The organism is Streptomyces phaeofaciens, from assembly GCF_014648915.1.
Lineage (GTDB): Bacteria > Actinomycetota > Actinomycetes > Streptomycetales > Streptomycetaceae > Streptomyces > Streptomyces phaeofaciens.
The window spans coordinates 220,823-276,763 of record NZ_BMSA01000010.1; the positions used below are offsets into that span (position 1 = coordinate 220,823).

General features: G+C 72.7%; 56 protein-coding genes (2 of these 56 only partly in view). 32 read left to right on the forward strand and 24 right to left on the reverse strand.

Translation table 11 applies throughout. From position 1 onward, the window contains the following. The 8 genes from IE275_RS19065 to IE275_RS19100 form a co-directional block, all read right to left on the reverse strand. Positions 1–2,376, reverse strand: partial view of a SpoIIE family protein phosphatase gene (locus IE275_RS19065; RefSeq protein ID WP_189712515.1) — the 5' portion only. It extends 75 nt beyond the left edge of the window; the window shows 2,376 of its 2,451 coding nt (coding positions 1–2,376); its start codon is at positions 2,374–2,376; the stop codon falls past the left edge of the window. Positions 2,377–2,433: 57 nt separating this feature from the next. After that, complete coding sequence (locus IE275_RS19070; protein ID WP_189712516.1) at positions 2,434–3,657, reverse strand: MFS transporter; 1,224 nt, start codon at positions 3,655–3,657, stop codon at positions 2,434–2,436. Between the two features lie 30 nt (positions 3,658–3,687). Further along, positions 3,688–4,953: an ArgE/DapE family deacylase gene (locus IE275_RS19075; RefSeq protein ID WP_229870359.1), complete on the reverse strand. Its 1,266-nt coding sequence runs from the start codon at positions 4,951–4,953 to the stop codon at positions 3,688–3,690. 60 nt (positions 4,954–5,013) lie between these two features. Next, positions 5,014–6,429, reverse strand: a complete 1,416-nt coding sequence (locus IE275_RS19080) for a sensor histidine kinase (RefSeq protein ID WP_189712518.1) — start codon at positions 6,427–6,429, stop codon at positions 5,014–5,016. Continuing rightward, positions 6,430–7,170 carry a response regulator transcription factor gene (locus tag IE275_RS19085; protein WP_189712519.1) on the reverse strand — a complete coding sequence of 247 codons (741 nt, stop codon included), beginning with the start codon at positions 7,168–7,170 and terminating at the stop codon, positions 6,430–6,432. Between the two features lie 106 nt (positions 7,171–7,276). After that, positions 7,277–7,876, reverse strand: coding sequence for an FMN reductase (locus IE275_RS19090; RefSeq protein WP_189712520.1), 600 nt, complete (start codon positions 7,874–7,876; stop codon positions 7,277–7,279). After that, the gene (locus tag IE275_RS19095) at positions 7,873–8,961 is read right to left on the reverse strand and encodes an LLM class flavin-dependent oxidoreductase (protein WP_189712521.1); all 1,089 of its coding nucleotides are present in this window, start codon (positions 8,959–8,961) and stop codon (positions 7,873–7,875) included. Before IE275_RS19095 ends, IE275_RS19090 begins: the two co-directional genes overlap by 4 nt. Before the next feature lie 82 nt (positions 8,962–9,043). Next, on the reverse strand, positions 9,044–9,637 hold the full coding sequence (locus IE275_RS19100) for a TIGR03086 family metal-binding protein (protein ID WP_189712522.1): 594 nt from the start codon (positions 9,635–9,637) through the stop codon (positions 9,044–9,046). Positions 9,638–9,699: 62 nt separating this feature from the next. Between IE275_RS19100 and IE275_RS19105 the strand changes: the two genes are divergently transcribed. Next, positions 9,700–10,527 (forward strand): helix-turn-helix domain-containing protein, encoded by an 828-nt coding sequence (locus IE275_RS19105; protein WP_189712523.1) that lies wholly within the window; start codon positions 9,700–9,702, stop codon positions 10,525–10,527. Positions 10,528–10,572: 45 nt separating this feature from the next. Here the strand turns inward: IE275_RS19105 and IE275_RS19110 are convergent, their stop codons facing one another. From IE275_RS19110 to IE275_RS19125, 4 genes are all read right to left on the reverse strand, one after another. Further along, positions 10,573–11,361, reverse strand: coding sequence for a TIGR03943 family putative permease subunit (locus IE275_RS19110; protein WP_189712524.1), 789 nt, complete (start codon positions 11,359–11,361; stop codon positions 10,573–10,575). Then, entirely contained in the window at positions 11,358–12,377 is a 1,020-nt protein-coding gene (locus IE275_RS19115; RefSeq protein WP_189712525.1) for a permease, read from the reverse strand. The genes IE275_RS19110 and IE275_RS19115 overlap by 4 nt, the downstream gene beginning before the upstream one ends. A 101-nt stretch (positions 12,378–12,478) precedes the next feature. Beyond that, on the reverse strand, positions 12,479–12,952 hold the full coding sequence (locus IE275_RS19120) for a hypothetical protein (RefSeq protein ID WP_189712526.1): 474 nt from the start codon (positions 12,950–12,952) through the stop codon (positions 12,479–12,481). 111 nt (positions 12,953–13,063) lie between these two features. Further along, the gene (locus IE275_RS19125; protein WP_189712527.1) at positions 13,064–13,501 is read right to left on the reverse strand and encodes an ester cyclase; all 438 of its coding nucleotides are present in this window, start codon (positions 13,499–13,501) and stop codon (positions 13,064–13,066) included. Between the two features lie 140 nt (positions 13,502–13,641). On the opposite strand from IE275_RS19125, the gene IE275_RS19130 reads away from it, so the two are divergent. The 3 genes from IE275_RS19130 (at position 13,642) to IE275_RS19140 (ending at position 15,691) form a co-directional block, all read left to right on the forward strand. Next, complete coding sequence (locus IE275_RS19130; protein ID WP_189712528.1) at positions 13,642–14,418, forward strand: SDR family NAD(P)-dependent oxidoreductase; 777 nt, start codon at positions 13,642–13,644, stop codon at positions 14,416–14,418. Beyond that, complete coding sequence (locus IE275_RS19135; RefSeq protein WP_189712529.1) at positions 14,418–14,591, forward strand: hypothetical protein; 174 nt, start codon at positions 14,418–14,420, stop codon at positions 14,589–14,591. Before IE275_RS19130 ends, IE275_RS19135 begins: the two co-directional genes overlap by 1 nt. Positions 14,592–14,797: 206 nt before the next feature. Further along, the gene (locus IE275_RS19140; RefSeq protein ID WP_189712530.1) at positions 14,798–15,691 is read left to right on the forward strand and encodes an LAGLIDADG family homing endonuclease; all 894 of its coding nucleotides are present in this window, start codon (positions 14,798–14,800) and stop codon (positions 15,689–15,691) included. Here IE275_RS19140 and IE275_RS19145 read toward each other — a convergent pair. Continuing rightward, positions 15,672–16,865, reverse strand: coding sequence for an RtcB family protein (locus IE275_RS19145; RefSeq protein ID WP_189712531.1), 1,194 nt, complete (start codon positions 16,863–16,865; stop codon positions 15,672–15,674). The genes IE275_RS19140 and IE275_RS19145 overlap by 20 nt on opposite strands. 207 nt (positions 16,866–17,072) lie before the next feature. Here IE275_RS19145 and IE275_RS19150 point away from each other — a divergent pair, with 207 nt between their 5' ends. The 3 genes from IE275_RS19150 (at position 17,073) to IE275_RS19160 (ending at position 20,383) form a co-directional block, all read left to right on the forward strand. Then, a complete protein-coding gene (locus tag IE275_RS19150) occupies positions 17,073–17,897 on the forward strand; it encodes a DUF3558 domain-containing protein (RefSeq protein ID WP_189712532.1) in 825 nt (274 codons plus the stop codon). A 121-nt stretch (positions 17,898–18,018) separates the two neighbouring features. Further along, entirely contained in the window at positions 18,019–18,954 is a 936-nt protein-coding gene (locus IE275_RS19155) for a DUF3558 domain-containing protein (protein WP_189712533.1), read from the forward strand. A gap of 76 nt (positions 18,955–19,030) precedes the next feature. Then, the gene (locus IE275_RS19160) at positions 19,031–20,383 is read left to right on the forward strand and encodes a DUF2637 domain-containing protein (RefSeq protein ID WP_189712534.1); all 1,353 of its coding nucleotides are present in this window, start codon (positions 19,031–19,033) and stop codon (positions 20,381–20,383) included. A 61-nt stretch (positions 20,384–20,444) separates the two neighbouring features. Here IE275_RS19160 and lysS read toward each other — a convergent pair whose 3' ends face one another. Then, positions 20,445–22,187 (reverse strand): lysine--tRNA ligase, encoded by a 1,743-nt coding sequence (gene lysS, locus IE275_RS19165; protein ID WP_189712535.1) that lies wholly within the window; start codon positions 22,185–22,187, stop codon positions 20,445–20,447. A gap of 139 nt (positions 22,188–22,326) precedes the next feature. Here lysS and argS point away from each other — a divergent pair, with 139 nt between their 5' ends. Further along, on the forward strand, positions 22,327–24,096 hold the full coding sequence (gene argS / locus IE275_RS19170; protein ID WP_189712536.1) for an arginine--tRNA ligase: 1,770 nt from the start codon (positions 22,327–22,329) through the stop codon (positions 24,094–24,096). Between the two features lie 83 nt (positions 24,097–24,179). Beyond that, positions 24,180–24,335, forward strand: a complete 156-nt coding sequence (locus IE275_RS19175; protein WP_189712537.1) for a hypothetical protein — start codon at positions 24,180–24,182, stop codon at positions 24,333–24,335. 10 nt (positions 24,336–24,345) lie between these two features. On the opposite strand, the gene IE275_RS19180 is transcribed toward IE275_RS19175, so the two are convergent. Next, the gene (locus IE275_RS19180) at positions 24,346–25,488 is read right to left on the reverse strand and encodes an outer membrane protein assembly factor BamB family protein (protein WP_189712538.1); all 1,143 of its coding nucleotides are present in this window, start codon (positions 25,486–25,488) and stop codon (positions 24,346–24,348) included. Positions 25,489–25,738: 250 nt separating this feature from the next. Between IE275_RS19180 and IE275_RS19185 the strand changes: the two genes are divergently transcribed. Then, positions 25,739–26,521, forward strand: coding sequence for a DUF4253 domain-containing protein (locus IE275_RS19185; RefSeq protein ID WP_189712539.1), 783 nt, complete (start codon positions 25,739–25,741; stop codon positions 26,519–26,521). Positions 26,522–26,531: 10 nt separating this feature from the next. Here IE275_RS19185 and IE275_RS19190 read toward each other — a convergent pair whose 3' ends face one another. After that, entirely contained in the window at positions 26,532–27,794 is a 1,263-nt protein-coding gene (locus IE275_RS19190) for an aminotransferase-like domain-containing protein (RefSeq protein WP_189712540.1), read from the reverse strand. Between the two features lie 220 nt (positions 27,795–28,014). Between IE275_RS19190 and IE275_RS19195 the strand changes: the two genes are divergently transcribed. Then, a complete protein-coding gene (locus tag IE275_RS19195; RefSeq protein WP_189712541.1) occupies positions 28,015–28,236 on the forward strand; it encodes a hypothetical protein in 222 nt (73 codons plus the stop codon). Here IE275_RS19195 and IE275_RS19200 read toward each other — a convergent pair. After that, entirely contained in the window at positions 28,233–29,579 is a 1,347-nt protein-coding gene (locus IE275_RS19200) for a helix-turn-helix domain-containing protein (protein ID WP_229870361.1), read from the reverse strand. The two genes, IE275_RS19195 and IE275_RS19200, sit on opposite strands and share 4 nt — an antisense overlap. Positions 29,580–29,766: 187 nt before the next feature. On the opposite strand from IE275_RS19200, the gene IE275_RS19205 reads away from it, so the two are divergent. Beyond that, positions 29,767–30,471 carry a DUF4232 domain-containing protein gene (locus tag IE275_RS19205; protein ID WP_189712543.1) on the forward strand — a complete coding sequence of 235 codons (705 nt, stop codon included), beginning with the start codon at positions 29,767–29,769 and terminating at the stop codon, positions 30,469–30,471. A 20-nt stretch (positions 30,472–30,491) separates the two neighbouring features. Here IE275_RS19205 and hemB read toward each other — a convergent pair whose 3' ends face one another. Both hemB and IE275_RS19215 read right to left on the reverse strand, forming a co-directional pair. After that, on the reverse strand, positions 30,492–31,484 hold the full coding sequence (hemB, locus tag IE275_RS19210; protein ID WP_189712544.1) for a porphobilinogen synthase: 993 nt from the start codon (positions 31,482–31,484) through the stop codon (positions 30,492–30,494). A gap of 147 nt (positions 31,485–31,631) precedes the next feature. Beyond that, entirely contained in the window at positions 31,632–32,609 is a 978-nt protein-coding gene (locus IE275_RS19215; RefSeq protein WP_189712545.1) for a helix-turn-helix transcriptional regulator, read from the reverse strand. Positions 32,610–32,885: 276 nt separating this feature from the next. Between IE275_RS19215 and IE275_RS19220 the strand changes: the two genes are divergently transcribed. The 18 genes from IE275_RS19220 to IE275_RS19305 all read left to right on the forward strand — a co-directional run bounded on the left by IE275_RS19220 (position 32,886) and on the right by IE275_RS19305 (position 48,364). Beyond that, positions 32,886–33,287 (forward strand): hypothetical protein, encoded by a 402-nt coding sequence (locus IE275_RS19220; protein ID WP_189712546.1) that lies wholly within the window; start codon positions 32,886–32,888, stop codon positions 33,285–33,287. A 134-nt stretch (positions 33,288–33,421) separates the two neighbouring features. Then, positions 33,422–34,384, forward strand: a complete 963-nt coding sequence (locus IE275_RS19225) for an LLM class flavin-dependent oxidoreductase (RefSeq protein WP_189712547.1) — start codon at positions 33,422–33,424, stop codon at positions 34,382–34,384. A 55-nt stretch (positions 34,385–34,439) separates the two neighbouring features. After that, complete coding sequence (gene mpaB, locus IE275_RS19230; RefSeq protein ID WP_189712548.1) at positions 34,440–35,471, forward strand: daptide biosynthesis RiPP recognition protein; 1,032 nt, start codon at positions 34,440–34,442, stop codon at positions 35,469–35,471. Then, a complete protein-coding gene (mpaM, locus tag IE275_RS19235) occupies positions 35,468–36,304 on the forward strand; it encodes a daptide-type RiPP biosynthesis methyltransferase (RefSeq protein ID WP_189712549.1) in 837 nt (278 codons plus the stop codon). The genes mpaB and mpaM overlap by 4 nt, the downstream gene beginning before the upstream one ends. Further along, positions 36,301–37,569, forward strand: coding sequence for a daptide-type RiPP biosynthesis aminotransferase (gene mpaD, locus IE275_RS19240; protein ID WP_189712550.1), 1,269 nt, complete (start codon positions 36,301–36,303; stop codon positions 37,567–37,569). Before mpaM ends, mpaD begins: the two co-directional genes overlap by 4 nt. A gap of 22 nt (positions 37,570–37,591) precedes the next feature. Next, on the forward strand, positions 37,592–37,759 hold the full coding sequence (locus IE275_RS19245; protein WP_189712594.1) for a daptide-type RiPP: 168 nt from the start codon (positions 37,592–37,594) through the stop codon (positions 37,757–37,759). 163 nt (positions 37,760–37,922) lie between these two features. Continuing rightward, positions 37,923–39,239: a daptide-type RiPP biosynthesis dehydogenase gene (mpaC, locus tag IE275_RS19250; protein ID WP_189712551.1), complete on the forward strand. Its 1,317-nt coding sequence runs from the start codon at positions 37,923–37,925 to the stop codon at positions 39,237–39,239. Positions 39,240–39,288: 49 nt separating this feature from the next. Next, positions 39,289–39,453 carry a daptide-type RiPP gene (locus IE275_RS19255; RefSeq protein WP_189712552.1) on the forward strand — a complete coding sequence of 55 codons (165 nt, stop codon included), beginning with the start codon at positions 39,289–39,291 and terminating at the stop codon, positions 39,451–39,453. Positions 39,454–39,500: 47 nt separating this feature from the next. Continuing rightward, a complete protein-coding gene (locus tag IE275_RS19260) occupies positions 39,501–39,668 on the forward strand; it encodes a daptide-type RiPP (RefSeq protein WP_189712553.1) in 168 nt (55 codons plus the stop codon). A gap of 44 nt (positions 39,669–39,712) precedes the next feature. Continuing rightward, complete coding sequence (locus IE275_RS19265) at positions 39,713–39,868, forward strand: daptide-type RiPP (RefSeq protein WP_189712554.1); 156 nt, start codon at positions 39,713–39,715, stop codon at positions 39,866–39,868. Between the two features lie 47 nt (positions 39,869–39,915). Next, the gene (locus IE275_RS19270) at positions 39,916–40,071 is read left to right on the forward strand and encodes a daptide-type RiPP (RefSeq protein ID WP_189712554.1); all 156 of its coding nucleotides are present in this window, start codon (positions 39,916–39,918) and stop codon (positions 40,069–40,071) included. A gap of 167 nt (positions 40,072–40,238) precedes the next feature. Further along, positions 40,239–41,870, forward strand: coding sequence for a daptide biosynthesis intramembrane metalloprotease (gene mpaP / locus IE275_RS19275; protein ID WP_189712555.1), 1,632 nt, complete (start codon positions 40,239–40,241; stop codon positions 41,868–41,870). Between the two features lie 65 nt (positions 41,871–41,935). After that, positions 41,936–44,452 carry a class III lanthionine synthetase LanKC gene (gene lanKC / locus IE275_RS19280; RefSeq protein WP_189712556.1) on the forward strand — a complete coding sequence of 839 codons (2,517 nt, stop codon included), beginning with the start codon at positions 41,936–41,938 and terminating at the stop codon, positions 44,450–44,452. Beyond that, positions 44,449–45,708, forward strand: a complete 1,260-nt coding sequence (locus IE275_RS19285) for a YcaO-like family protein (RefSeq protein WP_189712557.1) — start codon at positions 44,449–44,451, stop codon at positions 45,706–45,708. Before lanKC ends, IE275_RS19285 begins: the two co-directional genes overlap by 4 nt. Positions 45,709–45,720: 12 nt before the next feature. Next, positions 45,721–46,605: an ABC transporter ATP-binding protein gene (locus IE275_RS19290; protein ID WP_189712558.1), complete on the forward strand. Its 885-nt coding sequence runs from the start codon at positions 45,721–45,723 to the stop codon at positions 46,603–46,605. Next, positions 46,602–47,846 (forward strand): ABC transporter permease, encoded by a 1,245-nt coding sequence (locus IE275_RS19295; protein ID WP_189712559.1) that lies wholly within the window; start codon positions 46,602–46,604, stop codon positions 47,844–47,846. Before IE275_RS19290 ends, IE275_RS19295 begins: the two co-directional genes overlap by 4 nt. Before the next feature lie 57 nt (positions 47,847–47,903). Then, a complete protein-coding gene (locus IE275_RS19300) occupies positions 47,904–48,098 on the forward strand; it encodes a hypothetical protein (RefSeq protein WP_189712560.1) in 195 nt (64 codons plus the stop codon). 29 nt (positions 48,099–48,127) lie between these two features. After that, the gene (locus tag IE275_RS19305) at positions 48,128–48,364 is read left to right on the forward strand and encodes a hypothetical protein (protein ID WP_189712561.1); all 237 of its coding nucleotides are present in this window, start codon (positions 48,128–48,130) and stop codon (positions 48,362–48,364) included. A 119-nt stretch (positions 48,365–48,483) separates the two neighbouring features. On the opposite strand, the gene IE275_RS19310 is transcribed toward IE275_RS19305, so the two are convergent. The 5 genes from IE275_RS19310 to IE275_RS19330 all read right to left on the reverse strand — a co-directional run bounded on the left by IE275_RS19310 (position 48,484) and on the right by IE275_RS19330 (position 54,157). Then, the gene (locus IE275_RS19310) at positions 48,484–50,187 is read right to left on the reverse strand and encodes a bifunctional uroporphyrinogen-III C-methyltransferase/uroporphyrinogen-III synthase (protein ID WP_189712562.1); all 1,704 of its coding nucleotides are present in this window, start codon (positions 50,185–50,187) and stop codon (positions 48,484–48,486) included. Continuing rightward, complete coding sequence (hemC, locus tag IE275_RS19315; protein WP_189712563.1) at positions 50,184–51,143, reverse strand: hydroxymethylbilane synthase; 960 nt, start codon at positions 51,141–51,143, stop codon at positions 50,184–50,186. Before hemC ends, IE275_RS19310 begins: the two co-directional genes overlap by 4 nt. Continuing rightward, positions 51,140–52,831: a glutamyl-tRNA reductase gene (locus IE275_RS19320; protein WP_189712564.1), complete on the reverse strand. Its 1,692-nt coding sequence runs from the start codon at positions 52,829–52,831 to the stop codon at positions 51,140–51,142. Before IE275_RS19320 ends, hemC begins: the two co-directional genes overlap by 4 nt. Next, complete coding sequence (locus IE275_RS19325; protein ID WP_189712565.1) at positions 52,828–53,592, reverse strand: redox-sensing transcriptional repressor Rex; 765 nt, start codon at positions 53,590–53,592, stop codon at positions 52,828–52,830. Before IE275_RS19325 ends, IE275_RS19320 begins: the two co-directional genes overlap by 4 nt. A 280-nt stretch (positions 53,593–53,872) precedes the next feature. Then, positions 53,873–54,157, reverse strand: coding sequence for a glutaredoxin family protein (locus IE275_RS19330; RefSeq protein WP_189712566.1), 285 nt, complete (start codon positions 54,155–54,157; stop codon positions 53,873–53,875). 93 nt (positions 54,158–54,250) lie between these two features. Between IE275_RS19330 and IE275_RS19335 the strand changes: the two genes are divergently transcribed. Together IE275_RS19335 and IE275_RS19340 are read left to right on the forward strand one after the other, a co-directional pair. Continuing rightward, entirely contained in the window at positions 54,251–55,189 is a 939-nt protein-coding gene (locus tag IE275_RS19335) for an HAD family hydrolase (RefSeq protein WP_189712567.1), read from the forward strand. A gap of 385 nt (positions 55,190–55,574) precedes the next feature. Further along, on the forward strand, positions 55,575–55,941 hold the beginning of the coding sequence (locus tag IE275_RS19340) for an ECF subfamily RNA polymerase sigma factor, BldN family (RefSeq protein WP_189712568.1). 410 nt of this gene lie beyond the right edge of the window; the window shows 367 of its 777 coding nt (coding positions 1–367); it begins with the start codon at positions 55,575–55,577; the stop codon falls past the right edge of the window.

The window sequence follows — 55,941 nt, forward strand, 5'->3', positions numbered from 1 at the left end:
GCTGAGCTGGGCGACCAGGAGGAGGCCTCGGCCGCCCTCGTCGAAGGTGCGGGCGCGCCGCATGTGGGGGGCGGTGCTGCCGGCGTCGGTGACCTCGCAGATGAGGGTGCGGTCGTGGATGAGCCGCAGCCGGACGGGGGGTTCGCCGTGCCGGATGGCGTTGGTGACGAGTTCGCTGACGATCAGCTCGGTGACGAAGGACGTCTCCGTCAGACCCCACGCCTCCAGCCGGGCGACGACGTTCTTGCGGGTCTCGGCGACGGCGGCGGGATCCGGGGCGACGGTCCAGGTGGCGACCCGGGAGGCGTCCAGGGCCCGGGTGCGGGCGACGAGCAGCGCCACGTCGTCGACCGGCCGATGCGGCAGCGCCCCGGCCAGGACACGGTCGCACAGGACGTCCAGTGAGTCCGCGGGGCCGGCGAGCGCCGCGCACAGCCGGGCGACGCCGTCGTCGATGTCGTCCTGCCGGGTCCGGGCGGCGATCAGGCCGTCGGTGTAGAGGACGAGCAGACTGCCCTCGGGCAGCTCGGTCTCGATGGGCTCGAAGGGCAGTCCGCCCACGCCCAGCGGGGGTCCGGCGGGCAGGTCGAGCAGGTCCACCGTGCCGTCGGGCCGCACCACGGCCGGCGGCGGATGCCCGGCCCGGGCGAGCGCGCAGCGCCGGGAGACGGGGTCGTACACGGCGTACAGGCAGGTCGCCCCGACGCCGTCCGCGCTGTCGCCGTCCGTGGGGAGGTCCGCCTCGGTGGCCAGCCGGGCCACCAGGTCGTCGAGGTGGGTGAGCAGTTCGTCGGGCGGCAGATCGATGTCGGCGAGGGTGCGTACGGCCGTGCGCAGCCGTCCCATGGTCGCGGAGGCGTGGATGCCGTGCCCCACGACATCGCCCACGACCAGGGCGACCCGGGCGCCGGACAGCGGGATGACGTCGAACCAGTCGCCGCCCACCCCGGCCCGGGCGCCCGCCGGCAGATAGCGGGAGGCGGCCTCCACCGCCGACTGCTCGGGCAGCCGCTGCGGCAGCAGACTGCGCTGAAGGGTGACCGCCGTGCCGCGCTCACGGGTGTAGCGCCGGGCGTTGTCGATGCAGACCGCGGCCCTGGCCGCCAGCTCCTCGGCCAGGACGACGTCGTCCTCCTCGAACGGGTGGGGGTGCCGGTGCCGGGCGAAGACGACCACGCCGAGGGTGACGCCCCGGGCCGACAGCGGCACGGCGATGACGGAGTGGAAGCCGAAGTCACGGACGCGGGCGGCGCGCACCGGGTCATCGGCGACCCAGTCGGCGATCGCGGCCTCGTCGACGCGGTGCCGTACGGCCCGGCCCGAGCGGAGGCTCTCGACCGGCGGGGAGCCCTCCGGGTACTCGTCGACCTGCCCGAGGGTGAGGACCGCCTCGGGGACGCCCGCCAGGACGGACTGGTGGGCGACGCGCCGCAGTGCCAGCGACCTGCCGCCGGCCACCGTTTCCTCCTGGCCCTCCTCGAACGACGTCAGCAGGTCGACGCTGAGGAAGTCCGCGAGGTCCGGCACCGCCAGGTCCGCCAGTTCCTGTGCCGTCCGGGTCACGTCGAGGGTGCTGCCGATCCGGGTGCTGGCCTCGGCGATCCGCTGGAGGCGTGTGCGGGCCCAGTACTGCTCGGTCATGTCGTGCCCGGTGGAGGCCACGCCCAGGATCCGGCCGTCCGGGTCCTGGAGCCGGTACACGTGGACGGCCCAGGTGTGGTCGCGGCTCTCGCCGGGGGCCCGCGCGTGGTTCTCCAGGTACTGCGGCTCGCCGGTCTCCAGGACCCGCCGCATCCGTGCCTCGACCTCCTCGGCCACCGGCAGGGCGATGACGTCGGTCAGCCGGAGGCCGCGCGCGTCGTCGTCGCCGATGCCCAGCAGGCCCTGCCCGGCCCGGGTGGACCGGCGCAGCCGCAGGTCCGTGTCGTACACCGAGATCGCGCAGGACGGGGCCTGGAGGAAACCGGCGCGCATGAGTTCCTCGTCCTCGGGCCGGTCCGTGCGCCCGGTCACGGCGCTGACCAGGAGCCAGTCACGGGTCCCGTCCGGTGCCGTGCGGTGGTGCGCCAGGACCCTCGCGTCCAGGCGCCGGCCGTCCCGGTGGCGGAGCGCGAGCGTGCCGTGCCATCGCGGGAGGGCGGAGAGGCCGGAGAGGGGGGAGAGTCCGAGGCGGTCGGGCGGGTCCGTGAGCGCGGGCCCCTCGGCGAGCAGTGCGGCCGCCGGCCTGCCCACCGTCTCCCGCGCCGGGTACCCGAGCAGCCGCTCGGCGCCCGTGTTCCACCCGGTCACCGTGCCGCTCTCGGCCACGGTGACCCGCGCGGTGAGCGCCTCGGCCGCACCGCCGGTGCCCGGCACGGGGTCGGGGTGAGGCTCCATCGCGGCTCATCTCGCTTTCGTGGGCGTCCAGCTCCAGAATGACCGTGTATTTCGCAATTATTCCTCTCGGGCCGGGAGGTCCGCGAAGGCACGCACCTCCCGTTGGAACAGCGGCACCACGGTGGTCGCGGTGAGGGCGGCCAGGCCCACCCAGAGCACCGGGCCGTTGCCGAAGGCGGTCGCGGCGACCGGGGCCAGGGCCAGCCCGACCGGCTGAAGGCCGTACGTGCCGAGGGTGTCGATCGCGAAGACCCGGCCCAGCATGTCGGCGGGGATCGCGCGGTGCAGGGCGCTCGCCCAGCTGACGTTGAAGACGGCGTAGCCGAAGCCCGTCACGGCCATCGACACCCCGAGCGGCGTCAGGGGCGCGGCCGCCAGCAGGCACAGCACCTGGGTGGCCAGCAGGCCCAGGGACAGGACGGCCACCGTGCCGGGCCGGCGCGGGGTCCAGGCCGCGATCGCCATGCCGCCCGCGATGGAGCCGGCCGCCTGGAGCGCCACCATCGGCCCGTACGCGGCGAACTCGCCCCGCTCCTGGAGGATCACCGGCAGCAGCACCGCCACCGGGGCCATCACCAGCAGCAGCTGGAGGGTGCCCTGCACGATGATCGTCAGCACCCACAGCCGTTCCCGGACGGCGGCGAGGCCCTCGCGGGCCTGCCGGAACACCGTCCCGCCCGCCGTACCGGGCCGGCGGGGGTCGCCGGCGCCGACCAGGGTGAGGGCGCTCGCGGCGAACGTCCCGGCGTCCGCCCAGAACGCCGTGCCGGCCGTCCCGGCCGTCAGCAGCAGCCCGCCGAGCGCGGGGCCGAGCACCTGGCCGGTGCGGACGGTGATCGAGCGCAGGGCGTTCGCCTTCGGCAGGTCCTCGTCAGGCACCAGGCCGGGGATCAGCGCCCCGAAGGCCGGAGTGAACACCCCGGCCGCGAACCCGGTCACCAGCGCCAGCAGCACCGGCACGGCGAGCGGGGCCCGGGCCGCGCCCAGCGCGAAGCACACGGCCGTGACCAGCCGCACCACGTCCGCCGCCGCCATCACCCGCGAGCGCCGGAACCGGTCCGCCAGCACCCCGCCCACCAGGGCCGCCCCGACCAGCGCCAGGCTCTGCGCGCCCAGCACCACCCCGAGGTCGGTGGTGGAGTGGTGGGCCAGGACCGCCCCGGGCAGCGCGACCAGGGTGATCCCGTCCCCGACGGCGCTCGCCGCCTGCCCGGCCCACACCCGCCGGAACGGGCCGTGCCGCAGCACGACGGCGAACGACAGCAGCCGCGCCGGTCTCACGCCGGCCCGCCCGGCCCCCTCACGTCCGTGTCACTTCGTGCCGACGGTCCGCAGCACCGTCACCGCCGTCGCGCGGGCCGCGTCCACCACCTCCCGCAGGGACACCTGCTCGCGGGCGCTGTGGGCCACCGCGATGTCGCCTGGCCCGAACTGGAGCGTCGGGATGCCCGCCCCGGTGTAGTGCCGCAGATCGCTGCCGTACGTCGCCCCGCGCTCCCGCAGCCGGGCGGCGCCGGTGGCGTCGGCGAACGCGTCCGCCACCGTGTCCCGCAGGGGATGCCCCGCCGCCAGCCGGCCGCTGGCGAACTGCCCGCCCGGCCAGGTGACCCGGGCGGGGTGTTCGCGCAGCCAGGGGTCCTCGGCGCAGGCCTCGGCGACGCACCGTTCCAACGCGGCCCGCGCCTCGGCGGGGTCCTCCCCGAGCCGCACACCCAGCCGCCCCTCCGCGACCAGCAGGTCGGGCACGCTGCTCGCCCAGTCGCCGGAGCGCAGGGTGCCGACGGAAAGGGAGTAGGGGAGCGGGTATTCGGCGAGCAGCGGGTCGGGGTCGCGGTTGCGTGCGGTCTCCAGCCGGGCCAGCGCCCGGTGCAGCGGCAGATAGCCGTCGATCGCGCTCACCCCCGCCTCCCGGGAACTGGCGTGCGCGGCCTTGCCGGGCACGGTGATCCGGAAGGTCAGCGCGCCCGCGTTGGCGGTGATCACCGTGCCGGCGGTCGGCTCCGCGATCACGCAGGCGTCGCCGCCGTGTCCGCGCCGCAGGGTGCCGAAGGCGCCGATCCCGCCGTCCTCCTCGCCGACCACGAAGTGCACCGCGACGCGCCCGCGCAGCCGTACCCCGGCCGCCCGGACCGCGGCGAGCGCGGCCAGCTGCGCGGCGAGTCCGGCCTTCATGTCGCAGGCCCCGCGTCCGTGCACGACGTCACCGGTCACCCGGGGCACGAACGGGTCCCCCGCCCAGGCCGCGAGGTCTCCGGGCGGTACGACGTCGACATGCCCCTGGAGGATCAGCGTCGGCCCGTCGGCGCCGCCGCCGGTGTGGCCGACCAGCCCCCACGCCTCCTCGCGCGCCACCTCCATGCCGGGGAATCCGGGGTCGGCGACGAGGGCGGGCAGGTCCATGGACCACAGGTCGACGTCGAGGCCGAGCCGTTCCAGCCGTCCGGCGAGGTGGTGCTGGAGCTCGGACTCGGCCGGGCTGCCGGTGACGCTCGGTATCGCGACCAGTTCCAGCAGTGTGCGGCCGACGGCCGCCTCGTCGACCGCCGCCAGTACGGCGGCCTCCTCGTCACTGAGCACGCGTGGGCTCCCCTCCCTCGTGAACGGGTTTCCCGCATACTTGCTCATCGCGGCGGCCCGTCACAGCCCTCCGCCGACCGTGAACCCGATCACCGAGCCGCCGCCCGCCCGGCGGAAGGCGAACGGTGTGCCGCCGTGCGACAGCGCCACCTCCCGCACGATGGACAGGCCGAGTCCGGAGCCGGGCAGGGAACGGGCGTCGGCGGCGCGGTAGAAGCGGTCGAAGACCCGGGTCAGCTCGGCCTCGGCGATGCCCGGCCCCCGGTCGAGGACCTCGACCCGTACGACGCCCGGCCGGGCCGGGCCCTTGACGGCGATCTCGACGGGCGCCCGGCCCTCCCGGTCGAACTTGGTGGCGTTCTCGACGAGGTTGGACACCGCCCGCTGGAGCATGTGCGGCCGCCCGTCGGTGCTGGTGTCGCCGCTGGCCGTGACCAGGATCTGCCGCCCGGTGCGCCGCCGGACGGCCCCGGCGACCTCCTCGGCGATGTCGGCGAGGTCCAGGGTGCGGGGCGGCTCGTTGTCGGACTGGCCGGCCGCGAGGTCGACCAGCTCGTTGACGAGGTCGGTCAGCTCGCGGGCCTCCTGGGTGAGGTCGGCGACCAGTTCGTCCCGGGTGTCGGGGGGCAGCTCGTCGATGCGGCGCAGCAGCGAGATGTTCGTCCGCAGGGAGGTCAGCGGGGTGCGCAGCTCGTGCCCCGCGTCCTGGACCAGTCGCCGCTGGTCCTCCTCGGACTGGGCGAGGCGGCCGAGCATGCGGTCGAAGGCGCGGCCCAGCCGGCCGACCTCGTCGTGGCCGGTGACCGGGACCTGCACGCCGAGGCGCCGGGTGCGGGCGACGTCCTCGGCGGCGGTGGTGAGGATGACCAGCCGGTGGGTGATCCGCCGCGCCAGCCACCAGCCGAACAGGCCGGCCGCCGTCACGACCGCGGTCATCAGGACCAGGGTGCGCTGCTGGAGCGCCCGCAGCAGGTCCTCGGTGTCGCTGAACTCCTGCGCCACCTGCACCGCGCCCCGGCCGCCGCCGAGTGCGACGGTGGCGACGCGGTAGACGTCGGCGCCGACGTCCACGTCCTTGTGCTCGACCATCTCCCCGGCCGTCGCGGCGGCGGCGACCCGCCGGTCGGCGGCGACCACGGGCAGCCCCGGGCTCCCCCGGTCCACGAGCGAGCCGTCGGCGCCCAGCACCTGGACGTCCGTACGGGCGGGCCGCACGATGTCGTGGCCGGGCGCGGCGGAGGAGAAGTCCTCGGGTGCCATGGCGTTCCCGCGCACCTCGTCCCGCAGGTCCTGCACGACCTCGTCGAACACCGACTCCTGGTCCACCCGCACCAGCCGGGCGGCGGCCGAGTAGGACAGGACACCGATCAGCACGGTGACGGCGGCGGTCACGGCGGCGAACGACACCGCGAAGGTGGTACGCAGGGACACCAGCTTGGGCCGGGGCCGCGCCAGCAGCCGGCGCAGCCGGCCCACTCAGTCCTCCCTGAGCACGTAGCCCACGCCGCGCACCGTGTGGATGAGCTGCGGGGCGCCGGGGTGGTCGAGTTTGCGGCGCAGGTAGCCGACGTACACGGCGAGGTTCTTGGAGCCGGGGCCGAAGTCGTAGCCCCAGATCCGGTCGTAGATGGTGGAGTGGTCGAGGACGATGCCGGCGTTGCGGACCAGCAGTTCCAGCAGTTCGAACTCGGTGCGGGTCAGTTCCAGCTCCCGCTCGCCGCGCCAGGCCCGCCGCGCCTGGGGGTCCATCCGCAGCCCGGCCGCCTCCAGGTGGCGTTCGGCGGGCTGCCGGGGGACGGCGGCCGTGGTCGTGGTGGGGTCGGGGGCGGCGGGAGCGGTGCCGGCGCCGGCGCCGGTGCGGCGCAGCAGGGCCCGCAGCCGGGCGAAGACCTCCTCGACGTCGAACGGCTTCACCACGTAGTCGTCGGCGCCCGCGTCCAGCCCGGCGATCCGGTCGGCGGTCTCCACCAGCGCGGTCAGCATCAGGATCGGGGTGCGGTCGCCCTCGGCGCGCAGCACCCGGCAGACCTGGAGTCCGTCGATCCCGGGCATCATCACGTCGAGGACGAGCACGTCCGGCGGGGACTTGTGGGCGTGCGCCAGCGCCTCGACCCCGTCGGCGACCGCGGTGACCTGGTAGCCCTCCAGGGCCAGGGCACGTTCCAGGGCGTGGCGGATGGCGCGGTCGTCTTCGGCGAGCAGCACGGTGGGAGGCACGGCCTCAGTCTGCCAAGGCCTGCGGCGGTCGGGCCGCGTGGACCGTCCGACGATCACCCTTCTTACTGGGCTCTCACCCTGCCGCGGCCTCCCTCGCGGCGCCCGCTCACCCCGCCGGCCGCAGCGCCGCCAGCTGTTCCGCGAACGGGACGACGTCGAACTCGTCCTTGGCCGTGGTGGCCGGCCGTGCCGTGGACAGCCCGGTCATCAGCGCCGCCAGCTCGCCCGCCGCCCGCTCGACGCGCTCGGGCAGTCCCTCGGCGCCCCAGTCCTCGGAGGCCGCGTAGACGCCGGTCGGGACGACGACGGCCCGCAGGTAGGAGAAGAGCGGCCGCAGGGCGTGTTCGAGGACCAGCGAGTGCCGGGCCGAACCGCCGGTGGCGGCGATCAGCACCGGCTTGCCCGCCAGCGCGTCCGGGTCGATCACGTCGAAGAAGGACTTGAACAGGCCGCTGTACGAAGCGCTGAACACCGGCGTGACGACGATCAGGCCGTCGGCGGCCGTCACCGCGTCGAGGGCGGCCGCCAGCTTCCGTCCGGGGAAGCCGTTGGTGAAGTTGTGGGCGATCTCGACGGCGAGGTCGCGCAGTTCCACGACCTGGACCTCGGCGGACGTCCGCCCGGTCACGGCCCCGGCCAGCCGGTCGGCCAGCAGCCGGGTCGACGACGGGACGCTCAGTCCCGCCGAGACGACGACGAGCTTCATGCGACGGTCTCCTTCCGTGCGGCGGCGAGCAGGGACGCGTGGGTCGGAGCCTCGGGGACATCGGCCGGCCGGCCGACAGCGAACTCCTTGCGCAGCACCGGCACGACCTCCTCGCCGAGCATGTCGAGCTGCTCGAGCACGGTCTTCAGCGGCAGTCCGGCGTGGTCCACGAGGAACAGCTGGCGCTGGTAGTCGCCGGCGTACTCGCGGAAGGCGAGCGTCTTCTCGATGACCTGTTCCGGCGTGCCGACGGTCAGCGGGGTCTGGTCGGTGAAGTCCTCCAGGGACGGCCCGTGCCCGTAGACCGGCGCGTTGTCGAAGTACGGCCGGAACTCGCGTACGGCGTCCTGGGAGTTCTTCCGCATGAACACCTGACCGCCCAGGCCGACGATGGCCTGCTCCGGGGTGCCGTGCCCGTAGTGGGCGTAGCGGGCCCGGTACAGCTCGACCATCCGCTTGGTGTGGTCGGCCGGCCAGAAGATGTTGTTGTGGAAGAAGCCGTCGCCGTAGAACGCGGCCTGCTCGGCGATCTCGGGCGAGCGGATGGAGCCGTGCCAGACGAACGGCGGGACGTCGTCCAGCGGACGCGGGGTGGAGGTGAACCCCTGGAGGGCGCTGCGGAACTTCCCCTCCCAGTCCACGACGTCCTCGCGCCACAGCCGGTGCAGCAGGGCGTAGTTCTCGACGGCGAGGTTGATGCCCTGGCGGATGTCCTGGCCGAACCAGGGGTAGACCGGGCCGGTGTTGCCGCGGCCCATCATCAGGTCCACCCGGCCGTCGGCCAGGTGCTGGAGCATCGCGAAGTCCTCGGCGATCTTCACCGGGTCGTTGGTGGTGATGAGGGTGGTCGAGGTGGAGAGGATCAGCTTCTCGGTCCGCGCGGCGACATAGCCGAGCATCGTGGTGGGGGACGACGGCACGAACGGCGGGTTGTGGTGCTCACCGGTCGCGAAGACGTCCAGGCCGACCTCCTCGGCCTTGAGCGCGATGGCGACCATGGCCTTGATCCGCTCGCGCTCGGTCGGCGTACGCCCCGTCGTGGGGTCCGGCGTGACGTCGCCGACCGTGAAGATGCCGAACTGCATGGCCGCTCACCCTCCAAAGTTGTTGACGGTTCAACTATACCCTCAGAACGGCGGCCCGCCCACAGCTATTCCCTGCGGCCGCTCACCCCTTCCAGCGCGGGTCCCGGCCGGTCCGGGCGAGCAGCCGCTCGAACGCCGACGCGTCCTCCGGCGCCGCCACCGCCTCCCCGAACACGCCCATCTTCCGGGCCGTCGGCTCCAGCACCGCGACCGCGCCCGCCAGCTCCGCCACCCCCGCCTCGTCGGCCGCGCCGTACTCCTGCCCCGTGGCCCGCGCCAGGTCCCACACATGCACGGTCAGATCCAGCAGCGCCATCGAGCCGACCAGCCGCGCGGGCATGTCCATCGCCCCCGTCGTGCCCTCCTCGGCGCCGGGCGCGGACCAGGCCGCCACCAGCCGCCCCGTCTCCTCCACGAGCCGCTCGCGCCAGCCCGGGTCCCCGCTCACCACGTCGGGCGTCTCCGCGAAGTCCGACGCCTCCTTCACCGCCAGCCGCTGGAACTGCACCACCACCTGGAAGACATGGTTGACCAGGTCCTTCACGTCGTACTCCGCACACGGGGTCGGAGCGGCCAGCGCCCCGTCCGCGATGCCCCGCACCACCGGCACGGCCCGCTCACGCGCCCTGCCCAGCAGCTCACCGATGCCGTACGTCCTCGCACTGTTGGTGTCCATGCCCCGACCGTACGGACGCCGGACCTCGCCCCTCTAGAAGAAACGCGACGTACGATCCGAGCATGGCCGCCCCCCGCCGCGACACCCGCGGGATCGTCGACCCGGCCGGGCTGCTGGCCCGCGTACGGTTCCGCCGGCACCGGCCCGCCGAGCCGCTGCGCCACCATGTCGAGACGTACTGGTTCATCGACTGGGACCTGCCCGAGCCGTACGCCTCCCACGTCGTCCCGCACCCCAGCGTGAACCTCACCTTCCAGTGGGACGAGGACGACGCGGCGGGGGCCCCCTACGGCGAGCTGACCGGCGTCGCGCTCGGCCTCTACACCCGGAAACTGACCGGACGGGGCCGGGTGTGCGGGGCGAAGTTCCGCCCCGGCGGCTTCCGGCCGTACGCCCCCGAGGCACCGGTCTCGCACTGGACCGGCCGCGCGCTGCCCGCCCGGGACGTCTTCCCGGCGGCCGGCGGCGACACCCCCCGGTCCGTCGTCACCCCCGCCGACGACCTCGCCCGGGTCGCCGCGCTCGACGCCTTCCTGCTCTCCCTCGCCCCGGCGCCCGACCCCCGGGCCGACCTCGCCATGGACCTCGTCCAGCACATCCGCACCGACCGCACCGTGCGCCGCGTCACCGACCTCGCCCGCACCGAGGGCCTCTCCGTACGGTCCCTGCAACGGCTCTTCGCCGGATATGTCGGTGTCAGCCCCAAGTGGGCCATCCTGCGCTACCGCATCCACGAGGCCCTGGAACTCGCCGGCACCCGCGACGACCTCGACTGGGCCGCCCTCGCCGCCGACCTCGGCTACGCCGACCAGGCCCACCTGGCCCGCGACTTCACCACCACCGTGGGCGTGCCCCCGACGGCGTACGCCCAGGCGGCCCGGCAGCCCTGAGGCCTCTGGAGACTCTGGAGCCCCTGAAGCCTTGAGAAACCCGTCCTACGACGTGAGCGGCAACGCGTCCATATAGCTGTTCGACGGCTTCCCGATCTTCGTCACGCTCCGCGCGTCCACCGCCACCGCCGCCGACGACGTGCCCAGCGCGCCGCTCGCGTGCCAGGTCCCGGTGACCGACACCCAGGTGTCGGCCTTCGGCGCGGCACTCCCGTACACCCGCACCTTCAGCGTGGTCGCGTCCGCCGCGCAGCAGCTGACGAGGATCCGGGTCAGGTACCAGCCGCCCCCGCCGTCCGAGACCGGCGTGACGAACCCCGACATCAGCACCGCCCGGCCCCCGATCGCCCGCTTGCGGTCCTGCTGCACCCGCTGGGTGAAGTCGGTCATGGTGATCGGCAGCGGAGAGGTCGCGGGCAGCGGGTCGAAGCCGTCCTCGTCCTGCACCGCGACGGTCTTCGCGGGCTCCCGCGAGGCGGTGTACGAGCCGAGGGCGGGCGGGGCGTAGAACAGCAGACTGAGCGCGGGGAGGACGAGGAGCCAGGCGACGCGGGGGACACCCGAGTGGTCGTGGCCTTCCTCGGCACCCCGATCGCCCTCGGGGCCGTGCCGGTGGCCGTCGTCGTGGCCGTGACCGGACGCGCCGTGCGGCCGGCGCCGGGACGCCGACCACGCCTCCGCGACCCCCAGCACCACCAGCAGCACCCCGGACGCGATCAGCAGCGGACGCATCCCCTCCTTCACGTACCGCAGATACTCGTCCGTGAGGAGCGCGGTGCGCAGCAGTCCCAGCCCGCCGAGCCCGAGCAGCCCCGCCTTCACCCACCGCTTCACAGCAGCACCCCTCCGATCAGCACGCTGCACACCACCGCGACCACCGCCGTGGCCGTCGAGAAACGGACCGCGAAGGCCCGGCCGAACGTCCCCGTCTGCAACGCGATCAGCTTCAGGTCGACCATCGGGCCGACCACCATGAACGTCAGCCGCGCGACCGGCGAGAACCCGGTCAGCGAGGCCGCCACGAACGCGTCCGCCTCACTGCACACCGCCAGCACGATCGCCAGCCCCGCCAGGAACAGCACCGACAGCCACGGCGACCCGGAGAACGTCTCCAGCACCGACCGCGGCACCGCCACGTTGAAGGTGGCCGCCGCCATCGCCCCCACCACCAGGAAGCCGCCCGCGTGCAGGAAGTCGTGCTGGAAGCCCTCCCGGAACTCCGTCCAGCGGCTCTGCCCCGGCCGGTGCCCGGTGTGCCGCACGGACGGCCGCAGCCATTCCGCCCTGCCCAGCCAGAGCCACAGCCAGCCCATCGTCGCCGCCGTGAGCAGGGAGGCGAGCAGCCGGGCCAGCACCATCTCGGGGCTGCCGGGGAACGCGATCGCCGTGGCCGTCAGCACCACCGGGTTCACGGCCGGCGCCGACAGCAGGAACGCGAAGGCCGCGGCCGGGGTCACCCCCCGCCCGATGAGACTGTTCGCCACCGGCACCGAGGCGCACTCGCAGCCCGGCAGCACCACCCCCGCGACACCGGCCACCGGCACCGCGAGCGCGGGCCGCTTCGGCAGCAGCCGCCCGAACACATGCGCCGGCACGAACGCGTTGATCGCCCCGGACAGCGCCGTGCCCAGCAGCAGGAACGGCATGGCCTGCACCGTCACCGCCAGACACACCGTCCGCCAGGCCTGCACGGCCGGCTCGTCGAGGGACCGCCCGACGAGCACCAGCAGCACCCCCGGCAGCAGGGCCGCGCCCAGCAGCAACAACGGCCAGAACCGCGGCAGCGGGCGACCGCCCACGGCCTCCTCGGCCGGCCCGGCCGCCACGGGCCGTGTCTCCGTCTCCTGCATCCCGCCCCAGCCCCGGCCTTCCCGCGGACCCGCGTCCCGCGACCCGCTCCCCGCCGAACTCCGCGGGCCCGTCCGCCCCGCGTGCCGCGATCGTACGGCGCTCAGAAGGCGTACGTGTCCCCGGTGTCCAGCACCAGCACCTGCTGCCGGTCGTTGCCCCGGTTGCGGTCCACCGAGCCGCCCGCCCACACCGTGTCCATGTCCAGCGTCACCTCCGTCGGCGCGCCCCGCAGCCACACCCCGAGCGCGATCCGCTGCCCCGTCCCGCCCGCCGCCAGCGGACCCGTACGGCACACCACCGACCGCTCCCCCGTCCGCGCGCACCCGTCCGGCAACCGCTGCGCCCCCGTCGCCAGCGGCACCGACCAGCGCAGCCGCACCGTCGCGTCGGCGACATCACCCGGCCCGTGGTTGCGCGGCGACAGCCGCACCTCGACCCGGCCCCGGTCCATCGCCGCGAAGCCGTGGTACGAGAGATCGGCCTCGGGCACGTCGGTGACCGCCACCGCGGCCGGCGCGGCCGCCCCCCACACCAGCACGGCACCCCACACGGCCAGACCCCGCATCCTGCGCATGCCACCACTCCTCACTCGGCAAGGGCTCACGCAGGGGATGTATCCCACGCCGGGCGGCCCTCAGGCGCCCTCCATCAGGTGACAGGCCGCGCCCGCGCCGGGCCCGGCCGCTCAGGAGGGCTCGTCGGGCAGCAGTCCCAGCTGTCCCAGGAACTCCATCTCGTCGAAGTACAGCCGGTAGTCGGCGATCAGCCCGTCCGCGTCGACGGTGGCGAAGTCCACCCCGCGGATGCGGAACTCCTTCTGCGTCGGCGGCAGCGAATCCCCGGAGGGCAGCTGGATCGGCCCGGTGTTGCGGCCGCTGAACCAGCCCTCGTCGATGGCCGTGTCACCGACCTCGTACGCGTGCAGCGACTCGTACGACCCCTCGGGGACCGCCTCCGTCATCTGCCGCCAGTACTCGGCGATGTCGTCCCGCCCGTGCAGCTCCCCGCCGTCGGGGGTCACCGCGACCGCGTCCTGCGCGAACAGCTCGCCGATGACCTTGGCGTCCGCCTTCGAGGTCAGCGCCACGGTGAGCCTGTCCATGACCTCACGCGCCTGTCCCATGCTCCGCCTCCGGAAAGACAGGAGGATCACCGCTTCCATCGTCCCACCGGGCCCGCTCGCGCGCAGACCGCCCGGGGCCCCGTCGGGACCGCCGCCTATCCTGGCCCGACAGGGTTCCGCCCACGTCCGAGGAGCAGTCCATGGCCACCGCCGCCCCGTCCGCCGCCTCCCGCATCGCCGTCGTCACCGGTGCGAGCAGCGGAATCGGCGCCGCCACCGCCCGGCAGCTCGCCGCCGCCGGCTACCGCGTCGTCCTGACCGCCCGCCGCAAGGACCGCATCGAGGCGCTGGCCGAGGAGATCGTCGCGGCGGGCGGCGCGGCGACCGCGTACCAGCTGGACGTGACGGACCGCGCCGCGGTCGACGAGTTCGCGTCGGCGTTCCGGACCATCGGCGTGCTGGTCAACAACGCGGGCGGCGCGCTGGGCGCGGACTCCGTCGCCACCGGCGACCCCGCCGACTGGCGCACGATGTACGAGACCAACGTCATCGGCACCCTCAACCTCACCCAGGCCCTGCTGCCCCGGCTCGTCGAGAGCGGCGACGGCACGGTGGTCGTCGTCTCCTCCACCGCCGGCCACGGCACGTACGAGGGCGGCGGTGGCTATGTCGCCGCCAAGCACGGCGCCCATGTCCTCGCCGAGACGCTGCGCCTGGAGATCGTCGGGCAGCCGGTGCGGGTGATCGAGATCGCCCCCGGCATGGTCCGCACCGACGAGTTCGCCCTGACCCGCTTCGGCGGCGACCAGGACCGGGCCGCGAAGGTCTACGAGGGCGTCGCCGAACCCCTCACCGCCGACGACGTCGCCGAGACGATCCGCTGGGCCGTCACCCGCCCCCACCACGTCAACGTCGACCTCCTCGTCCTGCGCCCCCGCGCCCAGGCGTCCAACACGAAGGTCCACCGGGAACTGTGATGCCGGACGCCGAACCGACCCCGGAGATCAACTCCCCCGAGGCCCTGGAGAAACGGCGCCTGGCCCAGGAGACCAAGGACGAACGCCAGGTCTGGATCTTCCTGGCCTGGTTCCTCTTCGGCATCCACATCATCGCATTCGTCATGATCTACGCGGTGAAACACGCGCAGTAGGCCGTTCCCGGGGATGTTCCAGGGGCACGACCGTGGACAGACCCCTACGCGGCTCGCCTGAACCCATATGAGTGAACGCTGCCGATCACTCGATCGGCAGGCGAACTGGCGACCTAGGCTCGCGCCAGAACGTCGCTTCAACGGCCCTCGACCGGGACGGGCATCCCGTTCGAGGGCCTCACCGGCAAGGAAGGAATCGCTTCCTCATGGCTGACTGCGAGCCTATCGCTCACCGATTCATGGACCTCACGGTCCCGGAGTGCGCGTACATGTTCGGGTTCCTACAGGCGGATGGGCATCTGGCGAAAGGGCCGGGCCAGAAGGGCCGTCTGACCGCCGAGATCAACGCCCGGGATGTCGAGCTTCTGCGCGAGTTCCAGAAACTGACGCCGTACTACAGCAGCATCACCGAACGTACCCGCTCCACAAACTTCGCCGGGATCCACAACTCGGCCACCTGGACCCTGTGTTCCCTCGAAGCCAGGACCAGACTCAACGAACTCGGCCTGCCGTACGGCCGCAAGTCGAAGACCATCGCTCCTCCCCAAGGTGACTTCTCACGCCGTGACTACCTCCGAGGTGTCATCGACGCGGACGGATCCGTGGGGTGTACCGGCAAGGGCTTCCCCTTCATCTCCCTCACGACAGCCAGCACGGCCATCGGGGCCTACCTGTGCTTCTACGCAGGAAAGGTCACCGGCACGGAGCGCAGCCTCAGGCGAAACGCACGAGACGGCATCTACAACATCCTCTATACGAAGGAGAACGCCCAGAGGCTGGCAGCCGATCTCTACTACGACGGCTGCCTGTCCTTGGAACGCAAGAAGACGGCAGCCGACTCGCTGAGTTCCTGGGTTCGGCCGGCCGGCATGAGGGTCGCACCGGAGCGCCGCCGCTGGACTGCGCAGGAAGACCGGGTACTGCTGCGGCTGAACGACGACGCTGCGGCGGCAAGGGAACTGGAGCGAACCCGGAAGAGCTGCCACATCCGGCCCTGGCGGCTGCGAAACGGCCAAGCCCCCGCGCCGGCCGAGCGACAGCCGACGAGACCCCCGGTCCTCACCGGGGGCCTCGTGCGTGTCAGCCCTTCACACAGATGAACTGCTTGAGCTTTGCCACGACCTCGACCAGATCGCGCTGCTGCTCCATCACCTGATCGATGTTCTTGTAGGCACCCGGGATCTCGTCGAGCACGCCGGAGTCCTTACGGCATTCCACGCCCCGCGTCTGGTCCTCCAGATCCCGCACCGTGAAACGCCGCTTCGCCGCGTTGCGGCTCATGCGCCGACCGGCTCCGTGCGAGGCGGAGTTGAAGGCCTTCTCGTTGCCGAGGCCCTTCACGATGTACGAACTGGTACCCATCGAGCCGGGAATGATCCCGTACTCGCCGGAACCCGCGCGAATCGCGCCCTTGCGTGTGACCAGAAGGTCCATGCCCTCGTACCGCTCCTCCGCCACGTAGTTGTGGTGGCACGAGATCTCGGTCTCGAAAGTCGGCTTGGCCTTCTTGAACTCCTTGCGGATCACGTCCTTCAGCAGCGCCATCATGATCGCGCGGTTGTACTTGGCGTACTCCTGAGCCCAGTAAAGGTCGTTCCGGTACGCGGCCATCTGCGGAGTGTCCGACACGAACACCGCCAGATCACGATCGACCAGGTCCTGATTGTGCGGAAGCCTCTGGGCGATACCGATGTGGTGCTCGGCCAGCTCCTTGCCGATGTTCCGCGATCCGGAGTGCAGCATGAGCCAGACCGAGTTCGACTGGTCGAGACATACCTCGATCATGTGATTTCCGGATCCGAGCGTTCCCATCTGCTTAGTGGCCCGCTCCTGGCGGAATTTGACCGCATCCGCGACGCCGTCGAACCGCCCCCAGAAGTCGTCCCACCCGCCGGCAGCGAAGCCGTGCAGGCCGCCCGGGTCGACGGGGTCTCCGTGCATGCCGCGCCCGACCGGAATGGCCTGCTCGATCTTCGACCGCAGGCGCGACAGATCGCCCGGCAGGTCGTTCGCCGTGAGGGAGGTACGCACCGCCGACATCCCGCAGCCGATGTCGACCCCGACCGCCGCCGGGCAGACCGCGCCCTGCATCGCGATGACCGAGCCGACCGTCGCGCCCTTGCCGTAGTGGACGTCCGGCATGACCGCGAGGCCCTTGATCCAGGGCAGGGTGGCGACGTTGCGGAGCTGCTGGAGGGCGCCGTCCTCGACCGACGCCGGGTCGGTCCACAGACGGATCGGTACCTTCGCACCCGGCATTTCCACATACGACATATCGTCCTCATTCCCCCGGAAGCCGTACAGAAGTCTTCAATCGCAAAACCGGCGCCAAGATCAACGAAAAGGGACGACGGACCGGCATCCACGGTGTTGCGTGCGATACACATTGTCTGCCGGCGCCGCCCCCGTCCGGCAAGCGAATAAGCAGCGGGGACACTGGACCCGGCGATCACGCACCCCAACCCCCGAGAGGAGCCGACCGTGCAGCGGAAGGCGTACGTAACAGGCGTCGCCGCACTCCTCGCGGCCCTGCTGGCCGGCTGCACCTCCGGCTCGGACGACGGCGGTCCGCCGGACAACTCCAACCCCGGCGAGGCCGGTACGGCCTCCGTCGCCGCCCAGCCCGGCAAGTACGACAGCCTCCCGGAGGCCTGCGGCGTGGTGAGCCGCTCCACCCTCGACTCCCTGCTGCCCGGCATCGAGGAGATCACCGACGAACAGCAGCGGGAGACGGCCTACGCGGGCGAGGCCACCCTCACGTTCGACACGGACCGCAAGGTCGGCTGCCGTTGGAAGGTGCAGTCGACGGACGCCACCGACCATCTGCTCGTCGACTTCGAGCGGGTCGTCTCCTACACCAACGCCGTCAGCGACGACAGCGAGGCGGAGGAGCTGTTCGCGCGGAAGGTCACCGCGGCCGACCTCCCGGAGCCCGCCGCCTCCGGCACCGAGGAGGAGACGACGGACTCCGCGTCCCCCTCGGCCGGCTCGACCCCCTCCGCCTCGGCGTCCGCCACCCCGTCCGGCACGGCCTCGGCGTCCGCCTCCGCCACCGGCACCCCGGCCGACCTCCAGCCCCGTCTCCTGGACGACCTCGGCGACGAGGCGTTCGTCGACGACGTGCTCGCCAGCTCCGGTTCGACGGCGAAACAGCGCACCGTGACTGTGGCGTTCCGCACGTCCAACGTCATCGTGACCATCGAGTACGACGAGCAGCCGGGCACCGTCGGCACGGTCCCGGACAGCAAGGAAATGCAGGACAAGGCACGGAAACTGGCCTCCCAGCTGGCCGACTCCCTGGCCTGACAACGGCCTTCGGGCCGCGCCCGCCCTCGGTCCGCAAAGCCCCCGAAGCGGAACCGCACGGCTTGCTCACCGCGTACCGTGGCCCCTCGGACCCGATCCGACCGCAGGAACCACGAGCGTCATGAGTGAAGGAACCATGCAGCGACGAGCCCAGCGAGACGACCAGCAGCGTGCCGAGCGAGCGACCGGGAGGGGAGGCCTGAACCGCGTTCTCGCAGCCGCGCTCGCGGTCCCCGTGATGGTGTTCGCCGCGGCCTGCTCCTCGGACTCCGGCTCCGACTCTGCTCCGGGCGACGACGCGCAGGACGCCGCGGCCTCCGCAGGCGGCGCCGAGAGCCCCTCGCCGACCGTCCAGGCCGCCGCGTACGCCACGCTGCCCGACGCGTGCAAGGTGCTGGGGAAGAAGACGCTGACCGACCTGGTGCCGAAGGGGACCTCCGGCAAGGAGGGCACCTCCAGCGACACCGAGTCCCGCAACAGCTGCTCCTGGTCGAGCCTGGACAACAACGGCGTGGACGGCTCGCAGTTCCGCTGGCTGAACGTCTCGCTGCTGCGCTTCGATTCGGACGAGGCGGGCGGCAGCGGCGAGTCGCAGGCGCAGACGTACTTCGCGAAGCAGGTCAAGACCGCCCAGACCGTCTCGGGTGCGAAGAACACGAAGTCGGAACCGGTGACCGGGACCGGCGACCAGGCGACCGTGGTGCGGTACGACCTGAAGAAGAAGGAGGGCGCCTTCAAGCAGCAGACGGTCGTCGCCCTCGTCGAGAATGTCGTCGTCACGCTCGACTACAACGGTGCCGGTCTGGCGGGCGAGAAGACCCCCTCCGCGGACACCCTGACGGCCGCCGCGAAGAAGGCCGCCAAGGAGGTCGTGGACTCGGTGCGGTCGGCCAACGGCGAAGGCACCGGCGGCAGTTCGGGCACCTCGTCGACGAGCCCGTCCCCCTCGAAGTCGTCCTCGAAGTCGTCCTCCGCGACACCCTCGAAGACCCCGAAGGCGACCGCTTCGAAGACCTCGTCGAAGTCCACGTCGACGTCCTCCTCCGTGAAGAGCTGACGATCCGGCAACACGTCCGCCGCACACATGTGCCACCCTGTTCCGCGCAACAGCATGCACTGGGAGGGGAGTACGGGTGGCCGCGCCAATCCAGCTGACACGGATGCACCGCATTCTCATAGGTGTGGTCGTGGCCGGCGCCGTCGTCATCGCCGGCATCGGCTTCGCAGGTTCGTACGCGGCCGTCCGCGAGCTGGCGATCCAAAAGGGCTTCGGGAACTTCAGCTATGTGTTCCCGATCGGCATCGACGCGGGCATCTGTGTCCTGCTGGCCCTGGATCTGCTGCTGACGTGGATCCGCATCCCGTTCCCGCTGCTCCGCCAGACGGCGTGGCTGCTGACGGCGGCCACGATCGCCTTCAACGGCGCCGCCGCCTGGCCGGACCCGCTGGGCACGGGGATGCACGCGGTGATCCCGATCCTGTTCGTGGTGGCCGTCGAGGCCGCCCGGCACGCGATCGGCCGGATCGCCGACATCACCGCCGACAAGCACATGGAGGGCGTCCGCCTCACCCGGTGGCTGCTCTCCCCCCTGCCCACGTTCCTCCTGTGGCGCCGGATGAAGCTGTGGGAGCTGCGCTCCTACGATCAGGTCATCAAGCTGGAGCAGGAACGTCTCGTCTACCAGGCCAGGCTCCGCTCGCGGTTCGGCCGGGCCTGGCGCCGCAAGGCCCCGGTCGAGTCCCTGATGCCGCTGCGCCTGGCGCGCTACGGCGTCCCCCTGGCGGAGACGGCCCCGGCGGGCCTGGCTGCCGCGGGCATAGAGCCGGCGGTCCTGCCCGCGGCCGCGCACCAGCAGCAGCTGCCGTCGGCGACGGCAGCCGAGCTGCCCGCGGCACCGGCCGGGCCCGGCGCCATGGCCCTCGGCCCGAACACCGCCGGCGCCGTGCCCGCCGCGCGGCAGGCGGTGCCGCAGGGCGAGCAGCGCCCCTACCCCGGCGGTCAGCAGTACCCCGGGCAGCCGCAGCAGCAGGGCCCGGAGCAGAGCCCCTGGTTCCAGGGCACTCCGGCCGCGGTCGAGTACCACGGCGGCTACGACCCCACCTACGACCCCTCGGAGCAGTACGCCCAGTGGTACGAGGAGCAGCAGCAGGCCGACGAGTACCGCGAGCAGTACGAGGAGGAGCCCCCGGTGCCGGGCCAGGAACCCGGCCCGGAGGAGACCGGCACGTTCCCCATCCCGGTGGGCCCGAACCGCACGCGTGAACTGGGCGAGGGCGGCGGCACTCCGGTCCTGGAGCCGGACGAGGAGGCCTACTACCAGGTCTTCAAGCAGTCGATCAACGGCAGCTACCCGACCCCGAGCCAGTTCAGCGACAACGTGGAGGCGACCTACGGCGCCCCCGTCGGGGACGCCGAGGCCAAGCGTATGGTCATGCGTTTCCAGAACCGCCACGCGGCGGAGCTGGAGGAGGACCACATCGCGTGACGCGTACGAGGAGGGGGCGCCCGGTGCAGCACCGGGCGCCCCCTCCTCGTGTCCGGGCGTCCTACTCCCCGAGCAGGGCCCGTACCCGCTCCTGGCCCACGGCCAGCAGCAGCGTGGGCAGCCGGGGGCCGGTGTCGCGGCCGACGAGCAGGTGGTACAGCAGCGCGAAGAACGTCCGCTGGGCGGTCTTGATCTCGGCCGGCAGTTCCTTGGGCGTGGCGTCGGCGGAGAACCCGGCCTGCACCTTGGGGACGCCGTACACGAGGTGGGTGAGCCCGTCGAGCGACCAGTGCCCGGCGAGACCGTCGAGGAGCAGCCGCAGGGACTGCTGGGAGGCCTCGTCGAGGGACTTCAGCAGTTCGGCGTCGGGCTCCTGGCGCACGATGGTCCGCTGGTCGGCGGGGACGTGCGTGTTGATCCAGGCCTCGGCCTTGTCGTACCGGGGCCGGGCCTCGTCGAGCGTGGCGAGCGGGTTCTCGGGGTCGAGGTCGCTCAGGATCCGCAGTGCCTGGTCCTGGTGCCCGGCGGTGATGTCGGCGACGGACGCGAGCGTCCGGTACGACAGCGGCCGTACGGTGCGCGGCAGCTCACCGGCGGCGGTGCGCACCGCGCGGGAGTGCGCGGCGGCGTCGGCGGGCAGGACGGAGCCTTCGGCGACCTTGGCGTCGAGCTTGTCCCACTCGTCGTAGAGCCGCTGGATCTCCTGGTCGAAGGCGATCTTGAAGGACTGGTTGGGGCGGCGGCGGGCGTACAGCCAGCGCAGGAGCTGCGGCTCCATGATCTTCAGCGCGTCGGCGGGGGTGGGCACACCGCCGCGCGACGAGGACATCTTGGCCATGCCGCTGATGCCCACGAAGGCGTACATGGGCCCGATGGGCTGCGTACCGCCGAAGATGCCGACGATCTGGCCGCCGACCTGGAACGACGATCCCGGGGAGGAGTGGTCGACGCCGGAGGGCTCGAAGATCACGCCCTCGTAGGCCCAGCGCATCGGCCAGTCGACCTTCCAGACGAGCTTGCCGCGGTTGAACTCGTTCAGCCGGACGGTCTCGGAGAAGCCGCACACCGTGCAGGTGTACGTCAGCTCGGTGGTGTCGTCGTCGTAGGAGGTGACGGTCGTCAGGTCCTTCGCGCAGTTGCCGCAGTACGGCTTGTACGGGAAGTACCCGGCGGAGCCGGAGCTGCCGTCGTCCTCTGCCGCGGCGCCGGAGCCCTCGGCGGCCTCCAGCTCGGCCTCGTCGAGCGGCTTCTGCTGCTGCTTCTTCGCCGGGGCCTTCTTGGTGCGGTACTGGTCGAGGATCGCGTCGATGTCACCGCGGTGGCGCATGGCGTGCAGGATCTGCTCGCGGTAGACGCCGGTGGTGTACTGCTCCGTCTGGCTGATCCCGTCGAACTCCACGCCCAGCTCGGCCAGCGACTCGACCATCGCGGACCTGAAGTGCTCGGCCCAGTTCGGGTGCGGCGAGCCGGCCGGGGCCGGGACGGAGGTCAGCGGCTTGCCGATGTGCTCGGCCCAGGAGCCGTCGACGCCCGCGATGCCGGCGGGCACCTTGCGGTAGCGGTCGTAGTCGTCCCAGGAGATCAGGTGGCGGACCTCGTGGCCCCGGCGGCGGATCTCGTCGGCGACCAGGTGCGGGGTCATGACCTCGCGGAGGTTGCCCAGGTGGATGGGCCCGGACGGGGAGAGACCGGACGCGACGACGACCGGTTTGCCCGGGGCCCGGCGCTCCGACTCCTCGATGACCTCATCCGCGAAACGGGAGACCCAGTCGGTGGTCTCCGGGCTCTGAGCCACGATCGGCACGTCCTCTGTGTGTTCTGAAGGCTGGGATTGATGTGCGCCCATTCTCCCAGACCACCCCGCGCCCGGGAAAACCGCTTTACCCCCCGTGGGATACTGGGCCTGTCTATCCATCCCCACGAGGAGAACGGCACCCACTCCTATGGCCTCGGTCACGTCCCTCAGCCACTCCGTCGCGCAGCATCTCGCGTCCGCCCTCTCGGCCACCCTGCCGGAGGCCGCCGGAGCCGACCCGCTGCTGCGACGAAGCGACCGGGCCGACTTCCAGGCCAACGGGATCCTGGCCCTGGCCAAGAAGGCGAAGGCGAACCCGCGCGAGCTGGCGACGCAGGTCGTCTCCCGGGTCGAGTCGGGTGGCCTGATCAAGGACGTCGAGGTCTCCGGGCCCGGCTTCCTGAACATCACGCTCACCGACCGGGCGATCGTGGAGAACCTGGCGGAGCGGTACGCGGACGGCGAGCGCCTCGGGGTGCCCCTCGCGGAGCACCCGGGCACCACGGTGATCGACTACGCGCAGCCGAACGTGGCCAAGGAGATGCACGTCGGTCATCTGCGGTCCGCGGTGATCGGTGACGCGGTGGTGCAGATCCTGGAGTTCACCGGTGAGTCCGTCGTGCGCCGGCACCACATCGGCGACTGGGGCACCCAGTTCGGCATGCTCATCCAGTACCTGATCGAGCACCCGCACGAGCTGGACCACAAGGGCGGCGAGGTCTCCGGCGAGGAGGCCATGTCGAACCTGAACCGCCTCTACAAGGCGGCGCGGTCGCTCTTCGACTCCGACGAGGAGTTCAAGACGCGTGCGCGGCGCCGGGTGGTGGACCTCCAGGCGGGCGAGCCGGAGACGCTGGCCATGTGGCAGAAGTTCGTGGACGAGTCGAAGATCTACTTCTACTCGGTCTTCGACAAGCTGGACATGGAGATCCGCGACCCCGACGTGGTCGGCGAGTCCGGCTACAACGACATGCTGGACGAGACCTGCCGCCTCCTGGAGGAGTCGGGCGTGGCGGTCCGCTCGGACGGCGCGCTCTGCGTCTTCTTCGACGACGTGAAGGGCCCGGACGGCAACCCGGTCCCGCTGATCGTGAAGAAGTCGGACGGCGGGTACGGCTACGCGGCCACCGACCTGTCCGCGATCCGGGACCGTGTCTTCAACCTGAAGGCCGACAGCCTGATCTACGTCGTGGACGCCCGGCAGTCCCTGCACTTCAAGATGGTCTTCGAGACCGCGCGCAGGGCCGGCTGGCTGAACGACGACGTCAAGGCCCACCAGCTCGCCTTCGGCACGGTGCTGGGCAAGGACGGCAAGCCGTTCAAGACGCGTGAGGGCGAGACGGTCCGGCTGGTGGACCTCCTGGACGAGGCGATCGACCGGGCCACGTCCGTCGTGCGGGAGAAGGCCGAGAAGGTGGGCCTGAGCGAGCGGGAGATCGAGGAGAACGGCCGGTACGTCGGCATCGGCGCCGTGAAGTACGCGGACCTCTCCACCTCCGCCGTGCGGGACTACAAGTTCGACCTCGACCAGATGGTGTCGCTGAACGGCGACACGTCCGTGTACCTCCAGTACGCGTACGCCCGGATCCGGTCGATCTTCGGCAAGGCGGGCGACCGTACGCCGCTGGCCCACCCGGAGCTCGAACTCGCCCCGGCGGAGCGCGCGTTGGGTCTGCACCTGGACCGGTTCGGGGAGACGCTGGACGAGGTCGCGGCCGAGTACGCCCCGCACAAGCTGGCGGCGTACCTGTACCAACTGGCCTCGCTCTACACGACGTTCTACGACCAGTGCCCGGTGATCAAGCCGGCGCCGGCGCAGGAGGTCGCGGAGAACCGCCTCTTCCTGTGCGACCTGACGGGCCGCACGCTCCACCAGGGCATGACCCTGCTGGGCATCAGGACGCCCGAGAGGCTCTGACGCCTTACCCGCGCACGGAACCGGCTCCTCGCGCTCGCGCGTCCCCCCTGCGAAGGCGGGGAACGCGAGTGCGAGGAGAGTCGGTGGGCGGCGCGGACGATCCGACGGTGGGCGAGGCCCTGTACGGCATGCTGCTGATCGGGGTGGCCGGTGTGGTGATCCCGGCGCTCGTGGTGCTTCCGCTCATCGGCCTGGGCATCTGGCTGGCCCACCGTCCATGGGCCCGGAAGTCCCGCTGACGGCGGACGCTCAGCCGATCGCCCGGTACGCCTCGATCCCGGCCGCCGGTGTCCGTACCAGTCCCGCGTAGGCGCTCACGGCGAAGGGCGTGATCCCGCCGTCCGCCGCCCGGTCCTCGCCGGTGCGGGCGTCGAGGATCACGGGGCCGTTCTCCGTCCCGCCGTAGACGGCGCCGTGCCAGGCCGTGGAGATCTCGGGGACCAGGCGGTCCGTGCCGTCGCCCTCCTCGATCGACCAGAGTTCCTTCCAGGTGGTGTCGAGGGCGAAGACCCGCTTGTGGCCGTTCTCCCGGGCGGTGGACGCGCAGACCGTCGTGCCCCGCTCGTCCCACAGGCAGGTGAGGGAGGAGAGCCCGGCCGTCCTGGCGGAGCCGTAGGAGGCCGGCGGGCGGCCCGTCGAGGCGGTCAGCAGGACGGCGCCGTCCCGCTCGTCGTACGCGCGGGGGTCCAGATCGGCCGTGAACACACCGGCACCGACACCCACGGGGGCCAGCGTGGCGCCGAGGAGTTCCGGGCCGTCGTACGTCCAGGCGGGCTTGCCGTCGGCCAGGCCGACTCCCTGGACGGAGATCCCGCCGTCCGTCTCGCCGTTGGCGTCGGCGAGGCCGACGGTCACGCCCGTGTCGACGAACTTCGCGGCGAACCCCTCGGCCGTCCAGGCCGCCTTGTGGGTGCCGAGGGCGACGCCGACGGACGAGGCGTGACGGTCGTCGCCCAGCCGGATCACCGCGGTGTCCGCGTTGGCTCCGACGAGGACCGGATCGCCCTGCTCCCGGCTGCCCGGGCGCTGCACGGTCGTCGTCCACAGGCGCTTGCCGGTGCCCGGGTCGAGGGCGGTGACCTCGACGAGGGGCCGGTCGGGTGTGGTGCCGGAGCCGGGGGCGGTCACCGCGAAGGCCGCCAGCAGGGCCCGCTTCCCGTCGATCTGCGCGAAGACCGGCCGGGACACCGAGCCGGCGCCGTGGTCGGCGTCCTCGGTGGGCTCGCCCTGCGGCTTCACGCTCCACAGCCGCCGGCCGTCGAGGGCGCTCACCGCCCTGACCCCCCCGTCGGAGACGGCGTACGCGGTGGTGCCGTCCAGCCGGACGTTCCACGCCTCGTCGTCCAGGGCGCCGCCCACGATGTGCTGGGCTCCGGGATCCTCGAACGTCACGGGCGGATCGTAGGACTTGGCCGCCGGTGAGGCCGAAGTCCCGGGCCCCGCACCGCCGTCCGGGGTGTCCGCGTCCCCGGACCCGCCTCCCCCGCAGGCCGTGAGCAGTCCGAGCGCGGCCAGTATGCCCAGTGCGGATGCCGTTCGGCGTCCCATGCGTGTACCCCCGTACGCGTGTCGGCGGCGTTCCCGCCGCTCCCTTCGATCATGGCATCCCGCACTGTCAGTGCCTGCCCCTACAGTCACCGGCATGGCGACTCTTCCCAATCCGCTGCCGAAGCTCGCGTCCGATCCGAGCGGGCGTTCCCTGGGGCTGCGGCTCCCTCCGGGGCGACTGATCGACACGACCGGCGAGGACGACCCGTGGCACGAACCGCTGCTCTGGCACGCCGACAAGGGGGCCGCGCCGGGCACCTGGGCGGCGCTGGGCTCTCCGGCGGCACGCGCGGGGCTGCTGCCGGTTCTGATCGACCTCGGCAGCGATCAGGGCGGGCCGCAGAACTGGGACCTGATGCCCGGTGAGACGTCCTACCCCGGGGACCACGACGCCGAGGAGGTGCTCGCGGAGTTCTGGGGCGAGGACCCGTCCGAGGCGTGGCCGGGACTGGCCGACGCCTGCGCCCTGGTCGCCGATCCGGACGTACGGGCCACCGAGGTCGCCGACTCCCTGACCGCGGGACCGGTCTGGTTCACGGATCCGCACCTGGCCCTGGTGCCGGCCCGCCGCTCCGCCGACATCCCGGCCGCCGTCGGCTGGTCCGGCCCGGTGAACCACGAGAACGACGTGGCCCGTCTCTCTGCCGTGCTGCGCTCCTGGGAGGACCGCTTCGGCATACGGGTCGTCGCCCTCGGCTTCGACGTCCTCGTGATCTCCGTGGCCGCCCCGCCCACCACGCTCGCCGCCGCCGAGTCCCTGGCGGCGGAGCACTTCGCGTTCTGCCCGGACAACATCGAGCAGAGCGCCCCGTACAGCCTGAGCGGGTACGCGCGGCGGCTCGTCGGCGAGCGCTCCTGGTCCTTCTGGTGGGACTGACCCCGGCCCGCTACCGGCCGAGCAGCCCCTTGCCCAGCCTTCGCAGGCCCTCCCCGATCTCCTCGGGCGTCTGCGTCACGAAGCACAGCCGCAGCGTCGAACGGTCGGGCTCACCGGCGTAGAAGGGAGCGCCGGGGACGTACGCCACGTCCTGCCGCAGCACCTGCGGCAGCAGGGCCGTGGTGTCGTACGACTCCGGCAGCCGGGCCCAGAGGAACATGCCGCCGTCCGGGCTGTTCCACACCGACCCCTGCGGCAGGGCGTCCGGCAGGCCGGCGAGCATCGCGTCGCGCCGCTCCCGGTACACCGCCGCCACCCGCCGCACATGGGCGTCCAGGTCGCGGACGTCCAGATAGCGGGCCGCCGCGAGCTGGTTGACGGTCGGCGTGTGCAGGTCGGCGGCCTGCTTGGCGACGGCGCAGGCGCGGCGCAGCTCCGCCGGGGCGCGCAGCCAGCCCAGCCGCAGGCCGGGGGCCATCACCTTGGAGAAGGAGCCGAGCAGGACGGTGCGGTCGCGGGCGCCGGGGTGGGCGGCGATCCAGGGGACGTGCTCGCCGTCGTAGCGGAGTTCGCCGTAGGGGTCGTCCTCGACGATCCACAGGCCGTGCCGGGCGGCGACGGCGGCGAGCGCGGCGCGGCGCCCGGCGGGCAGGGTACGGCCGGTGGGGTTCTGGAAGGTGGGGACGGTGTAGAGGAGCTTGGGGCGTTCGCGGGCGACGAGTGCGGCGAGGGCGTCCGGGTCCGGGCCGTCCGCGTCCCCGGGGACGGCGACGATCCGGGCCCCGGCCAGACCGAAGGCCTGGAGGGCGGCCAGATAGCAGGGCTCCTCGACCAGGACGGTGTCGCCGGGGTCGACGAGAGCGGTCGCCAGCAGCGACAGGGCCTGCTGGGAGCCGGTGGTGACGAGCAGGTCGTCGGCGTCGGTCGGCAGGCCGCGGGCCGTGACACGCGCCGCCAGCCGCTCGCGCAGCGCCGGCTCTCCCTCGGTCGTGGCGTACTGGAGGGCCTGGGCCGGGGCCTCCTCCAGCACGTGCCGGAACGCGTCCGCGACCCCCTCGCGGTCGAACAGCTCCGGAGCGGGCAGCCCGCCCGCGAAGTTGATCACCTCGGGGCGGGCGGTGACGGCGAGGATGTCCCGCACCGGCGAACCACCGGTCGTCCGGACCCGGTCGGCCAGCGGGGGGACGGGGCTGGACGGGGAGGCCGGGACGGCGGTCGCGGTGGCGGCGGACGCGTGCGCGGATGCGGATGCGGGCGCGGATGCGGGTGTCATGGCCGCACCATAGAGAGATACGTGCCGTCTACACCTGGCTTTTCGGCATACGGACACCACCGCGGCCCGCGCGCCCGCCGCCCGTACACCGGTCGCCCGTCCCGTACCGCGTCCCAGGGATGCGATGTCGGCGCAGGTCACAGGGCACGGGACCGGATCCGCGTCCCGAGTCGGGCGCCGGAGGTGGCCGGCCGGAGGCGGGACGACCGAGGCTTGCCGCATGTCCCCACGCCCCACTCCCGCAACCGCCGTTCCGGTCCGCCGCCGCGTCCGGCTGCTGGCCGCCGCGCTGACCGCCGTCGCCGCGCTCACCCTCACCGCGTGCCACGACGGCGAGGGCCTGCGCGACGAGGGGCCGTCGGGGAACAGCACGTCGACCGGCGCCGACGGCGAACCCGCCGGCAGCACCGGCGCCGACAGCGGTAGCGGCAGCGGTTCCTAAGGCGTCGCGGAGGCTCCCGCCCGCTGCCAGGCGGAACCGCCGAGCGGGAACTCGTAGGCCGGGCGCCCGTTGTCGCCGCTGGTGCGGAACGGCCTGCCCTCGTCGTCGATCCTCAGCGTGCCCCGCCGTGAGCCGCTGGACCAGGACAGCTCCAGATACCAGCTCACGTCGTACGCGGAGGCGTCGGCGGTCACGTAGTAGACCTCCGGGTCGGACTCGCTCACCGTGAACGGGAAGTCCCGGTGCCCCGCCTCGGGCACCAGCGCCGGGCGCGCCGCGTCCAGGGCGACCGAGAAGGCGCGCGTCGGCACACTGCCGCCGCAGCCGACGCCCGGGTAGCCCATGGCGTAGTCGTTCCAGGCGAGCGGGGAGCGCACGGCCACCGTACGGACCGTCAGGCTGTCCACGACCACGGTCTCGGCGCCCCGCCCCTGCACCGTCAGTTCCAGGTACTGCTCCCCCGCCGACACGGCCCCGTGCCGGGAGACCCAGGCCGGCGCGTCCGGCTCGACCGGCGGCGGGCTGACCTCCCCCGGTCCCTGCCGGATCAGGTAGTGCTGCCCGCAGGGACTTTCCCAGGCGTACGGGCGGATGGTGACCGTCAGCGGGACGGCCGTGCCGGAACCCTCGGCCGCGGTGTCGGACCCGGCGGAACCGGCGGCGGACGCGGAGGGCGACGAGGCGGACGAGGGGGAGGCGGAGCCGGACGGGGTCCCGGTCGCGGTCGGCGAGGGGGAGGCCGAGGCGGACGGCGAGCCGCCCCGCTCACCCCGCCCCTGCGCGGACGCCGCCCCCACGGAGCCTTTGGCGCCGCCGTCGTCGTCCGTGCCACCGCCCGGAAGGACGAGGGCCAGGGCGAGCGCCACGGAGCCGAGGGCGACCGCGGCACCGACACCGGCGAGGAACAACGGGCGGCGGGTGCGCGGGGGTTGCCCACCGCCGGCCGTACTCACGACGACCTCCGTGTCCTCGGCCCGCTCCGTCTCCTCGGCCCGCTCCGTCTCCCGACCCTTCTCCCTCTCCCTCTCCCTCTTGCTCTCGCTCTCGCTCCCGCTCTCCTGCGCGGTCGGCTCGGGGGCGGACTCGGCCGGGCTCCCCTTCTTGCCCCGCCCCGCGTCCGCGAGCACCCAGCGCCGGTGCAGTTCGACGAGTTCCTCCGGGGCCGCCTTGCAGAGGCGGGCCATGCGCTCCACCGGCGCGTAGTCCGTGGGCACCGCGTCCCCGTTGCAGTAGCGGTGCAGCGTCGACGTACTCATGTGAAGGCGTTTCGCGAGCGTCCCGTAGCTCAGCCCGGAGCGCGCCTTCAGATGTCGCAGCAGCTCCGCGAAGTCGGTCGCCGACACCGTTCCTCCACCCCCATGTCCCATCCCGGCGTTCCAGGGATGGTGTGTTTTCCCAGCTCAGTCCCGTTACGGGCGTTCCAGTGTCCCTGATCGTCCGCCGGTCGTGGCGGCCGGGACGGATGCGGTCACAAGCTTTGACCGACCAAGGACACCGCCGCAACACGGCACCACGGAAGAGGACTTCACGATGCGTATCCGCCGCACCCGCCACCTGCTCGCCCTCACCGCACTGACCGCCCTCGCCCTCACCGCGTGCGAGAACGGGACGGGCACGAGGGACGAGGGGGCGTCGGCGCTTCCCGCGTCGTCCGTGACGACACCGCCCGCGAAGCCGGCGGCCGACGGCAGCGCCGGGGCGTCCGAGAACACCACCGGCTCGAAGGGCTCCTCCGGCACCGGGACCTCCGGGACCTCCGGCGCCAAGACCCCCGACGCCAAGGCCCCCGGCGCCTCCGACGCCGCGACCCGCGTCCTGTGCAACGGCTCGAACACCAAGGTCACCGCACAGTCGCTCAGCCGCCCGCTCAACCACATGCTGCTCACCGTGACCAACACCGGAAGCAGGACCTGCGATCTGACCTACTACCCGGTGCTGCGCTTCGACGAGATGCAGTGGGTGCCGCAGGCCGCCGAGGAGACCCACCCGCAGGCGGTGACGACCCTCGCGCCGGGCGAGTCCGGGTACGCGGGCGTCCTGCTGTCCGCCGCCGACGGAAGCGGCGACGGCGGACAGACCGCCGAGAAGCTCACCGTCGCCTTCCAGGGCATGACGCCGAACAGCAGCGGCGGCGCCTCGGCCACCCCGGCCCTGCCGGCCGGGGGCGTCTACTACGACAGCTCCCTGACGGTGACGTACTGGCAGCAGGACGCGGACGACGCCCTGTCCTGGTAGGGGTTCTGAGTCGACAGGGCCTAGCGGAGCTTCAGCGCCGCTTCCGTCGCCCAGTACGTCAGGATGTTCCGCGCCCCGGCCCGCTTGATGCCGGTCAGCGTCTCGAAGATCGCCCGGTCGCGGTCGACCCAGCCCTTCTCGGCGGCGGCCTCGACCATCGAGTACTCGCCGGAGATCTGGTACGCGGCGACCGGCACGTCCACGGCCTCGGCGACCCGGGCCAGGACGTCGAGGTAGGGGCCGGCCGGCTTGACCATGACCATGTCGGCGCCCTCCTCCAGGTCCAGCGCCAGCTCCCGCATCGACTCGCGGAGGTTGGCCGGGTCCTGCTGGTAGGTCTTGCGGTCGCCCTGGAGCGAGGACCCGACGGCCTCCCGGAAGGGGCCGTAGAACGCGGAGGAGTACTTCGCGGTGTAGGCGAGGATCGAGACGTCCTCCCGGCCGATCTGGTCGAGGGCGTCGCGGACGACGCCGATCTGGCCGTCCATCATCCCGCTGGGGCCCACGACATGGGCGCCGGCGTCGGCCTGGACCTGCGCCATCTCGGCGTACCGCTCCAGGGTCGCGTCGTTGTCCACCCGGCCCTGGGCGTCCAGGACGCCGCAGTGGCCGTGGTCCACGGTCTCGTCCAGGCACAGGTCGGACATGACGAGCAGGTCGTCGCCGACCTCGGCCCGCACATCGCGCAGGGCGACCTGGAGGATCCCTTCCGGGTCGGTGCCGGGCGTGCCGAACGCGTCCTTCTTCGACTCCTCCGGCACCCCGAAGAGCATGATCCCGGAGACCCCGGCCTCCACGGCCTCCAGCGCGGCCTTCTTCAGGCTGTCCCGGGTGTGCTGCACCACACCGGGCATCGCCTGGATCGGCACCGGCTCGCTCACGCCCTCCCGCACGAAGGCGGGGAGGATGAAGTCGGCCGGGTGCAGCCGGGTCTCGGCGACCATGCGCCGCATCGCGGGGGTGGTGCGCAGTCGCCGGGGACGCGTACCGGGAAAGGAACCGTACTTCGTCATGCCACCTACGCTACGCCCGTCCCGGCAGCCCCTTTGCCGACGAACCGTCGGCCTCCCCCGGCCTTCCCCCGGCTGCCCCGGAGCCGCCCCGGGCGCGTCACCCCGACACCGCCCCGGCACCACCCCCACGTCCCCGGGAGACGCCCCCTAGAACCAGCCCCGCTCGCGCGCCAGCAGTGCCGCCTGGAAGCGATTGCCCGCGTGCAGCCGGGTCATCAGGGACGCCACGTGCTTGCGGTACGTCCGCACCGAGATCCCGAGGTCACGGGCGCCGCTCTCGTCCTTGTCCGCGTCGTAGAGGGCCCGCAGGATGCGGCGCTCGATCTCGCTGAGCAGCTCGTCGTCCTGGCCGGGCAGTTCCTGGGCCATCGCCCACATCCGGTCGAACAGGGTGACCAGCGTGGCGACGAGCCCGGGTTCGCGGGTGAGGAGGGCACCCTTGGAGGTGTCCGCCGGGTCGATGGGCGTGAGCGCCGCGTGCCGGTCGCAGATGATCATCCGCTCCAGGGGCTGGTGGGAGATCCGTATCTCCGCGCCCTTCGCGGACAGCTCCCGCAGATACGACAGGGTGGTCGGGTCGTCGAGCGCGGGAGCCGCCATCAGCGTGCGCATCCGCACGCCGCGGCGCAGGATCCTGAGGTCGATGGGGCGTGAGAAGTCCGCGGACTCGGGGGTGATGATGCCCGTCGGGTTGGTGGTGAGGCTCTCGGTGCGGGCGAAGAAGGTGAGCTCGTCGATCACCGCCCGGACGGCCTCCATGCCCTCGATCTGCTGCACGGTCGGCGCGTCGGACGGCACCGGGGGCGGCGCGCCGGCCGGTTCCCGTTCCTTGCGGAGCGAGTCGACGATGCCGTCGGCCTCCGCCGCGTCCTCCAGTTCGCCCCGCAGCCGGTCCAGCCGCCGCTCGATGAGCCGCTCCACCGCGCGGGCGGGCGGCACCGGGCGCAGCGCCCCCGTGTGGGTGCGGGTGACGATGCCGAGTTCCACGAGGTGGTCGGCGATGTCCGCGGGGACGTCGTCGGGGACGGCCTGGCCGGGATCCGTCGCGCCGCATCGCAGCAGCCGTCGGTAGGAAGCCTCCTCCTCTCTGCCGACGCCCAGGAACTGCAGACTCGGTCGCGCCATGTTTTCCCCCCGCGCACGTCGCGTTGTCGATCTCGTCACTAGAGATACCTCGGGTGTCTTTCGTTCCGCCACGCCCGTGCGGCGTTCTCGCGGCCCCGACGCGTTGCCCGGCCCCGGTGCAGGAAACGGCACCGGCGGGCCGCAGCAAGTTGCACGATCTTCGCCTCCTGCACGGGGGCCGGGGACGGCAGAGTTGTTCTCGCAAGGAGGCAAGACCGCAAGAGAACGGCCGACTTGCAGGCAGAACAGAACCATTCGCACTTCAGGGGGAAAAACGTGAACCGCTCTGTCGCCGGCTCCACAACCGCTCGTCTCGTCCGCACCGGCCTCCGCGCCGCCGCGACCCTGGCCGCCACCGGCGTCCTGACGCTGACGGCGCAGGGCGCGGCCCACGCCGCCGAGGCGGGACCCGCGTCCGGCCGGACGGCCGCCGCCTCCGTCACCGCCGCCTCTGCCTCTGCCTCTGCCTCTGCCTCCGCTTCTGTCTCCGGCGGGCTGCCGACCCTGCCGCAGCTGCCGCACCTGCCCGGGAAGCCGACCCTGCCGGCCCTGCCCGGTCTCCCCACGCTGCCGGACATCCTGGGCCCGGTCGTCGACACCCTCGACGGCAACCACGACTGGGGCGTCATGCCGGCCGACCCCAACCCGGGTCGGCCCGCCCCGAAGCCCGGCGTCTGAGCCGCACCCGCCCCTGACGGCGGGCCCCTGACCAAGGCCCGCCGCCCCGCCTCCGCGGAGCCGGCGCACCCCTTCAGAGAAATCCCGTCTCCCGGGCACAGCCCTGCCCGCACACGAGAGAGATATAAGCCGCCATGACGGAATATTCGGTTCTTGTCCCGTTCGTGCCGCGCCGCCTCGAACAGGCGCTGCCGTTCGCGGGTCTGGTGAACTGGACGCCCGCCGTGCGGCTCTGGCAGGGACAGTCGATGCTCCTGGAGCCCCACCAGACCTTCGTCGGGGCGGCCGGAGCCGGCTTCCGGGTCCCGGTCGGGTTCGGGGTCACGCTGATGCCGCTGCGGCACCCCTTCGAGGCCGCCAACCAGGCCCGTTCCGTCGCCCTGGCCACCGGCCATCCGGTGATCGCCGGCTTCGGCCCCGGCGCGCCCGCCTTCCAGGAGAACCTGCTGGGAGCCCCGTACGAGAAGCCGCTGGCCGTGGCCCGGCAGTATCTGACGGCCGTGCGCCGGCTGCTGGACGGCGAGCTGGTGCACATGGACGGCCCCGAGTACACCTTCCAGGCACAGCTCGCGCCGGCCGCCGCACCCCGTGTGGACGTCGGACTCGGTGTGCTGCGGCCCGGAATGGCCCGGCTGGCCGGCGAGATCGCCGACACGGTGATCACCTGGCTGACCCCGCCCTCCTATCTGCGCGAGGTGCTGCTGCCCGCCGTCGAGGAGGGCATGGCGAGGGCCGGCCGCACCGACCGGCCGCGCATCGTCGCCATGGTCCCGGTGGGCCTGGAACGCGAGGGCACCGCACCCGAACGGCTCGCGCTGGCGAGCAACTACGCGCACCTTCAGGCCCCGCACTACCTGGACATGCTCCGGCGGGCCGGCGTCGAGACCGCGGGACAGGACCCGCACGCGATCGCGCGGGGCGCGGTCGACGTGGGCGCCTTCGTCACCGGTGACCTCGACACGGTCGTCAAGCGGCTCGACGAGTACCGGCAGGCCGGCGTCGACGAGATCGTCCTCAACGCCACGGGCGTCAACAAGATGTTCGGCACCCAGGAGGCGATCGGCGACCTCACGGAGATCCTCCGCACCGCCGTCTGACGCCCCGCACTCCGCACCCCAGACCCCACACCCCGTACCCGAGGACCACACCGTCATGGACACAGCCACGCGCAGACGCGCGAAGGAACACATCATGTCGTGGGGTTCGGGCGGCCGCCGGCCGTCCGGTGTCCCCGAGACCTCGATCGCCACGATCGTCCTGGCCGACGCCCGTCACCGGGACGCCGTCGGCCACCTCACCGGCCCCGGCACCCTCGTCTTCGTGCCGGAGACCGGCGCGGGAGAGGCGACCGGCGGCACGGTCCCCTACGGCGGCTCGCTGCGCGATCCCGGCGTGGACTTCGCCCTCGGCGAGGACTTCTACCTCCAGACCCAGGACTACGCGTCCAGCGCGTACATGTCCGTGCTCGGCCCGACCGTCGTCCGGGTGTTCGGCCTTGAGGACTTCTCGGCCTTCGTCGCCGACGCCGACCGCGCCCTGCACGAGGGCGTCTTCCCCGACTTCCTGATCACCCCGGCGGTCCTGCTCGCCGACACCGCCGCCCTCGGCGGCCCGCGCACCGCCGACGGCCCCGCCCTGCGCCTGTACGTCGACCCGGACGGCCGGGTCTCCACCTCGCCGTCCGGCTCCCCGCTGGGCACGGTCGCCGACGACATGGCCACCCTCGTCACCCGCTACGAGCACGTCAACGCGGCCAGCGAGGCACCGTGCGCGGTGAGTCTGGGCGCCGCCGTCCCGGAGGAGGCGCGCACCGCGGCCCTCCAGACCCGTCCCTTCCTCGGCCGCTACCTGGCCGCCGTGCAGGCCCTGCGGGCGCTGACCTCGCAGGACGTCGGCGGCCTGAAGGTCTCCGGCTTCGGCCACCGGCTCGGCGGCACGTCCGACGGCGACGCCGATCTGCGCGACCCCTCGCTCCCGCTGGTCCTGTGGAACACCGAACAGGCCTACGTCGTGGCCGGCGGCCGGGCGTTCGCCGTGGGCCACTCCTTCGCCGCCGCCGTCGAGAGCCTGCTGACCTCCGCCCCCGACCGGCTCCCCGTCCATGTCCTGGACCAGGTCCGCGCCTTCTTCACCGACCGCGGCCTGCCCGTCCCCGACACCCGCACACCGGCAGGTGCCCGATGACCACCCTCACCCTCCCGCCCGGCCTCGGCGGTGAGCGCGTCACCGCCCTCGGCGACCGCGCCCGGCTCTGCGGCCTCTACGACACGCTCGGCGCCCCCGTCTACGACGACCTCGCCGCCGCCGACGGCTTCGAGATCGGCGACATCGTCTCCGCCGTACGCACCGGAGCCGAGGGCCCCGTCCTCGACCTGGCCGCCGGAGCCGGCCGCTTCACCCTCCCGCTGCTGGCCACCGGACGCGAGGTCACCGCCCTCGACCTGTCCGCCGACATGCTGGACCTGCTGCGGGCCCGGCTCGCCAAGGCCCCGCGCCCGATGCGTGAGCGCTGCACGGTCGTCCAGGGCGACATGGCCGCCTTCGACCTGCGCCGCGCCTTCGGCCACATCGTCCTCGGCACCACCTCCCTCTCGCTCCTCGACGAGGCGGGCCGGGCCGGCCTGTACCGGTCGGTGGCCGCCCACCTCGCCCCCGGCGGACGGTTCCTGGTCTCCGTGATGGAACGCGCCGACGACGACGCGCCCACCGAGGTGCACTCCCGGGTCCGGGGCGCGAGCGGCACCGCGTACGACCTGTACGAGTACTGGCCGGCCGGCGCCGCGGTCCGCCACGTGACCATCGCGCCGGTGGAGACCGGGTCCGAGGCGACCGGGGCGCCCGGGAAGGCCGCGGACGGTCCCGTCACCGTCTGCGTCGACGAGGTCGGCACGATGAGCATCGCCGCCATCGAGGCCGAACTCGCCGAGGCCGGGCTCACGATCGCCGGACGCCGGCCGCTGACCGGCATGGGCGACCGCCACCGGGTGACGCTGCTGAAGGCGGTGTCCGCCCGATGAGCAGCGCCCTGTGGCCCTACCTGATCCCGCCGAGTGCCCACGGCAAGGACGCCGACTGCGCGGTGAGCGCCCGCGGTCACCGCATCACCTTCGCCGACGGCAGCGAGGTCCTCGACGCCGACAGCGGCCTGTGGAACGTCAACATCGGCTACGGCAACCGGGCGATCGCCGCCGCCGTCGCCGAGGCCGCCGCCACCGGCTCCTACCTGCACTCCTTCCGCTTCGAGAACACCTACGCCCGCAAGGCCGCCGACGATCTGCTCCAGGTCTGCGGACCCGGGCACTACGGCCGGGTGCTGCTCTCCTCCGGCGGAGGCGTCGCCAACGACGCCGCGATGAAGCTCGTCCGCCACTACCACGCCCTCAAGGGCCACCCGCGGCGCAACCTCGTGGTCGCCCTGCGCGGCAGCTTCCACGGCCTGACCTTCGGCGGCTTCGCCCTCACCGGCGAGGACCTCGGCCAGCGGGTCTACGGCGTCGACCAGCGTCTGATCCGGCACGTCACACCCAACGACGTCGACGAGCTGACGGCCCTGATCGCCCGCAGCGGGCAGCAGATCGCGGCGGTCGTGGTGGAGCCGGTGCTCGGCACCGGGACGATCCCGCTCACCGACGAGTACCTCGCCGCACTCGTGCGGCTGCGCGACGAGACCGGGTTCCTGCTGGTCGCCGACGAGGTCGCCACCGGCTTCGGCCGCACCGGCACCTTCTTCGCCTCGCAGAGCTGGCCGGGGCAGCCCGATGTGCTGCTGTCCTCCAAGGGCCTGACCAACGGCACCTGCCCCGCCTCGGCCGTCGTCTTCTCCCAGGAGATCGCCGACGCCTTCACCGAGCACGACGCGATCCTCACGCACGCCGAGACCCAGGGCGGAAGTTCCGTGCCGGCGGCGGCCGTCAGCGCGGCCATCGCCGAGATGCACCGCCTGGACGCGGTGGTCGCCGGCCGCCGGGTCGCCGCCCGCCTGGACGACGCGATCACCGACCTCGTCGCCCGGCACCCGCTGGTCACCGGCGCGTCCGGCCGGGGCTGTTTCCGCACCCTGCGGATCGGCGGACCCGGCGGACACCGGCTCTCGCCGCCCGGCGTGGCCCATCTGGTCGGCGCGGTCCGCAGGGCCGGCGCCATCGTCCACCCCGGCCCCGCCGGCATCCAGCTCGTGCCGTCCCTGACGTACTCCGACGCCGAGGTCGACGAGTTGATGACCTGCGTGGAGTCCGGCCTCGACTCCCTCGTTCCCACCGCCGCTCCGGCCACCCACCGCTGACCGTCCGCCAAGGAGATTCGCCATGAACCAGCAGAACCCGAAGATCGAACAGCAGTTCGCCACCGAGGAGTTCTCCACCGACGCCACCGAGCTGGAGATGCAGGAACTGGAGGCCCTGGAGTCCCCCGGCTTCTGGACCGGTGTCTCGATCGGCACCGCGGTCAGCGTCTCGGTCGTCGTCGCGACCTGATCCCGCACCCCCGGACAGCCCGCCGCCGAACCCGCCGCCGACCCGCGGACAAGCCCGCCTCGGCCCCACTTCCGGCAAAGGAATGAGCTGGGCCGAGGCAGGTCGCCCCACCGTATCCCACCCCTCTCCACCCCGTATCCGACGCAGAGCACAAGGAGCTGCCGTGCACACCGAGACCGCCGCCCTCGCCACCAGGCGCCGCCCCGCGCGGCCGGCGAAGGTCCGCAAGGGTGCGATCCGGCCCGAGTTCGTCCCGCCGGCACCCCCGCTGCGCGGCATCGGCCGGCTGGCCGACTGGCTGCGGCAGGACGGCACACGGGCCGTCACCGTCGTCGCCGACCCGGCGGTCGCCCGACAGCCCGTCACCACGAAGGTGTGCGCGCAGATCGAGAGCGTCGGCCTCACCCCGACCGTGATCGTCCTGGACGGCCCCACCGGCCTGGACGAGGTCGCCGAGGCCGCCGCCCGGCTCACCCCCGACGAGCTGGTCGTCGGCATCGGCGGCGGCACCACCCTCGACTTCGCCAAACTGGCCGCCCTGTCGGCCCGCCACCCCGACTTCCCCCGCTACCTCACCTCCCCGCAGCGCAGCGGCTTCCTGGTCCTGCCGCCCGCCCTCGGCTCCCGGGCCCGGGTCCTCGCGATCCCCACCACCCTGGGCACCGGCAGCGAACTCGGCACGGTCGCCTGCTTCACACGCGACGGCGCGAAACTCCTGGCCACCGGCTCCTGCCTCCGGCCCGTCGCCGCCCTGTGGGCACCGGAGGCCACCGAGACGCTGCCCGCCGAACTCATCGCGGACGGCGCCCTGGAGGCCCTGTTCCGCACGGTCAGCCCGTACACCGGCGACGACACCGACCTCCCGGAGCAGGACGCCGAGGTCGAGTCCCTCGCCGCCCGGCTGGTGGTCGCCGGCTACGAGGTCGCCGCCCTGCGCGCCGAGAGGCGGCCCGTACCCGCCGCCCTGCGCCTGCGGATCGCCGAGTCCAGCGGCGAGAGCCAGATCGGCCGGATCAACATCGGCCGCAGCCCGTACGCCGTGAAGTGCTGGGCGATGGCCAACGAACTCTCCACCACCCTGAACCTGGCGAAGATGCGGACCGTCTCCGCGCTGTGGCCGGTGCTGTGGCGGCACACCCTGGCCGGAGACACCCGGCTGGGCAGCCCCGCCCGTGTCCACCGCCTGTGGACGGCCCTGCGCCGGACCGCCCCCTGGCTGTCCGACGACCCCGCCGACGGCCTGCTCCAGCTGATGCGCGACTGGCGCGTCGACCGCACGGTGCGGGCCGACGCCGCCCGGATCGACCGGGCCACCACGCGCATCATGCGCGGCTGGGGCGCGGGACTTCCCATCCTCGACGAGTTGAGCGCCGCCGATGTCCGCGCGCTCCTCACCGAGGCCACCGAGCCGGCCTCGGGCGCAGCGTCCCCCGCCGCCCGAGGCCCACAGACCCTCGGGGACGCCACCCGGCGCCCCTGAGTCCCGAACGGTCCCGGAACCCTCCGGGACCCGACCCGAGGAGAAGCACATGAGCGAGATCAACAAGAACGTCGTCGAGACCGAGCTCCAGGACCTGGCCGTCTCCGAGCTGGAGATGCAGGAGCTGGAGGCCCTGGAGGCCCCGGGCTGGGCCACCTCCGCGGGCGTCAGCGTCGGCATCTCGCTGGTCTCCGTCGCCTGGAGCCTCACCTGATCCCGACCGGCCCCACTCACCACCCCACACCGACAAGGGAGAAGCACATGAGCGAGATCAACAACAACGTGGTCGAGACCGAGCTCCAGGCCGTCGCCGCCGACTCGGAGCTGGAGATGCAGGAGCTGGAGGCCCTGGAGGCCCCGGGCTGGGCCACCTCCGCGGGCGTCAGCGTCGGCATCTCGGTCGTCTCGATCGCCTTCAGCCTCACCTGATCGACCCTCCTACCCCCTTCCCGACCGACCGAAAGGAAGCCGTCATGGCCGACATCAAGAACGACACCCCCGAGACCGTCGAGAACGTCGAGCTGGAGATGCAGGAGCTCGAGGCCCTGGAGGCCCCCGGCTTCTGGACCGGCGTCTCCATCGGCGCCGGCGTCTCCTCCGCCGTCGCCACCTCGATCGCCCTCACCTGATCCCGTCCCCCACCACCACCGACCCGACCGACCGAGAGGAAGCCGTCATGGCCGACATCAAGAACGACACCCCCGAGACCGTCGAGAACGTCGAGCTGGAGATGCAGGAGCTCGAGGCCCTGGAGGCCCCCGGCTTCTGGACCGGCGTCTCCATCGGCGCGGGCGTCTCCTCCGCCGTCGCCACCTCGATCGCCCTCACCTGATCGAGCCCGCACCGAGGGAACGCGACCCCCAGTGAGCAGCCCTCACTAGGTCTTCGGTGACACGGACACCGCAGATCCTGCCTCGGCCCTGCTTCCGGCAAAGGAATGAGCTGGGCCGAGGCGGGGGGCGCCCCCAGACATCCCGACCGACCTGTGAGGAACCCACCGTGAGCGCCACCACCGCATCACCCGCTGCGCCTGCCGCGCACACGCAGCGGCCGAACCGCGCACCGGGCACCGAGATCCACCCGCCCATGGGCGACGGCGGCACCTGGGTGCTGCAACGTGGCCCCCGCTACATCCGGGTGAGCCCCGATGTCGCCGGTCTCGCCCGGCACCTCGACGGCGAGCGCGACCACCCGGAGCTGGCCCGTCTGATGGGCGGCACCTGGTCCCCCGCCATGGTCGGCTTCGCCGTACGACGGCTCGACGAGCTCGGTCTGATAGACGACGGCGCGATGAAGGCACCGCGTCGCGAGGGCCGGTTCAAGATGGCCCCGCCGTTCACCTTCCAGTTCACGCTGCTGCGGCCGGGCCGCGCGATGCAGTCCCTGCAACCTCTGTTCGTCCGCCTCGGCAACCGCTACCTGATCGGCGCCGCCCTGCTGACCGCGCTGGCCGGCCTCGCCGCGCTCGCCGCGCAGCACACCTACGTCGAGGGCGCGCTCTCCGGCCCGCTGTCGCCGCTGACCTACCTGGGCGTCCTGGCCGGGCTGATCGCCGGCACCTCGATCCACGAGCTGGGGCACGCGGCCACCCTGATCCGCTACGGCGGCCGCCCGTCCCGTATCGGGATCATGCTCTTCTACCTGATGCCGGCGTTCTTCTGCGACGTCTCCGACGCCTGGCGTCTGCCGCGGCGCCGCCAGCGCGTCCATGTCGCCCTCGCCGGACCCGCCGTCCAGACCTTCCTCGCCGGCGCCGCCGCCCTCGCCGCCTGGCCGCTCGCCGACGGCGGACCGAGGACCACCCTGGTCTTCTTCGCCCTGGGCAGCTATGTCACCGGCCTGCTGAACCTCCTCCCCTTCATCAAGCTCGACGGCTACATCGCCCTGATGAGCCACGCCGACATCCCCTACCTGCGCGACCGTGCCATCACCGACGCCCGCCGCGCGATCGCCCGCCTCCTCTTCGGCGGCCACTACGCACGCGAACTGACCACCCGCTGGACCACCTGGTACGGCCTGGCCTGCATGGTCTTCCCGCTGTACCTGCTGTCCACCGCACTCCGGCTGTGGATCGACCTGCTGCGGCGCGGCGGCTGGATCGGCGTCGGCCTGGCCGCCTGCGGGCTGTCGTACGGCCTGTACTTCCTGGGCCGCGGCGTGCGCCGGCTGGCCGGCGAGGTACGTGCCGCCGAGGCCGGCCGCCTCCGGGTGGCGGGTGTCACCGGCGCCCTGGCGGCCCTGGCGACCGCCCTGCTCTTCCTGCCCGTCCCGCACACCGTCTCCGCCGCGTACGTCACCCGTGCCGACGGCGTCGAGCTGGTGCTGCTGGACGGCGCCGACACCGACCGGATCAGGCCGGGCCAGCAGGTGACGCTGACCGCCAACGGCCCGGTCCTGCACCCCACGACCGGCAGCGCGACCGTGGGCGCCGCGGCGCCGGACGGCACCGCGCCCCTGTCCTCCTTCTTCCCGATCGCGCTGCCCGAGGCCTACGCCCTGCCGGTCACCGGCTACCGGCTGACCCTCGAACGCGTACCGGACGAGCCCACGGGAGCCGCGGAGGTGCACACCGGCAGCCTCCCCCTGTGGGAGGTCGCCCACCGCACCTACCTGAGCCCCTTCCTCCCGTAGGACCCGAGCGGCCCGTCCGCGAACGCCACCCACTCTTCCCACCCGAAACGGCCAGGAGACGTACCGTGCTCGACTTCCGCTTCCTCGACTTCTGCCGCGAGGACTCCCTCTTCTACGACGCCCCCGATCACGACGGCGCCGCCGACCAGGACTTCCACGCGGGCCGCATCCCCGGCACCGGCTGGACGGTGACCCGCGGAAGAGAGTGGACGTTCTGCACGCCACCGGACCTCGACGTCCCCGACCAGGGCTGGAAGATCCACGTCTCCGCCTCGCCGGACAACGCCGCCGAACTGCTCGACGCCGTCGCCCCGTACTGCGCCGAGAACGGGCTGATGTACAAGTACATCTCCAACCGGGAGATCCTCGGCCGGCGCGGCTCCAAGTACGGCGACCGCAGCGCCAGCGGCAAGTTCATCACCATCTACCCGCCCACCGAGGAGAGCCTGGAGCGCACCCTCGACGAGCTGGAGGAGCTGGTCGGCGGCACCCCGGCGCCGTACATCCTCAGCGACCTGCGCTGGAAGCAGGGCCCGCTGTTCGTGCGGTACGGCGGGTTCGTGCTGAAGATGGCCCGCGCCGCGAACGGCGCCCTGGTCCCCGGCATCCGCAACCCGCAGGGCGAGATGGTGCCGGACGTGCGCCGCCCCGCGTTCCGCCCGCCGGAGTGGGTCACCCTGCCGCCGTTCCTGGCCGAGGCCCACCGCGAGCGCAAGCAGGGCACCCTGAAGGACTTCCCGTTCCGCGTCCACAAGGCGCTGCACTTCTCCAACGGCGGCGGTGTCTACCGCGCGGTCGACCAGCGCGACGGCACCGAGGTGCTGCTGAAGGAGGCCCGTCCGCTGGCCGGCCTCGACGCGAGCGGCGCCGACGCGATCACCCGGATGGAGCGCGAGCACTGGGCGCTGACCAAGCTGGCCGGCCTGCCCACCGTCCCGGCGCTGATCGACTACCGCGACGGTCACGAACACCGCTTCCTGGCCCGGGAGTTCGTCGACGGCGAGGCGCTGATCGACGTACTGCGCCGCCGTCACCCCTTCACCAGCGGCGACGACACGCCCGAGGCGCGGGTCGCCTACACCGCCTGGGCGCTGGACATCCTCGACCAGGTCTCGGCCGGCGTGGCCGCGATGCACGGGCGCGGGGTCGTCTTCGGCGACCTGCACCCGGGCAACATCCTGCTCAAGGCCGACAACACGGTCGCGTTCATCGACATGGAGACCTGCACCCCGGTCGAGGACGGCTACCAGCAGGCGATGGGCGCCCTCGGCTTCCACGCCCCGCACCACCTCACCGGCGCGGCCGTCGACCTGTTCGCGCTGAACGTGCTGCGCCTGACGATGTTCGTGCCGCTGCCCCAGATCGTGCCGTGGGGCGTGGCCAAGGTGCAGACCCTCCTGGACGTGGCGGCGGCCCGGTTCGACCTTCCCGCTCCCCTCGTCACGGCGATCAGGGAGGGCCTCGGCCCGGAGGTGCTGACGTCCGGGCGTGACTTCTCGGTCGCCTGGCCCGCCGTGCCCCACGCCCCGCTGCGCGAGCAGATCGCCCGCTCGATCATCGAGGCCGCCTCCCCCGGCCGCGACGACCGCCTCTACCCGGGCGACGCCATGCAGTTCCTCACCGAGGGCGGCGGCACGACCTTCGCGTACGGCGCGGCGGGCGTCCTGTGGTCGCTGTCCCGCTCCGGCCAGGACGTCCCGGCCGAGCACGTCCAGTGGCTGGTGGACCACTCCCGGGACGCCGAGACCGACGGCCCCGGCTTCTTCACGGGCCTGGCCGGCATCGCGTACACCCTGGACCACCTCGGCCGCCCCGACGAGGCCGACGCCCTGATGCGGCGCGCCTTCGACACCCCCGTCACGAACGTCAGCGACTCGGTGTGCAACGGCTGGTCGGGCCTGGGCCTGGTGGCCCTGCACCTCGCCGACCGCCGCGACGACCCCGCCTATCTGGACATGGCCCGCACCCTCGCCGAGCGCCTCGGCACCCAGGAGAGCGCGGGCACCGGCCCCAAGCGCGTCGGCCTGGTCCACGGCGGCTCCGGGCACGCCCTGTTCCTGCTCCGCCTCTTCGAGAGCACCGGCGAGCGCCGCCACCTGGACGCGGCGGAGTCCGCCCTGCGCACCGACCTCGACACCATCGACCTGGAGCAGGAGGACAGCCGTCTGCGCCTGGGCCCGGGGCTGATCGGCAGCGCCGGCATCGCCCTGGTCATCCGTGCCCTGTCGGTCCACCGCGGCGCCGCCGACCTCACCGAGGCCCACGAGCGCCTCCTGGACACCGTCCACACCCACTTCGCCACCTCCTGTGGCCTGTTCACCGGCCGCGCGGGAGCCCTTCTCACCCTCACCGGCGACCACCACGCCCCCCACCAGGTCCGCGCCCACCTGGACGCCCTGGGCTGGGAGGCCATGGCCGCCGAACCCGGCCGCGTCGACTTCCTCGGCGACCACGGCTACCGCCTGTCCACCGACCTCGCGACGGGTTCGGCGGGCGTCCTGCTGGCGCTGACCGCGATCGCGGAGGACGACCCGGCGGTCCTGCCGTTCCTGGCGCCCTCCCGTACGGAGGCGGCCTCGTGATCGACATCCCCCGCACCCTCGCCCCCACCACCGGCATCGCCGCCCGCCACTCCCTCCTCCCCCCGCAGCCCGGCAACCCCCTGTGGAGCACCGCCGTGGCCCTGCGCCCCGTCGCCGGCTGGGCGGAACCGGACGTCCCCCTGTCCGCCCTCGTCGCCGGCGCCAACGGCCACTCCCGCGCCGACGCCCTGCTGCGCGGCGCCGGCGAGGCGGTCGAGCGCCGTGCCCTGCACCCGGTGGGCCACCTGCCCGTCGTCCACGGCACCGCCGCCGCCCTGGGGGAGACGGCGTTCCCGGCCCACGCCCACGCCCTCGCCCACCCGGCCGCGGCCACCGCCCCCCTCGACTGGTATCCGGCCCGGCGTCTGAGCGACGGCTCCCCCGTCCTCGTCCCGGCGGGCCTGGTCGACTGGCCGACCACCGCACCGGCCGCGCTCTTCGACCCCTCGCCGTCCGGCGCCGCGTCCGGCAGCAGCCACGCCATGGCCCTGCGTTCGGCCCTGATCGAGATCGTCGAGCGGGACGCCTTCACCACGGCCTGGGGCCGCCGGCTGCGCCTGCCGAGCTGGACCGACCCCCTTGCGGCGGTCGCCGGCAGCCCCGACCACCCCACCGGAGAGGCCCTGCGCGCCCTCTGGCAGCGGGCCCTGGCCGAGGGCATCGAGGCGACCTTCGCCCACATCCCCACCGCCGTCCCCGGCCTGTGGTGCGTGCTCGCCTGCCTGGTCGAGCCCGGGGGCGCGACGGCCACGGTCGGCATGAAGGCCTCCGACCGCCCCCACGACGCCCTGCTCGGCGCGCTCCAGGAGGCCTGGCAGGTCCGTGCCGCCCTGGAGGCGAGCGCGTCCTTCGGCCCCCTTCCGGCGTCCGCTCCCGTCGTGACCGAGCACGACCGCATCCGCCACATGCTCACCGGCCGCGCCCACGACGCCGTACGCGACTGGGTCGCGGGCTTCACCCCCGCCGTCCACCCCATGACGGTGTCAGAGGTGGGCACGGACGACCTGCTCGCCACCCTGCTCGCCGACGGCGCCGACCCCCTGCTCGTCGACCTCACCCCCCGCCTGCCCGCGACCGTCACGGCGATGGGCTGGCAGGCGGTGAAGGTGATCCCGGCCGGCTACCAGCCCCTGCGCATGGACGAGACCTACGACTGGACCTGGCACCTGCCCCGCCTGGCCTCCGCGCCCGAGCGCACCGGCTGCCCCGCCCGCCTGGACGACCACCGGGCCGCCACCCCCCACCCCCTGCCCTGACGGAGAGACACGATGCTGGAACTGGACAACGTGGTACGCCGCTTCGGCGACCACTGCGTGGTCGACCACGTCACCTTCCGCGTCGACGACGGCCGGATGACCGGCTTCGTCGGCGGGAACGGCGCGGGCAAGACCACCACCATGCGCATGATCATGGGCGTCCTCGCCCTGAACGGCGGCGAGATCCGCTGGAACGGCTCCCCGGTCACCGCCGACGACCGGCGCGGCTTCGGCTACATGCCCGAGGAGCGCGGCCTGTACCCGAAGCAGACCGTCCTCGGCCAGCTGGTCTACCTGGGCCGGCTGCGCGGCCTCACCGCCCGCGCCGCCGAGCGCTCGGCCTCGGACCTGATCGAGCGGCTGTCGCTCGCCGAAAAGCGCCAGGAACGCCTGGAGTCGCTCTCCCTCGGCAACCAGCAGCGCGTCCAGATCGCCGCCGCCCTGATCGGCGACCCGCACCTGCTGGTCCTGGACGAGCCGTTCTCCGGCCTCGACCCGCACGCCGTCGACTCCATGGCCGAGCTGCTGCGCGAGCACACCGACCGGGGCGTGCCGGTGCTGTTCTCCTCCCACCAGCTGGAGCTCGTGGAGCGGCTCTGCGACGACCTGGTCGTCCAGGCCGCCGGCCGCACCCTGGCCCGGGGCACCGCCGACAGCCTGCGCCGCCGGGGCCGCGTCCGCCACCGCCTGGTGACCGGCGGCGGAACCGACTGGCTGCGCGAGGTGCGGGGCGTCGACGTCATCACGGCGGAACACGGCACCGCCCTGCTCGAACTCGCCACCGACGAGGTGGCCGACCGACTCCTGGCGGAGGCACTGCGCCGGGGCCCGGTCCGTGAGTTCGCCGAGATCGTCCCCAGTGTCGCCGACGTGTTCAGGGAGATGACGGCAGCATGACCACACTGACGACGGAGAAGCCCCGGCGGACCGAGACCGTGCCGCCCCCCGGGCCCGCGCCCCGGCACCGCCCCGCCAAGGGCGCCTGGCGGATCGTCACCGCCCGCGAGATCTCCGTGAAGATCCGCGACCGCGGTTTCCTCGTGTCCACCCTCGTCACCCTCGCCGTCATCCTCGGCGCGGTGGGCCTCCAGTTCTACCTCGCCTCCACGGCCGGGAAGATCACGGTCGCCGCGGTGGCCCCCACCAGCGCCCGGCTCGTGGAGCAGGCGGAGACGATGGCCGGCCGGGCCGACCAGGACGTCGACATCACGCTCGACCACCTGCCCTCCGAGGAGGCGGTGCGCGCCGCGGTCCGCTCCGGCGACGTCGACGCGGGACTGCTCCTCACTCCCGACGGCTGGACCCTGCTGGGCGACACCGACACCGACTCCACCGCCGCCACCTGGCTCGGCGCCGCGGTCCAGGCGTCCGCGACGGAGGCCAACGCCACCGCCGCCGGCACCAGCATGGAGAACCTCGCCCGGGGCGCCACGCTCCGGCACACCCTGCTCTCCCCCGACGAGACCCCCGAAGCGGTCGTCCGCATGGCGACGTACTTCTTCGGCTTCCTCTTCTACCTCGCGGCCGTCCTGCTCGGCGTCTCGCTGGCCACCAGCATCGTCGAGGAGAAGCAGAACCGGGTGGTGGAGATCATCGCCGGCTCGGTCCGCCTCCGCGACCTGCTCATCGGCAAGATCGTCGGGAGTACGACGCTGGCGCTGGCCCAGATGGTCGCGTTCACGGCGGCCGCCGCGATCGGCCTGGTCGCCGCGGGCCACGAGGAGACGTTCGGCCAGGTCACCGCGGGCCTGGGCTGGTTCCTCGTCTCCTATGTGGTCGGTATCGCCGTCCTGGCCTGCGTGTTCGCCGCCGCCGGCGCCATCGCCACCCGCACCGAGGACATCCAGTCGACCACCACTCCGGTCAACGCGATCGTCGCCGTCGTCTTCGTCGCCGGCATCACCGCCTCCGGCACGGCCCAGAGCGTCCTGTCCTTCCTGCCGCTGACCTCGACGATCACCATGCCCGCCAGGATCATCGCCGGCGACACCGCCTGGTGGGAGCCGGCCGTCTCCCTGCTGGTCTCCCTCGCGGCGGCCGCCCTGATCGTCCTGGGAGCCGAACGCGTCTACCGCCGGGCCCTGATGCAGACCGGCCGAAAGCTCTCCTTCCGCCAGGCGCTCAAGCTCACCGACTGACCCGACCGCCCTACCATCCACCCGATCGACCACCCCCCGCACACCAAGGAGAACCCCATGAGCGACCACACCAACCGCCCGAACTCCGTCGTCCTGATCGCCGCCCTCCTCGCCGTCCTGGTCGGCGCCGAGGTGGCCGTCGTCACCAGCGACCTGGCCGACGGCCCCCGTTACGCCATCGGCGGGGCGATCCTCGTCGGCCTGATCGCCGGAGCCTTCCAGCTCAGCCGCGCCCGCCGCACCTCCCGCTGACCGTCCCGACACCACCTGGAGCAGGTCCCATGCCCACCCAGCACGCCGTACGCATCAGCGGTCCGGACGGGGCTCACCCGGAATTCGCCGCGATCCGCCTGATCGCGCAGCTGCCGACGGGCTGGACGGCGACCCTGCTGAACTGCTCCGCCGGCACGGCGGCCCTGACCCTGACCGTCCCCGACGGCTTACCCTCCGCGGCGGTCGACACCGCCCTCGCCACCGCCCTCGCCACCGCGCCCCTGCGGGGCTGGACGAGGGACTGACGAACGACGACGGCCCGCCCCCTGTCACCCAGGGGGCGGGCCGTCGTCATGCTCTGCTCTGCTCTGCTCTGCCGACGATCGCACGCGCCGGGGCGCGCACGACGTCCGGCGAAAAGGCGCTAGGTCGCCCGCCGCCGCCGCGCCCCCGGCCGCCGCTCGCTCGGCCGCGTGACCGGGTCCCCGGCCTCCCGCGCCGCGGCCCGCCGCCGCAGACCGAAGTCGGCCAGCGCCTCCGCGAGCTTGTGCACGGACGGCTCGGGCGCCATCACGTCGACCCGCAGCCCGTGCTCCTCCGCGGTCTTCGCGGTGGCCGGGCCGATGCAGGCGATCACGGTGACGTTGTGCGGCTTGCCGGCGATACCCACCAGGTTGCGCACGGTGGAGGACGACGTGAAGAGCACGGCGTCGAAACCGCCGCCCTTGATCGCCTCACGGGTGTCCGCCGGCGGCGGCGAGGCCCGCACGGTCCGGTAGGCCGTGACGTCGTCGACCTCCCAGCCCAGCTCGATCAGCCCGGCGACCAGGGTCTCGGTGGCGATGTCGGCCCGGGGCAGGAACACCCGGTCGATCGGGTCGAAGACCGGGTCGTAGGGCGGCCAGTCGTCGAGCAGCCCGGCCGCGCTCTGCTCACCGCTGGGCACCAGGTCCGGCTTCACGCCGAAGGCGACCAGCGCCTTGGCGGTCTGCTCGCCCACCGCGGCGACCTTGATGCCGGCGAAGGCACGCGCGTCGAGCCCGTACTCCTCGAACTTCTCCCGCACGGCCTTGACGGCGTTGACGGAGGTGAAGGCGATCCACTCGTAGCGGCCCGTCACCAGGCCCTTGACCGCGCGCTCCATCTGCTGGGGTGTGCGCGGCGGTTCGACGGCGATCGTCGGCACCTCGTGCGGCACGGCCCCGTACGACCGCAGCTGGTCGGAGAGCGACACCGCCTGCTCCTTCGTCCGCGGCACGAGGACCTTCCAGCCGAACAGCGGCTTGGACTCGAACCACGACAGCTGGTCGCGCTGGGCGGGGGCGGAACGCTCGCCGACCACGGCTATCACCGGCCGGCCGCCGTCCGGCGAGGGCAGCACCTTCGCCTGCTTCAGCGTCTGCGCGATGGTGCCGAGGGTCGCCGTCCAGGTCCGCTGACGGGTCGTCGTACCCGCCACCGTGACGGTCATCGGCGTATCGGGCTTGCGGCCCGCCGCCACCAGCTCACCGGCCGCGGCGGCCACCGAGTCCAGGGTCGTCGACACCACGACGGTGCCGTCCGACGCGCCGACCTCGGTCCAGCACCGGTCGGAGGCGGTACGGGCGTCCACGAACCGGACGTCCGCGCCCTGCGCGTCGCGCAGCGGCACACCGGCGTACGCGGGCACACCTACCACGGCCGCGACACCGGGCACGACCTCGAAGGGAACACCGGCCGCCGCGCAGGCGAGCATTTCCTCGGCCGCGTACGTATCAAGTCCCGGATCCCCGGACACGGCACGGACGACCCGCCTGCCGCCCCGCGCGGCCTCCATGACAAGATGTGAGGCATCCCGCACAGCGGGTACCTCAACGCTTGTCGGCGTGCCGCCGACCAGCGTCGGGTGAGGCGTGCCCGTGCCCGGAAGCGGGTCCGACGAAGGACCCGGGTCCGCGGTCACGACGGTGACACCGGGCCGCGCGTGCGTCCGTACGACGTCGAGCACCTCGTGCTCGGCGACCAGGACGTCCGCGTTCCCCAGCGCCTCCACGGCGCGCAGAGTCAGCAGTCCCGGATCCCCGGGTCCGGCACCCAGGAAGGTGACGTGCCCGTGTTCCGGACCGGCGGGAAAGGTGGTGGGGCTCACTGTGCTTGCTCCCCCATCAGACCGGCCGCGCCCTGGGCGAGCATCTCGGCGGCGAGTTCGCGACCGAGCGCCATCGCCCCGTCATGCGTCTCGGGCACGGGACCGGTGGTGGACAGCTGCACCATGCGGGTGCCGTCGGTGGTGCCGACGACTCCCCGCAGGCGCATTTCGTTGACAATCTGCCCGTCGGCCAGCAGGTCGGCCAGTGCCCCCACGGGAGCACTGCAACCGGCCTCCAGGGCGGCGAGCAGGGATCGTTCGGCGGTCACGGCGATCCGGGTGTTCGGGTCGTCGAGCTCGCCGAGCGCGGCGATCAGGTGCGCGTCGGACGCGACACACTCGATCGCCAGTGCCCCCTGGCCGGGAGCGGGCAGAACGGTGTCTATCGACAGGAAGTCGGTGACCTCGTCGATCCGGCCGATGCGGCTGAGGCCGGCCGCGGCCAGAACCACCGCGTCCAGTTCCCCATCGTGCACGTACCGGATCCTCGTGTCGACGTTCCCGCGTATCGGGACGGTCTCGATGTCGAGGCCGTGGGCGCGTGCGTACGCGTTGAGCTGGGCCATGCGGCGCGTCGAGCCGGTGCCGATGCGCGCTCCGCGCGGCAGGTCGGTGAACTTCAGCGCGTCCCGGGCGACGATCACGTCACGGGGGTCCTCGCGCACCGGTACGGCAGCCAGGACCAGGTCCTCGGGCTGCGTGGTCGGCAGGTCCTTCAGCGAGTGCACCGCGAAGTCGACCTCACCCCGCACCAGCGCGTCCCGCAGCGCGGTCACGAAAACACCCGTGCCGCCGATCTGCGAGAGGTGCTCGCGGGAGACATCGCCGTACGTGGTGATCTCGACCAGTTCGACGGGCCGCCCGGTCACCTGGCTCACGGCGTCCGCCACCTGCCCGGACTGGGCCATGGCGAGTCTGCTCCGCCTGGTCCCGAGCCTCAATGCCTTGTCAGTCATGCCGGCCCTCGGTTCTTCTCGGTGCTGTCGTCGGCCCGGGAGACAGAGGCCACCGTCTCCGGGTCGAGGTCGAACAGGGTCCGCAGCGCGTCCGCGTACCCGGCGCCGCCGGGTTCGGCCGCGAGCTGCTTGACCCGTACGGTCGGTGCGTGCAGCAGCTTGTCGACGACACGCTTCACGGTCTGGGTGATCTCCGCGCGGTGCTTGTCGTCGAGGCCGGGCAGCCGTCCCTCCAGGCGCGCGATCTCGTTGGCGACGACATCGGCGGCCATCATCCGCAGCGCCACCACGGTCGGCGTGATGTGCGCGGCCCGCTGGGCGGCGCCGAACGCGGCGACCTCGTCGCCGACGATCCGCCGCACCTGGTCCACGTCGGAGGCCATCGGGGCGTCCGCGGAGGCCTCCGCCAGCGACTCGATGTCCACCAGCCGCACCCCGGCCAGCCGGTGCGCGGCCGCGTCCACGTCCCGCGGCATCGCGAGGTCGAGGAGGAACAGCACGGGCTCGGGGCGTACGAGGCCGGCGACCGGCTCGGGCATGCGGCGCTCGGGGATCCGGCCGACGGTGGCGGCGGTCGCGGCGAGCGCGGTGATCAGTTCGGCGTCCGCCTCGGGCGTGCGCCGCACGGCCGTACGGCGGTCCACGCCGGCGTTGTCGACCCAGGCGGCGTGCTGCTCCAGCGTCGCCGCGTCCATGCCGGCCACGGCGGCCTCGCCCAGCACGGAGAAGCCGGGCTGCTGTGCGGCCGGCAGGTCCAGCGGGCACCCGTCGTCGGTCCCGAGGGAGGTCGGCGGCAACGCGCGAACGGCCGACGGGCCCTGCTCGTCGAGGACCGCCGGAGCGCCGGTGCGGCCCTCGACCGCGGCCGCGACGGCCTCCGCGGTCAGGACCAGGCCCGTCGCGCCCGTACAGGAGACGGCGATGTCGGCACGTGTCAGCTCGGCCGGCACCGATTCCATCGGTACCGCGCGGGCCGGCACGTCCGTGCCCTCGTCCTCGGTCAGTGTCCGGGCGAGCCGCTCGGCGCGGTCGAAGGTGCGGTTGGCGACGACGATCTCGGCGACACCGGCGCGCGCCAGGGTGGCGGCGGCCAGGGAGGACATCGAGCCCGCCCCGATGACCAGCGCCGTCTTGCCCCGCGCCCACGCGCGGACGTCGCCGCCCGCGGCGAGCTGCTCCAGGCCGAAGGTGACCAGGGACTGTCCGGCCCGGTCGATCCCGGTCTCGGAGTGAGCCCGCTTGCCGACCCTGAGGCCCTGCTGGAAGAGGTCGTTCAGCAGCCGGCCGGCGGTGTGCAGCTCCTGCGCCCGGGCCAGGGAGTCCTTGATCTGGCCGAGGACCTGGCCCTCGCCGACGACCATCGAGTCCAGCCCGCAGGCCACCGAGAACAGGTGGTGGACGGCCCGGTCCTCGTAGTGCACGTAGAGATAAGGGGTGAGCTCGTCCAGCCCGACGCCGCTGTGCTGGGCGAGGAGCGTGGACAGCTCGGCGACACCGGCGTGGAACTTGTCCACGTCGGCGTACAGCTCGATCCGGTTGCAGGTGGCGAGGACGGCGGCCTCGGCGGCCGGTTCGGCGGCGACCGTGTCCTGGAGCAGCTTGAGCTGGGCGTCCGCGGAGAGCGAGGCCCGCTCCAGGACGCTCACGGGGGCGCTGCGGTGGCTCAGCCCGACGACGAGGAGACTCATGCCGGCATCACGGCGGGCACGTCCCCGTCGGGTCCCTGGTCGGTGGAGTCGTCACGGCCGGCGGGGGCGGGTACGGCGCCCTCGTGCGCCGCGGCCTCCTCGCCGGCCTTGCGCTGCTCGTGGAAGGCGAGGATCTGGAGCTCGATGGAGAGGTCGACCTTGCGCACGTCGACGCCGTCCGGGACGGTCAGCACGGTCGGCGCGAAGTTCAGGATGGACGTGACCCCGGCGGCCACGAGCCGGTCGCAGACCTGCTGGGCGGCACCGGCGGGGGTGGCGATGACACCGATCGACACGCCGTTGTCCGTGATGATCTTCTCGAGCTCGTCGGTGTGCTGCACCGGGATGCCCGCGACGGGCTTGCCGGCCATCGCCGGGTCGGCGTCGATCAGGGCGGCGACCCGGAAACCGCGCGAGGCGAACCCGCCGTAGTTGGCGAGCGCGGCGCCGAGGTTACCGATACCGACGATCACAACCGGCCAGTCCTGGGTGAGCCCCAGCTCACGGGAGATCTGGTAGACGAGATACTCGACGTCGTAGCCGACACCCCGGGTCCCGTAGGAGCCCAGGTACGAGAAGTCCTTGCGCAGCTTGGCGGAGTTGACCCCCGCCGCGGCCGCGAGTTCCTCGGACGACACCGTGGGAACCGAGCGCTCCGACAGTGCGGTCAGCGCACGGAGGTACAGCGGAAGCCGGGCGACGGTGGCCTCGGGAATCCCTCGGCTACGGGTCGCCGGTCGGTGAGTTCGGCCAGTTGCCACGGTGCTCCTGCGGGTAGAGCGGGGCTGCGAGCGGTCATACGTCCCCAGACCGCCCCGTCGACAGCAGGCTATGTCTTTGTGAACGCGTGCACAAAGATGGTGTCCGATTTGCCCGGCCAACGTGACCGGGGTCACGCGCCCCCGCCACGCTCGTGCGGAACCGGCGCAGACGCGTCGACGTTCCTTCCTTACCGGGGGCAAAACCGCACACTCTCCTCACGAATCCCGCCCCCGAGACCAAGTCGCCAACGATCCTAAGCGACTTTCCGGAAGAGTTGGACTACTCGGTCAGTGCCGATCGCAACCGTTCCGGGTTCACGCGCCAGAAGGTGTGCTGCTCCCCGTCCACCAGCACCACGGGGATCTGTTCCCAGTAGGCGTCGTGGAGTTGGGGATCCTCGGTGATGTCCTTCTTCTCCCAGGGCACCCCGAGATCACCGCACACCTTCTCGATGACGGCCTGTGCGTCATCACACAGATGACACCCGGGCTTCCCGATGAGGGTGACGAGCCGGTCCTGCGGGGCCGGCCCCTTCCGTCGAAAGAGGGGACTCATGTCGGCCATTCTCGCGCTCTTTAACGGCTCGGTCGCGGAGAGTTCACACCCTTCGAACCTCGTGGCTCCGGAACCACCGAACAAACTGGCTATGCTCACGCCATGGCCGCTCTCGGATGGCTCACTCCCCGTAGGCGCTCCGCCACGGCGCGGAGCGTGTTGGCAGGCGAGGCCTCGGCGGAGGCCGCCCGCAAGAACACACAGGACGCACAGCAGGAACAGCAGGCCCCCGGAGCAGGGGAGGAACCGCAGTTCCCGGTCCACGGCGACGCGCTGGCCGCCGCCTTCTTCGACCTGGACAACACCGTGATGCAGGGCGCCGCCCTGTTCCACTTCGGCCGCGGCCTGTACAAACGCCGGTTCTTCGAGACCCGCGACCTGGTCCGGTTCGCCTGGCAGCAGGCCTGGTTCCGGCTGGCCGGCGTCGAGGACCCCGAGCACATGCAGGACGCCCGCGACTCCGCCCTCTCCATCGTCAAGGGCCACCGTGTCGCCGAACTCATGTCGATCGGCGAGGAGATCTACGACGAGTACATGGCCGAGCGCATCTGGCCGGGCACCCGGGCCCTCGCCCAGGCCCACCTGGACGCCGGTCAGAAGGTGTGGTTGGTCACAGCCGCCCCGGTCGAGATCGCCCAGGTGATCGCCCGCCGCCTCGGCCTCACCGGCGCCCTCGGCACGGTCGCCGAGTCGGTCGACGGCGTCTACACCGGCAAGCTGGTCGGCGAGCCGCTGCACGGCCCCGCGAAGGCCGAGGCCGTCCGCGCCCTGGCCGCCGCCGAGGGCCTGGACCTCTCCCGCTGCGCCGCCTACAGCGACTCCCACAACGACATCCCGATGCTCTCCCTCGTCGGCCACCCCTACGCCATCAACCCCGACGCCAAGCTCCGCAAGCACGCCCGGGGCCTCGACTGGCGCCTGCGCGACTACCGCACGGGCCGCAAGGCGGCGAAGGTCGGCATCCCCGCGGCGGCGGGGGTCGGCGCGGTCGCGGGCGGAACGGCGGCGGCGATCGCCCTGCACAACAGGCGCCGCCGCTGACCCGACGCGCGGGCGACACGCGCGCGACGGACGAACACCGCGGACGAACCCGGCGTGCCGACACGCCGACGACCGCGCCGGACGCACAAAGGACGGTCGTACCCCCTGCGGCCGTCCTTATTCATGCTTGTCCGCGCACAGCCACAACACGCCCCGGACCGACCCGAAACTCGAACTCTTCCGATCAACAATCGCTCACTCCAGGCAACTTGATCGAACGTCAATAGGTAACAGAAGCGACGTAATCGAAGTTTTGAGCAACTCGGTGTAGCAGCGCCTGCACGAAGCGTTATTCTCCTCAGACGCAAACCGGAACCCTCCTGTCGTCACGACGGGTGAAAGGTCCCGCACTGCACGTGATGGAAGCTCTGCCTCTGGGAGTCCCGTGTACCCACACGTCGGGGTTGACACCTCGGGCCTGGCTACGCTGCGCGCAACGGTCGCTACGGTCCAGGACCTGTTGCGCGGCTTCGTCCCCACCGCGTACGCCGTCCCCGCCTTCGCCGCCGTACCGGCGGGCCCGTGCTATGCACTGGCCGAAGGCACCGCCGCGGTCGGCAGAAGAGGACGCTCGACCGGCGCGGCCACCACCCGCCGACCGGCCGCCGACAGCGACAGCGCCCGGATGATGGACCTCGTCGAACGAGCACAGGCCGGCGAGGCCGACGCCTTCGGGCGGCTGTACGACCAGTACAGCGACACCGTCTACCGCTACATCTACTACCGGGTGGGCAGCAAGGCGACCGCGGAGG

What these genes read in the sequence shown, in the direction of transcription:
- IE275_RS19090 (WP_189712520.1), bottom strand. Translation starts at nt 7,876, where the DNA reads ATGAAGCTCGTCGTCGTCTCGGCGGGACTGAGCGTCCCGTCGTCGACC.
- IE275_RS19095 (WP_189712521.1), bottom strand. Translation starts at nt 8,961, where the DNA reads ATGCAGTTCGGCATCTTCACGGTCGGCGACGTCACGCCGGACCCCACG.
- IE275_RS19100 (WP_189712522.1), bottom strand. Translation starts at nt 9,637, where the DNA reads ATGGACACCAACAGTGCGAGGACGTACGGCATCGGTGAGCTGCTGGGC.
- IE275_RS19105 (WP_189712523.1), top strand. Translation starts at nt 9,700, where the DNA reads ATGGCCGCCCCCCGCCGCGACACCCGCGGGATCGTCGACCCGGCCGGG.
- IE275_RS19115 (WP_189712525.1), bottom strand. Translation starts at nt 12,377, where the DNA reads ATGCAGGAGACGGAGACACGGCCCGTGGCGGCCGGGCCGGCCGAGGAG.
- IE275_RS19120 (WP_189712526.1), bottom strand. Translation starts at nt 12,952, where the DNA reads ATGCGCAGGATGCGGGGTCTGGCCGTGTGGGGTGCCGTGCTGGTGTGG.
- IE275_RS19125 (WP_189712527.1), bottom strand. Translation starts at nt 13,501, where the DNA reads ATGGGACAGGCGCGTGAGGTCATGGACAGGCTCACCGTGGCGCTGACC.
- IE275_RS19130 (WP_189712528.1), top strand. Translation starts at nt 13,642, where the DNA reads ATGGCCACCGCCGCCCCGTCCGCCGCCTCCCGCATCGCCGTCGTCACC.
- IE275_RS19135 (WP_189712529.1), top strand. Translation starts at nt 14,418, where the DNA reads ATGCCGGACGCCGAACCGACCCCGGAGATCAACTCCCCCGAGGCCCTG.
- IE275_RS19140 (WP_189712530.1), top strand. Translation starts at nt 14,798, where the DNA reads ATGGCTGACTGCGAGCCTATCGCTCACCGATTCATGGACCTCACGGTC.
- IE275_RS19145 (WP_189712531.1), bottom strand. Translation starts at nt 16,865, where the DNA reads ATGTCGTATGTGGAAATGCCGGGTGCGAAGGTACCGATCCGTCTGTGG.
- IE275_RS19155 (WP_189712533.1), top strand. Translation starts at nt 18,019, where the DNA reads ATGAGTGAAGGAACCATGCAGCGACGAGCCCAGCGAGACGACCAGCAG.
- argS (WP_189712536.1), top strand. Translation starts at nt 22,327, where the DNA reads ATGGCCTCGGTCACGTCCCTCAGCCACTCCGTCGCGCAGCATCTCGCG.
- IE275_RS19185 (WP_189712539.1), top strand. Translation starts at nt 25,739, where the DNA reads ATGGCGACTCTTCCCAATCCGCTGCCGAAGCTCGCGTCCGATCCGAGC.
- IE275_RS19190 (WP_189712540.1), bottom strand. Translation starts at nt 27,794, where the DNA reads ATGACACCCGCATCCGCGCCCGCATCCGCATCCGCGCACGCGTCCGCC.
- IE275_RS19195 (WP_189712541.1), top strand. Translation starts at nt 28,015, where the DNA reads ATGTCCCCACGCCCCACTCCCGCAACCGCCGTTCCGGTCCGCCGCCGC.
- IE275_RS19205 (WP_189712543.1), top strand. Translation starts at nt 29,767, where the DNA reads ATGCGTATCCGCCGCACCCGCCACCTGCTCGCCCTCACCGCACTGACC.
- hemB (WP_189712544.1), bottom strand. Translation starts at nt 31,484, where the DNA reads ATGACGAAGTACGGTTCCTTTCCCGGTACGCGTCCCCGGCGACTGCGC.
- IE275_RS19215 (WP_189712545.1), bottom strand. Translation starts at nt 32,609, where the DNA reads ATGGCGCGACCGAGTCTGCAGTTCCTGGGCGTCGGCAGAGAGGAGGAG.
- IE275_RS19225 (WP_189712547.1), top strand. Translation starts at nt 33,422, where the DNA reads ATGACGGAATATTCGGTTCTTGTCCCGTTCGTGCCGCGCCGCCTCGAA.
- mpaB (WP_189712548.1), top strand. Translation starts at nt 34,440, where the DNA reads ATGGACACAGCCACGCGCAGACGCGCGAAGGAACACATCATGTCGTGG.
- mpaM (WP_189712549.1), top strand. Translation starts at nt 35,468, where the DNA reads ATGACCACCCTCACCCTCCCGCCCGGCCTCGGCGGTGAGCGCGTCACC.
- mpaD (WP_189712550.1), top strand. Translation starts at nt 36,301, where the DNA reads ATGAGCAGCGCCCTGTGGCCCTACCTGATCCCGCCGAGTGCCCACGGC.
- IE275_RS19245 (WP_189712594.1), top strand. Translation starts at nt 37,592, where the DNA reads ATGAACCAGCAGAACCCGAAGATCGAACAGCAGTTCGCCACCGAGGAG.
- IE275_RS19255 (WP_189712552.1), top strand. Translation starts at nt 39,289, where the DNA reads ATGAGCGAGATCAACAAGAACGTCGTCGAGACCGAGCTCCAGGACCTG.
- IE275_RS19260 (WP_189712553.1), top strand. Translation starts at nt 39,501, where the DNA reads ATGAGCGAGATCAACAACAACGTGGTCGAGACCGAGCTCCAGGCCGTC.
- IE275_RS19265 (WP_189712554.1), top strand. Translation starts at nt 39,713, where the DNA reads ATGGCCGACATCAAGAACGACACCCCCGAGACCGTCGAGAACGTCGAG.
- IE275_RS19270 (WP_189712554.1), top strand. Translation starts at nt 39,916, where the DNA reads ATGGCCGACATCAAGAACGACACCCCCGAGACCGTCGAGAACGTCGAG.
- IE275_RS19290 (WP_189712558.1), top strand. Translation starts at nt 45,721, where the DNA reads ATGCTGGAACTGGACAACGTGGTACGCCGCTTCGGCGACCACTGCGTG.
- IE275_RS19295 (WP_189712559.1), top strand. Translation starts at nt 46,602, where the DNA reads ATGACCACACTGACGACGGAGAAGCCCCGGCGGACCGAGACCGTGCCG.
- IE275_RS19300 (WP_189712560.1), top strand. Translation starts at nt 47,904, where the DNA reads ATGAGCGACCACACCAACCGCCCGAACTCCGTCGTCCTGATCGCCGCC.
- IE275_RS19305 (WP_189712561.1), top strand. Translation starts at nt 48,128, where the DNA reads ATGCCCACCCAGCACGCCGTACGCATCAGCGGTCCGGACGGGGCTCAC.
- hemC (WP_189712563.1), bottom strand. Translation starts at nt 51,143, where the DNA reads ATGACTGACAAGGCATTGAGGCTCGGGACCAGGCGGAGCAGACTCGCC.
- IE275_RS19320 (WP_189712564.1), bottom strand. Translation starts at nt 52,831, where the DNA reads ATGAGTCTCCTCGTCGTCGGGCTGAGCCACCGCAGCGCCCCCGTGAGC.
- IE275_RS19330 (WP_189712566.1), bottom strand. Translation starts at nt 54,157, where the DNA reads ATGGCCGACATGAGTCCCCTCTTTCGACGGAAGGGGCCGGCCCCGCAG.
- IE275_RS19335 (WP_189712567.1), top strand. Translation starts at nt 54,251, where the DNA reads ATGGCCGCTCTCGGATGGCTCACTCCCCGTAGGCGCTCCGCCACGGCG.